A 57,671-nucleotide genomic window follows, 5' to 3' on the forward strand; every position below is an offset into this window, starting at 1 on the left:
TCCAGAATCGCCCCGACCAGACCCGGTTCACGCCCCGTGATATACGGCATGGCGTTGTAAAGGTGCGTTGCGAAGGTAATGCCCGCGCGGAAACCTGCTTTCGCTTCTTTCAGCGTCGCGTTTGAGTGACCTGCTGAAACGATAATCCCGGCACCAGCCAGTTTGCTGATGACATCCGTACCCGTCATTTCAGGTGCCAGCGTCACTTTGGTGATCACATCGGCGTTCGCACACATGTAGTCAACCAGCTCCGCAGCAGGCTTACGCACGTAGTCCGGGTTATGCGTGCCTTTCTTGACCATATTCAGCCATGGCCCTTCAAGGTGCAGACCCAGCGCCTGATTAGGGTGTTTGGTCAGGTATTCGCGCATCACGCGGATACCCTGCTTCATGAGGTCATCACTGCTGGTGATGAGCGTTGGCAGATAGCTGGTGCAGCCCGATTTCTCGTTGGCTTTCTGCATGATCTCCAGCGTTTCGACCGTCACCGCATCGGCGGTATCATTGAATTGCACACCGCCGCAGCCGTTGAGCTGTACGTCGATGAAACCGGGGGAGATTACTGCTCCATTGAGTGAGCGCTGTTCAATCTCCGGCGGCAGCTCTGCCAGCGGGCAAACACGTTCAATCAGGCCATCAGCGATAACAATCGCATGGTCATCCAGAATTTCATGGCCGGTAAAAATCCGACCGTGGGTTAAAGCGTACATAACGACCCCCGGTTAAAAAAAGCGGCCGCCTCTTGATGAAGAGGCGGTTATTCAATTACAGACCTTTGATGTTCTCAGCTTCTAACTCGTTGAAGTATTTCAGCGTTTTTACCTTCAGCTCCATCGTGGACGGTTCGTCACACACGATGACGGATTTAGGATGCAGCTGCAGGCAGCTGATGGTCCACATATGGTTAACGTTGCCTTCAACGGCAGCCTGGAGCGCTTGCGCTTTCACGCCGCCCAGTACCAGAATCATCACTTCTTCGGCATCCAGCAGGGTGCCTACGCCAACGGTCAGGGCGTATTTTGGAACCTGGTTAACATCGCCGTCAAAGAAGCGGGAGTTTGCCACGCGCGTGTCATGGGTCAGCGTTTTAATACGGGTGCGGGAAGCCAGAGATGACGCCGGTTCGTTAAACGCGATGTGACCATCATTACCTACACCACCCATGAACAGATGGATCTTACCGTAAGAACGGATTTTTTCTTCATACTGACGGCATTCTGCGTCAATATCAGGCGCGTTTCCATTCAGCAGGTTAATATTTTCAGATGGAATATCAACATGATCAAAGAAATTGCGATGCATAAAGCTATGGTAGCTTTCCGGGTGGTCTTTCGGTAAGCCAACGTATTCATCCATATTGAAGGTCACAACATGTTTGAAGCTAACCTGGCCTGCTTTATGCATCTCAACCAGCGCCTTATAGGCGGTCAGCGGCGTGCCGCCGGTCGGCAGTCCAAGAACGAAAGGGCGATCGGCAGTTGGTTTAAAAGCGTTAATACGATTAACGATATGGCGAGCGGCCCATTTACCGACTTGTTCAGCAGTTGCCAGGGGAATCAGTCTCATTGTTCACCTCAAGAGTTAAAGTAGAAGAGTGGGCGGATGGCTATCGGAACCTGATACTTAAGCGTAACCTGGAAACTTTCAGGCCGGATCAATCCGTCTTGATTTTTTGAATGATAAAATAAGTTTTCGCTGTTAGCCAGTGTAAGGGAGGGTGAGAAACGATATTTGGTGACAAAAATCACAAAAAATACCCATTTAATTTGCGATACGAATTAATTTTTCACACACTCAGACTGCCAGTGAATTATCAACGGTATCTATCGTTCGTGACACAATAAAAACATAGTTTATGCGCGAGCCTGAAAAAGGTCTCGTAGGGGGAATAGGATGAATATTTTAGGTTTTTTCCAGCGCCTCGGTAGGGCTTTGCAGCTCCCTATCGCTGTGCTACCGGTTGCAGCGCTGCTGCTGCGATTCGGGCAACCCGATCTTCTTAATGTACCGTTTATTGCCCAGGCTGGCGGTGCCATTTTTGACAACCTGGCGCTGATTTTCGCCATCGGTGTTGCGTCAAGCTGGTCAAAAGACAGCGCGGGCGCTGCAGCGCTGGCAGGGGCAGTCGGTTATTTCATCCTGACGAAAGCGATGGTAACGATTAACCCAGAAATCAACATGGGTGTGCTGGCAGGTATTATTACCGGTCTGGTCGGTGGTGCGACGTACAACCGCTGGGCGAACATTAAGCTGCCAGACTTCCTGAGTTTCTTTGGCGGCAAACGCTTCGTGCCGATCGCGACGGGCTTCTTCTGTCTGGTTCTGGCCGCCATCTTTGGCTACGTTTGGCCACCGGTGCAGCATGCGATCCATGCGGGCGGCGAGTGGATCGTATCAGCGGGTGCAGTTGGCTCGGGTATCTTTGGTTTTATCAACCGTCTGCTGATCCCAACCGGTCTGCACCAGGTGTTGAACACTATCGCATGGTTCCAGATTGGCGAGTTCACCAATGCTGCGGGCACCATATTCCACGGCGATATTAACCGCTTCTATGCAGGTGACGGCACCGCAGGCATGTTCATGTCTGGCTTCTTCCCGATCATGATGTTTGGTCTGCCGGGCGCTGCGCTGGCAATGTACCTGGCTGCGCCAAAAGCGCGTCGCCCAATGGTTGGCGGTATGCTGCTGTCCGTTGCGATTACCGCGTTCCTGACCGGTGTTACCGAGCCGCTGGAATTCCTGTTCATGTTCCTGGCTCCGGTGCTGTACCTGATGCATGCGGTGCTTACCGGTATCAGCCTGTTTGTGGCAACCCTGCTGGGTATCCATGCTGGCTTCTCCTTCTCTGCAGGCGCGATCGACTACGTGTTGATGTACAACCTGCCGGCGGCAAGCAAGAACGTCTGGATGCTGGTGGTAATGGGTCTGGTGTTCTTCGTCATCTACTTCGTGCTGTTCACTGCGGTTATTCGTATGTTTAACCTCAAAACGCCGGGCCGCGAAGATACCAACGACGAAGTGGTAACCAACGAAGCCAACAGCAATACCGAGGAGGGTCTGACCCAGTTGGCGACAAGCTATATCGCTGCCGTCGGAGGGACTGACAACCTGAAAGCCATTGATGCCTGTATCACCCGTCTGCGTCTGACGGTGGGTGACTCTGCGCGCGTAAGCGACGCAATGTGTAAACGCCTTGGCGCATCGGGCGTCGTTAAACTGAACAAACAAACTATCCAGGTTATCGTGGGCGCCAAAGCGGAATCCATCGGTGACGAAATGAAGAAAGTGGTTGCCCGTGGCCCGGTAGCGGCGGCATCAGCCGATAGCGCGCCTGCGACCACGGTTGCCCCGGTAGCGAAGCCGCAGGCCGTGCCTAACGCCGTGACGGTGGCAACTCTGGTCTCTCCGGTAACGGGTGACGTGGTTGACCTTGAGCAGGTGCCTGACGAAGCCTTCGCCAGCAAAGCGGTCGGTGACGGTGTGGCGGTGAAACCAACGGAAAAAACCGTTGTGTCTCCGGCGGCCGGTACTATCGTGAAAATCTTCAACACCAACCACGCGTTCTGCCTCGAAACCGAAAATGGCGCTGAGATCGTTGTCCATATGGGTATCGATACCGTTGCGCTGAACGGCCAGGGCTTTACTCGCCTGGTGGAAGAGGGCGCTGAAGTGGTTGCCGGGCAGCCGATTCTGGAAATGGATCTGGACTTCCTGAACGCCAACGCGCGCTCCATGATAAGTCCAGTCGTTTGCAGCAACATCGATGACTTCAGTGGCCTGGTCATTCAGGCGAAAGGTCAGGTTGTTGCGGGTCAAACGCCGCTGTATGAGATTAAAGGCAAGTAATCGCTCCTGAGTAGAGTCATGCCTTAAGCGGCGGGGGATATCCTCCGCCGCTTTTTTTTGCAGCAAATGCCCCCATTATTTTCATCAGAGACGTATTTTCCGTAACTAAGGGTTGTCACTACGTCCGGCTTATAAGATCATACGCCGTTATACGTTGTTTACGCTTTGAGGAATCCACGATGAGTGAGGCAGAAGCCCGCCCGAGTAACTTTATTCGTCAGATCATCGATGAAGATCTGGCCAGTGGTAAGCACACCACAATTCATACCCGCTTCCCGCCGGAGCCGAACGGCTACCTGCATATCGGGCATGCGAAGTCCATTTGCCTGAACTTTGGCATTGCGCAAGACTACCAGGGACAGTGCAACCTGCGTTTCGATGACACCAACCCAGTAAAAGAAGACATCGAATACGTTGAGTCCATCAAGAATGATGTGCAATGGCTCGGCTTCAACTGGTCTGGCGATATTTGCTACTCCTCTGACTATTTTGATCAGCTGTACGCCTACGCGGTTGAACTGATCAACAAAGGTCTGGCGTATGTTGATGAACTGTCTGCAGATGAAATCCGTGAATATCGCGGTACGCTGACCGCGCCGGGCAAAAACAGCCCGTTCCGCGATCGCAGCGTGGAAGAGAACCTGGCGCTGTTTGAAAAAATGCGTGCCGGTGGCTTCGAAGAAGGCAAAGCGTGCCTGCGTGCCAAAATCGACATGGCATCTCCGTTCATCGTGATGCGCGATCCGGTGCTGTACCGCATCAAGTTTGCAGAACACCACCAGACCGGTAACAAGTGGTGCATCTACCCGATGTACGACTTCACCCACTGCATCAGCGATGCGCTGGAAGGCATTACGCACTCCCTGTGTACGCTGGAGTTCCAGGACAACCGTCGTCTGTACGACTGGGTGCTGGATAACATCACCATTCCTGTGCATCCGCGCCAGTACGAGTTCTCTCGTCTGAATCTGGAATACACCGTGATGTCCAAGCGTAAGCTGAACCTGCTGGTGACCGACAAGCACGTTGAAGGTTGGGACGACCCGCGTATGCCGACCATCTCCGGTCTGCGTCGTCGTGGTTATACTGCCGCCTCTATTCGTGAGTTCTGCAAACGCATCGGCGTGACCAAGCAGGACAACACCATTGAGATCGCTTCTCTGGAATCCTGCATTCGCGAAGATCTCAACGAAAACGCCCCGCGCGCGATGGCCGTTATCGATCCGGTTAAGCTGGTCATCGAAAACTATCCGCAGGGTGAAAGCGAGCTGGTCTCCATGCCTAACCATCCGAACAAACCGGAAATGGGAAGCCGTGACGTGCCGTTCAGCGCTGACATCTGGATTGACCGCGCTGACTTCCGCGAAGAAGCCAACAAGCAGTACAAGCGTCTGGTGCTGGGTAAAGAAGTGCGTCTGCGTAATGCCTACGTCATCAAAGCCGAGCGCGTAGAGAAAGATGCTGAAGGGAATATCACCACCATCTTCTGTTCTTATGATGCTGACACCCTGAGCAAAGATCCGGCGGATGGCCGCAAGGTGAAAGGCGTTATTCACTGGGTGAGCGCTTCCCACGCGCTGCCGGTAGAAATTCGTCTGTACGACCGTCTGTTCAGCGTGCCTAACCCAGGTGCTGCGGAAGACTTCCTGGCGACCATCAACCCGGAATCTCTGGTGATCAAGCAGGGTTATGCGGAGCCTTCTCTGAAAGCGGCTGAAGCGGGCAAAGCGTTCCAGTTTGAACGTGAAGGTTACTTCTGCCTGGACAACCGTTACAGCACGGCGGAAAAACCGGTATTTAACCGTACCGTAGGTCTGCGTGATACCTGGACGAAGATCGGCGAATAATATTGCTGCTCTGGTCAATGAGAGACAAACGCCGCACTATGCGGCGTTTTTTTATTTAACGATCAGGGTATTAAGTTAGGGCCTGAAGAGGCCTCATGAAAATATCAGGTCAATGAGGTGCTACTTATTTTTTAAAAAAAAGTTTGTGTCATTACGAAAATTAAAAAGGTTATAAAAAAGGAAAGAGAACCCACGTCTAGCTACTGAAATACCTGATAATTCCCCGCCATTACTCGTCTCCCTGCAAATGTTACAAATCACTACCAATTATGTGCACTTCGTCATAATCCTGACTTTTGTCCGCTAAAAAGCATTGATAATTCGCGTCGCGAAAAATAACCTAAAGACGGTAGTTAATTCGAGGGTATTTAAAACTACCCCTGACCATTTGGTCTTTTTTATTTACGCCGTTTCAGGCGTTTTAATTCGTCAAAGAGGAATAATCTATGCGTACGTTCAGTGGCAAACGTAGTGCGCTGGCGCTGGCTATTGCCGGTGTGACAGCAATGTCGGGCCTGATGGTAACACCAGAGGCGAAAGCCGCGGGCTTCATCGACGATTCTACCCTCACGGGCGGTATTTATTACTGGCAGCGTGAACGTGACCGTAAAGACGTCACTGAAGACAAATATAAAACCAACCTTTCGCACTCCACCTGGAACGCCAACCTGGACTTCCAGTCAGGCTATGCCGCGGATATGTTCGGTCTGGATATTGCTGCGTTCACCGCGATTGAAATGGCGGAAAACGGCGACAGCGGTCACCCGAACGAAATCGCCTTCTCCTCCAGTAACAAAGCGTATAAAGAAGACTGGTCCGGCGATAAGAGCGGTATCAGCCTTTACAAAGCCGCTGCGAAATTTAAATACGGCCCGGTATGGGCGCGCGGTGGTTATATTCAGCCAACTGGCCAGACCCTGTTAGCACCGCACTGGAGCTTTATGCCGGGTACCTATCAGGGTGCGGAAGCCGGGGCTAACTTTGACTACGGCGATGCAGGTGCGTTGAGCTTCTCCTATATGTGGACCAACGAGTACAAAGCGCCGTGGCACATCGAGATGGACAAGTTCTACCAGAACGATAAAAAAACCAAAGTCGATTACCTGCACTCGCTGGGCGCGAAGTACGACTTCAAAAACGATCTGGTGCTTGAAGCGGCATTTGGTCAGGCACAGGGCTATATCGATCAGTATTTTGCCAAGGCCAGCTATAAATTCGATGTCGCAGGCAGCCCGCTGAGCACCAGCTACCAGTTCTACGGTACGCGCGATAAAGTCAGTAACGGTGGCGTCAATGACATTTATGACGGCACCGCGTGGCTGCAGGCGTTAACCTTCGGCTACAAGGTCGGTCAGGTTGATTTACGTCTGGAAGGCACATGGGTGAAGGCGGAAGGGCAGCAGGGCTACTTCCTGCAGCGTATGACCCCGACCTACGCCTCCTCCAACGGTCGTCTTGATATCTGGTGGGATAACCGTTCCGACTTCAACGCCGACGGCGAGAAAGCGGTCTTCTTCGGCGCAATGTATGACCTGAAAAACTGGAACCTGCCTGGCTGGGCGGTGGGCGCTTCTTACGCTTACGCCTGGGACGCAAAACCTGCCGATATGGCAACACCGGACGCATACTACGATCCCAACTATCGCCTGAAAGAGTCTTCCTACAGCCTCGATGCTATCTATACCCTGCAGGATGGCCGCGCGAAAGGTACGATGTTCAAACTGCACTTTACCCAGTATGACAACCACTCCGATATCCCGAGCTATGCGGGCGGTTACGGCAACATCTTCCAGGATGAGCGTGACGTGAAATTCATGGTTATCGCCCCATTCACCATCTTCTGATGAACGCACCGGCGGGCTGAGTCCCGCCGGTATGGAGACTGCACATGATGAAAAAAATCGTAATCGTCGCGCTGCTGGCATCAGGGCTGGTGGCGTGCGCTCAGACGCAGGCGCCGAAAGAGGACACCCGTCTGAAGGAGGCCTATAGCGCCTGCATTAATACTGCGGAAGGATCGCCGGAGAAAATTGAAGCCTGCCAGAGCGTGCTGAACGTGCTGAAGAAAGAGAAAGCGCACGAGCAGTTCGCGACGCAGGAGAACGTCCGCGTGATGGATTACCAGGCCTGTATTCAGGCGCGTAAAACCGGTAACGATCAGGAAGTGGCGAAGCGTTGCGATAAGATCTGGAACGAGATACGCAATAACAATAAATAAGTTGCTTTACGCCCGGTAAGCGCAGCGCCACCGGGCTTTTTTCAGGCAAAAAAAAGCCAACCTTGCGGCTGGCTCAGAGTATGAATACTGATTATTTCGCGTCGTGCGCGTGGTCGTCTTCGCGGCAGTCGCCTTCAGCGCAGTGACCGTAAAGGTACAGGCTGTGGTTGGTCAGGCGGATGCCGTGACGCGCGGCGATTTCGCGCTGGCGTGATTCAATGGAATCATCGCTGAATTCAATGACCTTGCCGCAATCGAGGCAGATCAGGTGATCGTGGTGCTGCTGCTGGGTCAGTTCGAAAACAGATTTACCGCCTTCGAAATTATGACGGGTAACAATGCCCGCGTCATCAAACTGGTTCAGCACGCGATAGACGGTAGCCAGCCCAATCTCTTCACCCATGTCGATAAGACGTTTATAGAGGTCTTCCGCACTGACATGGTGATTGTCTGGACCCTGAAGCACTTCAAGGATTTTTAACCGAGGAAGCGTAACTTTCAGGCCAGCCTTCTTTAATGCGGTATTGTTGTCAGTCATGCGGAATCTGTCCTGTTGCTAAACGATTCACTTCCGTAGGAAGTGACAGAAAATGCACCTGGGATAATGCGTCTCATTATAGAACTGCCATGGCTAAATGAAAACTGCAAGTCTCAGGCAAAATATGCTTATAAAAATGGGGTATCACCAACAAACTTGCTCAATGGAAAACCACATTTTATCAGGGAGACATTGTACAGGTCTGGGCGAAAAAGTTAAAAGATTGTAGCGATTAATTTAATCGGTTTGACCTGGAGCACGGGCGCAGCCGCCGCTGCGCCGCGATAAAAATCAGGCGTTCAGAATATCGTCCAGGTGCAGTTCCTCTCGGATCTGCTTCACCCATTTCTCAACGCGCTCTGCCGTCAGCTCTGGCTGACGGTCTTCGTCGATGGCCAGACCCACGAAGTGATCGTCATCGGCCAGGCCTTTAGACGCTTCAAAGTGGTAACCGGCGGTCGGCCAGTGGCCGACGATAACCGCGCCATTCGGCTCAATGATATCGCGGATGGTACCCAGCGCGTCACAGAAGTATTCGGCGTAGTCTTCCTGATCGCCACAGCCAAACAGGGCCACCAGCTTACCGTTGAAGTCCACTTCTTCCAGCGTCGGGAAGAAATCATCCCAGTCGCACTGAGCTTCACCGTAGTACCAGGTTGGGATACCCAGCAGCAGAATATCATAGCCTTCCAGATCTTCTTTGCTGCTCTTGGCGATGTCATGCACATCAGCAACGTCTTTACCGAGCTGTTTTTGAATGTTTTTTGCGATATTTTCGGTATTGCCGGTATCACTGCCAAAGAAAATGCCGATGATTGCCATGAGTAAAATAACCTCTTGAAACTTAATAGTATGGTGGCGCAATTCGGCCACGGATAAGGGCAATAATAGCAGAACTGGCAACCCTGCGGAAACTGCTATCGCGCAGGACTGCACTCTGTGCTACATGAAAAGGGCGATAAAGGGGATTTTCAGACTTATGCCTGGCTGCGTAACGTCTCAAGCTGGACAAGCAACATCTCTTCAATGAGCTCGCTGCGGCTGATATTTCGCGCGTCAGCCAGCTCGTTCAGCGCATCGACGGCGTCGGCGTTAAGCTTCAGTTCGACACGCTTAAGCCCACGATTTTTATCGCGTTTAAGCTGGTTGCGTTTATTGATACGCAGCTGTTCATCGCGCGAAAGCGGATTCGTCTTGGGTCGTCCCGGGCGACGCTCATTCGCGAACAGATCTAGTGTCGTACGGTCCGTTTGTTCTTTGGCCATGATTCTGAGACTTCGGGGGAAACACGCCGCCCTGCTAATGCCCGGGCGATAAGCGCGCCATCATACATCACCAAAAACGGCACGCCAACGACTGGAAGCCCGCAGCCTTCCAGTCGCTTTATTTTTAATCAATTTGCAGTATCAGCGAGATAGCGGCGAATGGCGCGCAGTACAGCATCCGGTTTTTCCGCATGAACCCAGTGCCCGGCACCGGCAATCACGTGGGCGCGAGCCTGCGGGAATTGGGCCAGCAGCGTGTCGCGGTACGCGTCGGTTACGTAAGGAGAGTTTCCGCCGCGAATAAAGAGGGTAGGGTGTGGCCAGGCGGGGACGGTTTCCCAGCCCACGATGTTGTTGTACTGGTCCCAGAGCACCGGCACGTTAAAACGCCATTGCCCGTCAACAAACGACTTCAGCAGAAACTGGACGACGCCTTCTTCATCAAGATGCTCACGCATGACGGCAGCCGCCTGCTGGCGTGTCGCGACACCCGCTTCTGTGACCGCATTAATGGCGGCAAAAATCTCGTCGTGACGGCGGACGTCATAATCCACGGGCGCGACGTCAATCACCACCAGGCCGCTAATACGGTCCGGGGCCAGTGCCGTCAGGGCCATCACCGCTTTGCCACCCATTGAATGCCCGATCAGCGTTACCTTCTGCAGGTTATGTGCATCCAGCGTATCCAGCAGATCCTGCGCCATCGCCGCGTAGGTCATCTCGTCGGAACGCCCGGAAAGACCGTGATTACGCATATCAACCTGTAAAATATCGTGGTCGGTAACCAGATCGCGCGCCAGCACGCCCAGGTTATCCAGACTGCCAAAAAGCCCGTGAACCAGTACGATGGGAGAATTATTGTTCGGCGATTGTGCAGTTTGCGCTCGGGTATTCAATTTCATGGCAAAGTTCTTTTTTTACGTATGTCAGGTTAGGGTATCATGTTGACCATTCTGCCGCCCGGCTGCAAGGTTCCAGTTTAATCTGACTTTTGCCGCCAACCTGGTTTGACGCTATCCGCTGTTGGGATTTGACCTTATAATCCCAATGACTTGTATTCAGATAAGATATCGCACTGGATTAAGATGAAAACAATCGAAGTTGATGACGAACTCTATCAGTATATTGCCAGCCAGACGCGGCATATCGGGGAGAGCGCGTCCGACATTTTACGGCGCATGCTTAAAATTTCCGCCGCTTCACAGCCTGCTACCCCAGTCACCAAAGATGTCGTGTCTCAGCCGAGCGTTGCTGCGCAAGCAAAACCTGCCGTGACACCGGCAAAAGATAAAGTGCGCGCGATGCGCGAGCTGCTGCTCTCCGATGAATACGCGGAGCAGAAAAAGGCGGTCAACCGCTTTATGCTGGTGCTGTCTACACTTTATTCACTGGATAACAAAGCGTTTGCCGAAGCGACCGAGTCGCTTCACGGCCGTACTCGCGTCTATTTCGCGGGCGACGAGCAGACGCTGCTGCAAAATGGCAATCAAACCAAACCCAAACATGTTCCTGACACCCCGTACTGGGTGATCACCAATACCAATACGGGCCGCAAGTGCAGCATGATTGAACACATCATGCAGTCCATGCAGTTCCCGGCGGAATTGATTGAAAAGGTTTGCGGTACAATTTAACCCTTGCATCAGAAGGACCCGGTAATGGCAAATCACAGCCGTGCAGGCCAACCTGCACAACAAAGCGATTTGATTAACGTCGCTCAGCTGACCGCGCAGTATTACGTGCTGAAACCGGTCGTGGGCAACGCAGAACACGCAGTGAAGTTTGGTACATCCGGTCACCGCGGCAGCGCGGCGCGCCACAGCTTTAACGAACCGCACATTCTGGCCATTGCTCAGGCCATCGCGGAAGAGCGCGCTAAAAACGGCGTTACCGGTCCGTGCTACGTGGGGAAAGATACCCATGCCCTGTCTGAACCGGCGTTCATCTCTGTGGTGGAAGTGCTGGCGGCAAACGGCGTCGACGTGATTGTTCAGGAGAACAACGGCTTCACCCCAACGCCTGCGGTCTCTAACGCCATCCTGGAGCACAACAAAAAAGGTGGCGCGCTGGCTGACGGTATCGTTATCACGCCATCCCACAACCCGCCGGAAGACGGTGGTATCAAATACAACCCGCCTAACGGTGGCCCGGCAGACACGAACGTCACCAAAGTGGTGGAAGATCGTGCTAACGCCTTGCTGGCTGACGGGCTGAAAGGCGTGAAGCGCATTTCTCTGGATGCGGCTATGGCGTCCGGTCACGTGAAGGAGCAGGATCTGGTTCAGCCGTTTGTGGAAGGGCTGGCGGATATCGTCGATATGGCGGCCATTCAGAAAGCCGGCCTGAAGCTGGGCGTGGATCCGCTGGGCGGCTCCGGTATCGAATACTGGAAGCGTATCGCCGAGCATTACAAGCTGGATCTGACCATCGTGAACGATCACGTCGATCAGACCTTCCGCTTTATGCACCTGGACAAAGACGGCGCGATCCGTATGGACTGCTCCTCCGAGTGTGCGATGGCGGGCCTGCTGGCGCTGCGCGATAAATTCGATCTGGCGTTTGCTAACGACCCGGATTATGACCGTCACGGTATCGTCACCCCTGCCGGGCTGATGAACCCGAACCACTATCTGGCGGTCGCGATTAACTACCTGTTCCAGCACCGTCCGCAGTGGGGCAAAGAGGTGGCTGTCGGTAAAACGCTGGTTTCCTCCGCGATGATCGACCGCGTGGTCGAGGCGCTGGGCCGCAAGCTGGTGGAAGTGCCGGTGGGCTTCAAATGGTTCGTTGACGGTCTGCACGACGGCAGCTTCGGTTTTGGTGGTGAAGAGAGCGCGGGGGCATCTTTCCTGCGCTTCGACGGCACGCCATGGTCAACCGATAAAGACGGCATCATCATGTGCCTGCTGGCGGCGGAAATCACCGCGGTTACCGGTAAGAACCCGCAGGAACATTACAATGACCTGGCGGCACGCTTTGGTGCACCAAGCTATAACCGTATTCAGGCTAGCGCGACGTCAGCCCAGAAGGCGGCCCTGTCCAAACTCTCTCCGGAGATGGTCAGCGCAAGCACCCTGGCGGGCGATCCGATCACTGCCCGTCTGACGGCGGCACCGGGCAACGGCGCATCCATTGGTGGTCTGAAAGTGATGACCGAGAACGGCTGGTTCGCCGCGCGTCCATCCGGTACGGAAGATGCGTATAAAATCTATTGCGAAAGCTTCCTCGGCGCTGAACATCGTCAGCAGATTGAGAAAGAAGCGGTAGAGATTGTCAGCGAAGTGCTGAAAAACGCGTAAGTGCGGTTTGTGTGCCGGGCGGCACTGCGTTTGCCCGGCCTACAACAGCGATCGTAGGCCCGGTAAGCGCTAGCGCCACCGGGCTTTTTTTAACTATGCTTATTCTTCAATTCAAATCTCGGCGATACCAGACCGTACAGCGTCCAGCCCATAAAGGTCACCATCGCCCCGTAGAGCATCGCTTCCTGGCCGGATGAGTAGAGCGCATAGAAGCTGTAGATTGCCCCAATCAACGCCACGATATTGGCCGCACGCGCTTTGCGTGGATCCACCTTCGCTACCTTCTGAATAATCACCAGCGCCGCCATCGACAGAATATACGGAATGATATTCGTCACTACCGCCAGGTTGACCAGCACGTTGAACTGGCTGTTCAGCGACGGGCTAATGGTCATCAGCGACAATCCACTCTGGAAGATGACAATCGCCAGCATCCCCTGCACCGGCGCATCGGCTTTGCTCACGCGGGAGAAGATTTTTGGGAAGTAACCTTCATCAGCCGAAGATTTAAACACCTGTGCGATGGTGAACTGCCAGCCGAGCAGCGAGCCGCAGCAGGACATGACCATCAGACCCATGATCACTTTCCCGACTTCCGGGGTGAACATCTGCGCAAAGGCCAGCCCGAACGGTGCCGTGGAGTTAGCCAGATCCATATTCGGTACGATGCCCGCAATCACGTTAGTTGAGACGATATAGATCACCGCCGCGCCCAGCGTTCCGCCGAGGACCGCAATCGGTACGTTCTTTTCCGGATTCTCCACCACTTCCGCATTCGCGCAGGCGGATTCCAGACCCAGGAAGGCCCATAGCGTCATGGCGATGGATGACCCAACAGCGGTAAAGAACGGCACGTGGTGCGGGTTCCAGGAATTCGCATACAGCGTCGGGCTGAACCAGAACCAGCCGATGATGCACAGGCCGACAACCGGGATAATCACGCCCCAGACGGTGATGCTGGAGAGCTGCCCGGTGATACGCGCGCCGCCAAAGTTAGCCACGGTGCAGATCCACAGAACCCCGATGGTCGCCAGCCCAATTTGTACCGGGCTGAGCGTCGCGCCAAACAGCTCCGTACCGTAACCCACGGCGGAGATGGCAATCGCCACGTTGGCGATCAGCAGCGACACGCCGTAGGTATAGTTGGCCATAAAGTTGCCCGACTTGCCAAAGGCGTATTCGGCATAGCCACCCATGCCGCCTGACTTACGGCTGAACATCCCGCACTTGGCAAACGCCCACGCCAGCGCCATTGAACCGACTGCCGTCACCAGCCAGGAGATGATAGAGATGGTACCCACCTCTGCCAGCTTGGTCGGCAGCATGATAATCCCGGAGCCCATCATGTTCACCATGGTGAGGATGGTCAGCTGCACCACGCCCATCTTATTGGACTTACTCATAATTTCTCTCCTTTCAGCAGCGCGGGCTGAGCGGCGGGTTGTTTGATAACGTTGCAGCGAACCTGTTTGCGCCCTTCACACTCCTCGACGTACACACCCTGCAGCTCCGGCGCGAAGCCCGGCAGAAGGTTGATGCCTTCTTCCAGCGCGGCAAAGTAGCGCAGCACGGAACCGCCCCAGACTTCCCCTGGGACAACGCACAGCACCCCTGGCGGATAAGGGAGCGCGCCTTCGGCGGCGATGCGGCCTTCCGCGTCGCGCAGGGAGACCAGCTCAACTTCACCGCGCAGATAGGCGTAGTTCGCGTCCTGCGGGTTCATCATCACGCGTGGGAAGTGAGACTTGCGGAACATCTCTTTCTGCAGCTGTTTCACGTTGTGGCGGGCGTACAGGTCATGCATTTCCTGGCAGATCTGGCGCAGGGTGTAATCCGCGTAACGTTCCGGATGCTGTTTGTAGAGAGAAGGCAGGACGTCTTTCAGCGGAACATCGCTCTCGAGCAGTTTTTCGAAGCGCACCAGCTGCGCCACCAGCTGTTGCAGTTTGCCCATATCTTCCGCAGGCGTGAGCAGGAACAGGATCGAGTTAAGGTCGCATTTCTCCGGCACGATGCCGTTTTCACGCAGGAAGTTGGCGAGGATGGTGGCGGGCACGCCGAAGTCCTCATATTCCCCGGTGCGGGCGTTAATGCCCGGCGTGGTCAGCAGGAGCTTGCACGGGTCGATAAAATACTGATGCTCAGCATAGCCTTCAAAAGCGTGCCAGTTTTCACCCGGTACGAAGTGGAAGAAGCGCAGATCGGTCGCAATCTCCGCCGTGTCCCAGCTTTCCCACGGGCGGCCATCCACCGTCTCCGGCACGAAGGGGCGCAGATACCGGCAGTTCTCCAGGATTAGCTTGCGCGCTTCGATACCGTTCACCACGCAGTCCATCCACATGTTGCGGCCGCTCTGGCCTTCATGCATACGGGCGTTGATGTCCAGAGCAGCAAACAGCGGATAAAACGGGCTGGTGGAGGCGTGCATCATAAAGGCATTATTCAGCCGCTTATGCGGGACATAGCGCTGTTGCCCTTTGATATGGCTGTCTTTCTTATGGATTTGCGAGGTCTGCGAGAAGCCGGCCTGCTGTTTATGCACGGACTGAGTGACCAGGATCCCCGGATCGTTTTCGTTCAGCTCCAGCAGCAGCGGAGAGCAGTCGGCCATCATCGGAATAAACTGCTCGTAACCCACCCATGCTGAGTCAAACAGGATGTAATCACACAGGTGCCCAATCTTATCCACCACCTGACGGGCGTTATAGATGGTGCCATCGTAAGTGCCCAGCTGGATCACCGCCAGACGGAACGGACGCGCATCGCGTGCACGGCCCGGCGCCACCTCTGCCACCAGCTCGCGCAGATAACGTTCTTCAAAGCAGTGGGCGTCAATGCCGCCAATAAAGCCGTACGGGTTGCGCGCGGTTTCCAGATAGACCGGCGTTGCGCCAGCCTGGAGGAGGGCACCATGATGGTTAGATTTGTGGTTGTTACGGTCGAACAGCACCAGGTCGCCCGGGGTGAGCAGGGCGTTAAGCACCACTTTGTTGGATGACGAGGTGCCATTCAGCACGAAGTAGGTCTTATCGGCATTAAAGACTTTTGCTGCATGCTGCTGGGCGATGCATGGCGCGCCCTCGTGGATCAGCAGATCGCCCATCGCCACGTCGGCGTTGCACAGATCGGAGCGGAAAAGCGTCTCACCAAAGAAATCGACAAACTGATTACCGGCAGGATGGCGGCGGAAGAATTGGCCACCCTGATGCCCCGGGCAGTCAAACGCGCTGTTGCCCTGCTTCACATAGTCGACAAGCGCGCGGAAAAACGGCGGGCGCAGCTGGGTTTCATACTTCTGGGCTGCCGCTTCCAGCTGGCGTCCATAAAAGTCGTTGCTGGTGTCTGAATACTCAAATACGCCATGAATGCGCGATAAATAGTCTGCCGGGATGAACTCTTCTTTGTGCGTCGCGACAAATACAGGAATGCCAAAACCGGTGGCTTCTATTTCGTCCAGGATACCGCTGGCAATATCCGTGACCGCCAGAACAATGGCGGCAACATCAATATAATCAGACGCGCGGACATCCACCAGTTCACGCTGGGTAGTAAAGCAATCCGGACATGCACGGCTGGCTGCGATTTTTAAACTTTTCATCTTTCTCTCTTTATTTTAGGTAATAAGCGTCCTTCGATTTCTTGCAAGAAAGAAATCGATAATTTTCCGGAAAAAAAGCAAAGGGTGGCCGCTGATTAAAATCAGTGAATTGCTTTTTTGATGATTGAAATTCAGTCCGCCCGGTGCGGATGAGTCTGAATCAAAATGAATGAGCGCACGAGGTCACAGGCAATAGCCTGTAAAATAAGGTGTTTCAGGATAACCTGTAAGCGAGTGCGCCAGAAGTCGAAGGACTACCGGGCATTAAAGAGATGAAAGTCAAAGCAGTTTCGGTGGGCAAACATCATGATATGTGTTGTCCGCCTTATATGGGGCATTAAGCGATTGTTGTTTTCCATGTTTCATTTTCCTTTCAGTAATTGAAAGCATGGTCATTTTATCCAGGAAAAGCCGATTAACCGTGAGGTAGATCACCGTTAACCGATCAAACCAGAAATAAATATTCGTTTTAAATGAATATCGCAGATCAAAATTCTGATTTGTTGATGATGCGTTAATGGGTTGTGTTATTAATGTTTTAAATGAGCGGAAATAACCCGGAAAAATAACGCATGGGTTATTTGTGAAATATTTTCTGAGGGATTTCATTTTTATTTAAAAATAAAATGAATAGTTATTCAAAGCATAAACCGATAACCGATACCGGTTTCAGTTAATAAATGGCGAGGGCGAGCGGGGTCGACTTCGAGTTTCTGACGAAGATGTCCCATATATATGCGTAAATAATGACTATGTTCAACAGCGTTGGGTCCCCACACCTGGCTTAACAGCTGGCGTTGGGTGAGTACCTTGCCGTGGTTGTTGAGCAGTACGGCGAGCAGGCGAAATTCTATTGGCGTGAGGTGAATCTCCTCATCGCCGCGCACAATGCGCCGCGCGGCCAGGTCAACCCGGATATTCCCAAACGTGTAGGTTGGGTCAGCAGGCGTGGTTGCGCTGTGGCGACGCAGCGCCACGCGAAGGCGAGCCTGCAGTTCGCCGATACCAAAAGGTTTAATCAGATAGTCATCCGCACCGGCATCCAGCGCCGCGATTTTATCCGTCTCTTCAGTACGGGCGGAGAGCACGAGGATTGGCATCTGGCTCCACTGACGCACTTCCCGGATAAAGTCGATGCCGTCACCGTCCGGTAGACCAAGATCGAGGATCACCAGGTCCGGCTTGCGGGTAGCGGCTTCAATTAAACCCCGCTGAAGCGTACCCGCATCATGAACGCGCAGACCGTCTCCTTCCAGCGCAGCGCGCAGAAAACGGCTAATGGCGATCTCATCTTCAACAATCAGAACGTTGATCACAAATCCTCTGGTAATTCATTAAGTTCTGGCGGGGTTTCCAGAGGAAGTGTAACACAAAACCGCGCGCCGCCTTCCGGACGATTCTCTGCGGAAATGGACCCACCGTGGACGTCAACGATCGCCTGGCAAATGGCCAGCCCGAGCCCGACGCCCGGAATGGCCGACTCCTTATTGCCGCGCGCGAATTTTTCGAAAATAGCCAACTCCTGCCCGGCAGGAATGCCCGGCCCGGTGTCCCAGACGTCAAGGCGAAGCGTGCCATCGTCCACCGTCGCATCCACCCCAATTTGAGCGTTGGTACCCGCATATTTGCCGGCATTTTCCAGCAGGTTGATCAGCACCCGCTCAAACAGCGGGCCATCGACGTGAATTAACGTCAGGGGCTCGGGCATGTTCAGCGCGATATGTCGCCCACCCAGACCGGGTTCGAGCATTTTCAGGGCGCTGCCCACCACCTCTTCAATCGTGAGCCACTCTTTTTTGAGGTTAAAACCGCCTGACTGGATACGCGCCATATCGAGCAGGTTATTCACCAGGCGCGTGGTGTTCAGCACGTGCTGGCGGATCTCGCTGGCCTGAAGGGCGTGTTTAGAGCCTTCCGCCGCCAGGTCCAGCGTCAGGATTTCTGACTGACCAAACAGGACGGTGAGCGGGGTTCGCAGATCGTGAGAGAGCGCCGCCAGCAGCGAGTTACGTATGCTTTCACGCTCGCTCGCCAGCCGGGCCTGCTCTTCGCTGGCGGTGAGGGACAGCCGCTCCAGCGCGCTGGCAACCAGCAGCGTAAAGGTCTCCAGCAGCCGCTGCTGTTCGGGGATCATCAGCTGGCGCAGGTTGGAGGGCTCAACAATCACCAGCCCCTGATTTTTATCGGCACTGCGCAGCGGCAGAATTTGATAGGGCACGCCGGGCAGGGTGTCGGTGCCTGCGCCCGCAGGCAGCCCTTTATCAAAGCTCCAGCGCGCGATGGCCTCGTCCCAGGGCGTCATGCCTGAGGCCGACGTCAGCGGGCGCAGCCTGCCGTGTTCGTCCGGGAGTAAAATCAGGTTGCTGGCATGAAACGTCGAGCGAATAAACTGCTCGCTGGTCTGCACAATATCCAGCGGCGTACGGCCCACCGCCAGCGATTTCGACATCTCATAGAGATGGCGCGTGCGCTGCTCGCGATAGCGGGCGATACGCGCCTGATAGCGAACGCCCGCCGTCAGGTTACCAATCACCAGCCCGACGGTGAGCATCACGCCAAAGGTGAGAATGTACTGAACGTCGGACACGGCAAGCGTTCCGCGCGGGGCGATAAAGAACAGATCGAAGCTGATGACGTTGATGACGGTCGCAAGTACCGACGGCCAGCGTCCGTAAAAGAGCGCAACCACCACCACGCCGAGCAGGTAAATCATCACCAGGTTGGCCGCGTCGAAGGCAAACAGCCACTGGCTGGCAATCATGGTGATCAGGGCACAGAGCACGACGGCAACAAAACAGCCGCGAATTTGCATACGCCATTTATCACCAAACGCCCGCGCGTCCGGTGTGCGGGAGGGCAGGAGCGTGGGTTTGTCGTCCAGCGCCACGATCACCAGATCCAGATCCGGCGCGCGGCGGGCCAGTTTGTCAGCAAACGATTCGCGGCTAAACCAACGGCGATGCTGGCGACGGCCAATCACGATTTTCCCCAGATTGTGCTCACGGGCGTAGCGCAGAATGGCTTTATCTTCCTGAGGATCGGAAAGGGTGGCGGTTTCCGCGCCCAGCTCCTGCGCCAGGCGAAGCGAACTCAGAATAGCGCGACGCTGGTTTTCGGGCAGAGCATGCAGCTGCGGCGTTTCGACATAGACCGCATGCCAGACGCTGCCAAATTTGGCCGCCAGGCGAGCGGCGGTGCGGACAAGCTTTTCATTGCCGCTGCCGTGGCCGACGCACAGCAGGATGGCGTCCCGGGTATGCCAGACGCGTTCCTGTCCCTGTAAGTCGCGCCAGGCTCGCATCTGATCGTCGACGCGATCGGCAGTACGACGCAGGGCCAGCTCGCGCAGGGCAATCAGGTTACCTTTACGAAAGAAATGCTCGATGGCGCGCTCGGCCTGGCCGGCAATATAGACTTTGCCTTCGTGCAGGCGCTGGCGTAAATCATCGGGAGGCAGGTCAACCAGCACCACCTCGTCCGCGGAATCAAAGAAGGGATCGGGCACCGTCTCGCGTACCTGAATGCCGGTCACGCCGCTCACCACGTCGTTCAGGCTTTCGAGATGCTGAACGTTAACCGTCGTGAAAACGTCGATGCCGGCTTCAAGCAGCTCTTCAACGTCCTGCCAGCGCTTCGGGTGGCGTGAGCCTGGCGCATTGCTGTGCGCCAGTTCGTCCATCAGGATAAGGGCGGGGCGGCGGGCGAGGGCGGCATCAAGATCGAATTCGGTAACTAACCGACCGCGGTGGCTGATGCGTCGGGGCGGCTGGGTAGCCAGCCCCTTCAGCAGCGATGCCGTCTCTTTACGTCCGTGGGTTTCAACCACGCCAATCAAAATATCGAGCCCCTGCGCCCGAAGCCGCTGGGCTTCCGTCAGCATGGCGAAGGTTTTCCCGACGCCTGCGCAGGCGCCAAAGAAAATTTTCAGTTTGCCACGATGGGCTTCAGCCGTCTGTTCAAGCAGCCTGTCCGGATCCGGGCGCATGGGCTCGTCGGTCATTTAGTTTTTCCTTAGCGCGTCCAGCGCCAGATTCAGCTCAACAATATTTACCACGGGCATGCCGATGAAGCTGACCAGCGGCTTTTGCGTGTGCTCTGCAACCAGCTGGCTAACCTGTTCTACCGGCAGCTGACGGGCCGCGGCGACGCGCGGGATTTGCCATGCCGCTGCTGCCGGGGTCAGGCTGTAGTCCAGCCCGCTGGCAGAGGCGGTGACTAGCTCTACGGGAACGTCACGGCTGGCCTGTGGATTGGCGGCGCGCAGGGCTGCCACGCGCTCGGCAACGGCTTTATCCAGCTCAGGGTTGCTGCCCGCCAGGTTGCTGCCGCCGGATGCCATCGGATTATACGGGCTTTCGGCAGTGGCGGAAGGGCGTCCCTGGAAGTAACGGGCATCCGTAAAGTTCTGACCAATCAGGCGAGAACCGCGGTTTTCACCGCTTTGCATAATCAGCGAGCCGTTGGCCCGATCCTTAAACCACCACTGGCCCAGCGCGGTGGTCACCAGCGGATACAGCCCGCCGGTAATAAGAGACAGCAGAATAAACAGAAGTATAGCGGGGCGTAACATCGTCATTTGATTCACCTTTTAAACCAGGCCAAACAGCGTCAACAGCAGGTCGATAACCTTGATACCGATGAAGGGCACCACCAGCCCCCCCAGGCCGTAAATCCACAGGTTGCGGCGCAGCATGGCGGCGGCCGTGAGCGGCTTATAGCTCACGCCTTTCAGCGCCAGCGGGATCAGGAAGACAATAATCAGGGCGTTAAAGATCACCGCACTCAGAATGGCCGAGGACGGGGAGTGCAGGTGCATCACGTTCAGGGCGTTTAATTGCGGATAGGTCGCAGCAAACGCGGCAGGAATGATGGCGAAATATTTCGCCACGTCGTTAGCGATGCTGAACGTGGTCAGCGACCCGCGCGTCATCAGCATCTGCTTGCCAATGTGTACCACTTCAATCAGCTTGGTCGGGTTAGAGTCGAGGTCGACCATGTTGCCCGCCTCTTTTGCCGCCTGGGTACCGGAGTTCATTGCCACCGCCACGTCGGCCTGCGCCAGGGCAGGGGCATCGTTGGTACCGTCACCCGTCATCGCCACCAGACGGCCTTCCGCCTGATACTGACGAATCAGCGCCAGCTTCGCTTCCGGTGTGGCTTCAGAAAGAAAATCATCCACGCCCGCTTCGGCGGCAATCGCCGCGGCGGTAAGACGGTTATCCCCGGTGATCATCACCGTTTTGATCCCCATTTTACGCAGCTGGGCAAAGCGCTCCTTGATGCCGCCTTTGACGATATCCTTCAGGGCAATCACCCCCAGGACGCGCGCGCCCTCGGCCACCACCAGCGGCGTCGCCCCCTGACGGGCCACGCTTTCGACCAGGCTGTCCACTTCCGGTGGGAAGTGGCCGTTATTGGCCTCAATGTGGCGACGGATGGCGTCAACAGAGCCTTTACGGATCATGCGATCCTGAATGTTAATGCCGCTCATGCGGGTTTGCGCCGTGAAGGGCACGAAAGTGGCGTGCAGGCTTTGAACGTCGCGCTGGCGCAGGTTAAAGCGCTGCTTGGCGAGGATCACGATACTGCGGCCTTCCGGGGTTTCATCGGCAAGCGAGGAGAGCTGCGCGGCATCCGCCAGCGTTTTTTCATCCACGCCCGGGGCGGGTAAGAAATCTGACGCCTGGCGGTTACCGAGGGTAATGGTCCCGGTTTTATCCAGCAGTAAGACATCCACGTCACCGGCGGCTTCCACCGCACGTCCGCTGGTGGCGATGACGTTGGCACCGAGCATACGGCTCATGCCGGCCACGCCGATGGCAGACAGCAGGCCACCAATGGTGGTTGGGATCAGGCAGACCAGCAGCGCCACCAGAACAGTGATGGTGACCGCGGTGCCGCCGTAGGCGGAGAACGGCCACAGCGTCGCGGTGGCCAGCAGGAAGACGATGGTCAGCGCCACCAGCAGGATGGTGAGGGCAATCTCGTTCGGCGTTTTACGACGCTGCGCGCCTTCTACCATGGCGATCATCCTGTCGAGGAAGGTTTCACCTGGGTTCACGCTGCACTGGATCACCAGCCAGTCGGAGAGAATGCGCGTCCCGCCCGTCACGGAGGCGAAATCACCGCCGGATTCACGGATAACCGGCGCGGATTCCCCGGTAATGGCGCTTTCATCCACCGAGGCGCCCCCTTCAATAACTTCCCCGTCGCAAGGAATAATGTCACCGGCTTCCACCAGCACCACATCGCCTTTGCGCAGTTCATCCGCCGGAACGTGGTCCATCTGCGCGCCGTATTTCGGCTCGCGCAGCTTGCGCGCGAAGGCGGTTTTTTTCACCCCTTTCAGGCTGTTGGCCTGGGCTTTACTCCGGCCTTCCGCCAGCGCTTCCGCAAAGTTGGCGAACAGCACGGTAAACCACAGCCACAGGCTGATGGCGCCGGTAAACATCGCATTCCCCGGCATGTGGCCCGTACCCATGGCAATCGCCAGGGCGGTGGTCAGCACGCTTCCCGCCCAGACAATAAACATCACCGGGTTGTGCCACTGCACGCGCGGGCTCAGCTTTTTCACCGCATCCATGAGCGCCTGGCGAACTAATGACGGTTCGAACAGGGCCAGTTGTTTACGACTCATGACAATTTCTCCGCAAAATCAGCGTAAAGAGAGGTATTCCGCGACCGGGCCTAACGCGAGGGCGGGGATAAAGGTCAGGGCGCCGACCAGTAACACGGTGCCCGTCAGCAGGCCGATAAACAGTGCGCCGTGGGTCGGTAATGTCCCGGTGGTGGTCGGTTGAATTTTTTTATTCACCAGCGATCCGGCAATCGCCATAACCGGCACAATGATCCCGAAGCGACCCACAAACATGCAGAACGCCAGCAGGCAGTTCCAGAACGGTGAGTTGGCGCTTAAGCCTGCAAAGGCGCTGCCGTTATTGTTGGCGGCAGAGGAGACGGCATACAGCACTTCACTAAAACCGTGAATGCCGGGGTTAAAGATGCCGCTGCGTCCGGCCTCGGTCATCAGCGCCAGCGCGGTGCCGAGCAGCACAAGCGCCGGGGTGACCAGAATCGCCAGCGCGGTTAATTTCATCTCGCGAACGTCGATTTTTTTACCGAGGTATTCCGGGGTGCGGCCAATCATCAAACCGGCAATAAACACCGCCAGCAGTACGAACAGCAGCATGCCGTACAGACCCGAGCCCACGCCGCCAAACACTACCTCGCCAATCTGCATCAGCCACATCGGGATCATGCCACCCAACGCCGTAAAGGAATCGTGCATGGCGTTGACCGCCCCGCACGAGGCTGCCGTGGTGACCACCGCATACAGGCTGCTGGCGAGAATGCCAAAGCGGCTCTCTTTACCTTCCATGTTGATTGCGCTATCGGCACCCAGCGAGAGGAAGTGCGGATTACCCTGCCACTCGGCCCACATCACCAGCGCGGCGCAGACCACAAAGATAAGCGACATCGTCCAGAGCAGGGTGCGGCCCTGACGGCGATCGTTGACCACGTCGCCAAAGGCAAAGCAGAGCGCGGCGGGGATCAGGAAAATCGCCAGCATCTGCACGAAATTGGTCAACGCGGTAGGGTTTTCAAACGGATGCGACGAGTTGGCGTTGAAGAAGCCCCCGCCGTTCGTCCCGAGCATTTTGATGGCTTCCTGTGACGCCACTGGCCCCATCGGCAGGAGCTGTTTTGCCCCTTCCAGCGAGGTATAAGGCGCGTAAGGCATCAGGTTTTGCAGGGTGCCCTGCTGAATAAAGAACAGCGCGATCAGCAGCGCAATCGGCAGCAGGATCCACAGCGTAATGCGCGTCAGATCCACCCACGCGTTACCGAGCGTGCTCACCTTCTGGCGCGCAAACGCACGCGTCAGCGCGAAGATCACCGCTATACCGCTCGCGGCAGAGAGGAAGTTCTGCACGGTTAACCCGACCATCTGGCTGAAGTAGCTGAGCGTGGTTTCGCCGGAATAGGACTGCCAGTTAGTGTTGGAGACAAAGCTGACCGCCGTGTTCAGCGCAAGATGCCAGGACAGGCCCGGTAACTGTTGCGGGTTCAGCGGCAGGATGCCCTGCAGCATCAGCATGGCAAAAAGCGCAATGAGCCCAACGATATTCAGCAGCAGAATGGCGATCAGATACTCACGCCAGTTCATCTCCCGATCGTCTATTCCCAGTACGCGCCAGATCCCTTTTTCAACGCTTCCCGTGCCGGGCAGGGGGACGTTGTTGATCAATCGTGCCAGTCCTGTTCCCAGTGGTCTTGCCAGAACGAACAGTACCACTAAGAAGCTGGCAATAAGCAGAAACGCCTGAGCAGCCATCAGAAGGCCTCCGCATTAATCAGGGCATAGACCAGATAACCCAATAACAGGAACACCAGCACGATGCCGGCAATAAGACCTGCACTCACAATCCACCTCCGGGTGACTTTCGTTGTTGTACTAACGGTAGGATTTTCGGCGCAAAGATTTCGCAAAAATGGGGAGGGCGGGTGTAAAAAAAGTATAAAAATGGCAAAGCCCACAATTTAACTATTGATAAGTAAATCGTTAACTTTTTTGTAACTTAATTACGGCGTGAATGTAAATATTCACTAAATGGATAAAAATAAGTGGTCGGATGAGTAGTAAAATTACAAACAAAGCGATATTATTTTAGCCAGGTCACAGATTTTGAATTTTCCGGATGACGTTTCCGGCCAACTATAGGGGAGAAAATATGGATCTTTATAAAGAGTATCCGGCTCATATCGTGTTCATGCGTCGCACTTTCGCCGTAGTGGCTGGCGTGCTGGCTCTGCCGGTGATGCTGTTCTGGAAAGATCGTGCACGTTTTTACAGCTATCTGCACCGCGTCTGGGCGAAAACCAGCGAGAAGCCGGTGTGGATGGATCAGGCCGAGAAAGCGACCTGCGATTTCTACTGATACGAAGACTACACATAGCAATAAAAAAAACCGCCAACAGCAATGTGGCGGTTTTTTTGTCCCTCGGGATTCGCGGTCCGTTAGGGGGCTTCAGGCCCTCGTCAGAGGTTACAGGGATATATTTAGCCCTCTATCTTGCCGGGTGACGCTGCGCTTACCCGGCCTACACAGTGCAGAGATATCAATGCATTGCATGTTTCATTGTAGGCCCGTGCAAGCGTAGCGCCGCCGGGCGAAACGCACAACAAGCACTTTGTTAGCAGTCTGTATGGCCGCCCTGGCGGCCTTTTTTATTTCATCCCGTCTACACTTCATGGCAAAGTAGTTCAATGCATGCTTTTTTCCTTTTACGGCATGCCCTTATGGACATAATGGACAATAGCCTGGAGTTTTATGCCCACCCATCTGGTTTGGTTTCGCGCGGACCTGCGCGTACATGACAACATCGCACTCGCGGCGGCCTGTCGCGCCAAAGACGCTAACGTACTGGCTCTGTTTATAGCCACGCCCGAGCAGTGGCGGCAGCACGATATGGCCCCCCGCCAGGCGGCCTTGCTGCGTGCGTATCTGACCGACCTGCAGCATTCGCTCGCCGGAAAAGGCATACCGCTTCTCTATAAAGAGGTGAGTGATTTTGCCGCACAGATGCAGACGGTGCAGGAGATCTGTAAGCAGCACAACGTTACGCATCTTTTTTACAACTATCAGTACGAATTCAACGAGCAGCAGCGCGACCGTCAGCTGGAGAAGATGCTGGAAGGGGTGGTCTGCGAAGGGTTTGATGACAGCGTGATGCTGGCACCGGGCAGCGTGATGACCGGCAGCCGCGAGATGTATAAAGTTTTTACGCCTTTCAAAAATGCCTTTATCAAACGTCTGAAAGAGGCGCTGCCGGAGTGCGTTGCCGCGCCTGCCGTGAGAGGCGAAGCCATAAAAGACCTGCCTGAACTGACGTTTGATTACCCTCAGCAGCCGTTTGATGAAACGCTGTTCCCCGCCGACGAGAAAGCGGCTATCGCCCAACTGCGCCAGTTCTGCAAACAGGACGCGGCCTGTTACGACGCGCGTCGGGATTTTCCCGCCATCGAGGGCACCAGCCGCCTGTCGGCCTGTCTGGCGCTGGGCGCGATCTCTCCTCGCCAGTGTTTACATCGCCTGCTGGCGGAGCAGCCGCAGGCGCTGGAGGGGGGCGCAGGGTCCGTCTGGCTGAATGAACTGATCTGGCGCGAGTTCTATCGCCATCTGATGACGTATCACCCTGATTTATGTAAACATCGTCCCTTCATCAACTGGACGGAGAAGGTGGCGTGGCAAACGAACGATCGGCTGCTGAAAGCCTGGCAAACAGGGCAAACGGGTTACCCGATAGTCGATGCCGCCATGCGTCAGCTTAATGAGACGGGGTGGATGCACAACCGCCTGCGGATGATTACCGCCAGCTTTCTGGTGAAGGATCTGCTTATCGACTGGCGTATCGGAGAGCGCTATTTTATCTCTCAGCTGATCGATGGCGATCTCGCGGCGAATAACGGCGGCTGGCAGTGGGCGGCCTCAACCGGCACCGATGCCGCGCCCTATTTCCGGATTTTTAATCCGACCACTCAGGGACAAAAATTTGATGCAGACGGCGAGTTTATTCGCCGCTGGGTTCCTGAGCTTAACGGTATACCTGCTAAAGCGATCCACGAACCGTGGGCATGGGCGGATAAACAGCGTGTAAAGCTGGATTACCCTCGTCCGGTTGTCGACCATAAACAGGCGCGTGTCGCCACGCTGGCGGCGTACGAAGCTGCCCGTAAAGCATAAGAGAGTGATGATGAAAAACAGCGAACTGGAAAGCCTGATTAACGAAAAACTGAACAGCACGTCCTTCAGCGATTACGGCCCGAACGGGCTTCAGGTCGAAGGTCGTGAGACGGTGCAAAAAATTATCACCGGCGTGACGGCAAGCCAGGCGCTGCTGGACGAGGCCGTTCGTCAGGACGCCGACGCGGTGATTGTCCATCACGGTTACTTCTGGAAAAACGAATCGCCGATTATTCGCGGGATGAAGCGCAACCGCCTGAAAACGCTGCTGGCAAATGACATCAACCTTTACGGTTACCACCTGCCGCTGGATGCGCACCCGGAGCTCGGCAACAACGTCCAGCTGGCGCAGCTACTGGGCATTACCGTGATGGGCGAAATTGAGCCGCTGGTGCCGTGGGGCGAACTGGCGATGCCGGTTCCGGGGCTGGAGCTGGCCTCGTGGATTGAAGCGCGCCTGGGGCGTCGCCCGCTGTGGAGCGGCGATACCGGTCCGGATACGGTGAAGCGTGTTGCCTGGTGTACCGGGGGCGGTCAGGGTTTTATCGACAGCGCCGCGCGTTTCGGCGTCGATGCTTTTATCACCGGCGAGGTTTCCGAGCAGACCATTCATTCGGCGCGTGAACAGGGACTGCATTTTTACGCGGCAGGCCATCATGCCACCGAGCGCGGCGGCATTCGCGCCCTCAGCGAGTGGCTGACGGAAAATACCGATCTGGATGTGACCTTTATTGATATCCCTAATCCTGCCTGATGAGAGGTGCCTGAGTGCAGCGAGCGCGTTGTTATCTTCTGGGAGAAACGGCAGTGGTTCTGGAGCTCGAGCCGCCGGTGACCCTTGCCACGCAAAAGCGTATCTGGCGGCTAACGCAGCGTCTGGTCGATCTACCGGAGGTGGTTGAAGCCATTCCGGGGATGAATAACATCACCGTGGTGCTCCGTAGCCCGCATACGCTGGCGCTGGATGCCATCGAACGTTTGCAGCGCTGGTGGGAAGAGAGTGAGGCGCTGGAGCCGGAATCGCGTGCCATTGAGATCCCGGTCGTTTATGGCGGTGCGGGGGGGCCGGATCTTGGCGTGGTGGCAGACCACTGTGGATTAACAGAAAAGCAGGTTGTTGAGCTGCACAGCTCGGTGGACTACGTGGTCTGGTTCCTGGGATTTCAGCCCGGATTCCCGTATCTGGGGGGATTATCCCCTCAGCTGCATACGCCACGCCGTGCCGAACCGCGCCTGAGCGTACCAGCGGGGACGGTGGCTATCGGCGGCGAGCAGACCGGCGTTTATCCGCTGACATCGCCCGGCGGCTGGCAGCTTATTGGGCATACCGCCACACCGTTATTTGACCCGGGGCTGGAGACGCCAATACTCCTGCGTCCCGGCGATACCCTTCGCTTTATCCCACAGAAGGAGGGGGTATGTTAACGCTTATTCGCGCCGGGCTTTATACCTCCGTACAGGATGCGGGCCGCTTTGGTATGCGCCAGTCTGGCGTGAGCTATTGTGGCGCGCTGGACAGGCCTGCGCTGGAGATTGCTAACGTGCTGGTGGGCAACCCCGGCAATACGGCCGCGCTCGAAATTACGCTCGGCCAGTGCGTCATTGAGTTTAGTCAGGAGACCTGGTTTGCCTTAACCGGCGCAGGGTGTGATGCGACGCTGGATGGCAAAGCGGTGTGGACCGGCTGGCGGCTGCGGGCCAAAGCCGGACAGCGTCTGACCTTAAAGCGTCCTTTGCACGGTGTGCGTAGCTATCTCGCGGTGGCGGGGGGCATCGACGTGTCGGAGGTGCTGGGCTCGTCCAGTACCGATCAGAAAGCCGGGATCGGCGGTCACGAAGGGCGTCTGCTGCGCGACGGCGATCGGCTGGCAATCAAGCCCTCCGCGCGCCATTTCTCGACCACGCAGGGCGTAAAACAGCTGCTGTGGGGAAACAAGATCCGCGCCTTACCGGGGCCGGAATATCATGAGTTTGACGAGGCTTCTAAAGAGTCCTTCTGGCGCTCGCCGTGGAAGCTCAGCCCGCAGAGTAACCGTATGGGCTACCGCCTGCAGGGGCAGCCGCTGACCCGCACGACGGACCGGGAACTGCTCTCCCACGGGTTATTGCCGGGGGTCATTCAGGTGCCCGGCAACGGTCAGCCCATCGTGTTAATGAACGACGCGCAGACAACGGGCGGTTACCCGCGCATTGCCTGCATCATTGAAGCCGATCGCTACCATCTGGCGCAAATTCCCCTCGGACAGCCGATTCACTTCGTGCAGTGCTCGCTGGAGGAGGCGCTTAAGGCGCGACAGGATCAGCAGCGTTATCTGGAGCAGCTGGCGTGGAGGCTTGATGGTAAAGATTGATTTAAACGCCGATCTGGGGGAGGGCGGCAGCGCTGATTTGGCGCTGATGACGCTGGTCACCTCGGTCAACATCGCCTGTGGCTTTCACGCGGGCGATGCGCAAACCATGCTGGAGAGCGTGCGTAATGCCATCAAAAACGGCGTGGCGATTGGCGCTCACCCGAGCTTCCCCGACCGGGAAAACTTTGGCCGCACGGCGATGGATCTCCCGCCTGAGAGGGTCTACGCTCAGGTGCTCTACCAGATCGGCGCGCTGGAGGCGATGGTGCGCGCCGAGAAGGGCGTGCTGCGCCACGTGAAGCCGCACGGCATGCTCTATAACCAGGCGGCGAAAGATCCGGCGCTGGCGGAGGCGATTGCCCGCGCGGTGCGGGACTGTAATCCACAGCTGATTCTGGTAGGCCTTGCGGGCAGCGAGCTGATTCGTGCCGGAGAACGGCTGGGCCTGACCACCCGTCAGGAAGTGTTTGCCGATCGGGGCTACATGCCGGACGGCAGCCTGGTTCCACGTGCGCTGGCCGGGGGGCTGATTACCGACGAAGCTAAAGCGCTGGCGCAGACGCTGGAGATGGTGCGCGCCGGGCGGGTGACCGCCGTGGACGGAACACCGGCAAACGTGCAGGCCGATACGGTATGTTTACACGGTGACGGCGAGCATGCGCTCCAGTTCGCGCGCCGCCTGCGGGCGGCGTTCTCTGAAGAGGGCATTCTGGTCAGCGCAGAATAATCACGAAAGGACAATAACATGCCAGAAGGTCCGGAAATCCGCCGCGCGGCGGATAGCCTGGAGGCGGCGATAAAGGGCAAACCGTTGACGGATGTCTGGTTTGCTTTTCCTCAGCTAAAACCGTTTGAATCACAGCTGGTGGGGCAGACGGTGACCCATATTGAAACGCGCGGCAAGGCCTTGCTCACGCATTTTTCCCATAACCTGACGTTATATAGCCATAACCAGCTTTACGGCGTCTGGCGAGTGGTGGAGGCGGACGAGCAGCCGCAAAACACCCGCGTGCTGCGCGTCAGGCTGCAAACGGCGGATAAAGCAATCCTGCTTTACAGCGCGTCGGATATCGAAATGTTAACGCCGGAGCAGCTGCTGACGCACCCGTTTCTGCAGCGGGTCGGGCCGGACGTGCTGGACATGCGCCTGACGGCGAGCGACGTGAAGGCCCGGCTGTTATCACCTAAATTCCGTAACCGACAGTTTTCCGGCCTGTTCCTCGACCAGGCCTTTCTGGCCGGGCTGGGTAACTACCTTCGGGTAGAAATTCTGTGGGAAGTGGGGCTGGCACCGCAGCATAAAGCGTCTCAGCTGAATGATGAACAGCTGGAGGCGTTATCCCACGCGCTGCTGGATATTCCGCGGCTGTCGTACACCACGCGCGGCGTGGTAGATGAGAACAAGCATCACGGGGCGCTGTTCCGCTTTAAGGTGTTTCATCGGGCGGGGAAGAAGTGCGAGCGGTGCGGCGGGATTATCGACAGGATTATGCTCTCTTCGAGACCCTTTTACTGGTGCCCGCACTGCCAGAAATAAAAGTAAAACGGTAACCCTTGGGTTACCGTTTTTAAGGTTTTCTCCCTCTCCCTGTGGGAGAGGGCCGGGGTGAGGGCATCAGGCCGCACCCAACTCCTGTTAGCGCTTAATATCAGACTTAAAATCACGCTGCTCGTAGCCGGTATACAGCTGACGAGGACGGGCGATTTTCATGCCTTCGCTGTGCATTTCGTTCCAGTGCGCAATCCAGCCTACGGTACGGGCCATGGCGAAGATTACGGTGAACATGGAAGACGGAATGCCCATCGCTTTCAGAATAATGCCAGAGTAGAAATCGACGTTCGGGTAGAGTTTCTTCTCGATGAAGTACGGGTCGTTCAGCGCGATGTGTTCCAGCTCCATCGCCACTTCCAGCAGGTCATCTTTGGTACCCAGCTCTTTCAGCACTTCGTGGCAGGTCTCACGCATGACGGTGGCGCGCGGGTCGTAGTTTTTGTAAACACGGTGACCGAAGCCCATCAGGCGGAAGGAGTCATTCTTGTCTTTCGCGCGACGCACGAACTCAGGAATGTGCTCAACGGTGCTGATCTCTTCCAGCATCTTCAGTGCCGCTTCGTTCGCGCCGCCGTGCGCCGGTCCCCACAGGGAGGCGATGCCCGCAGCGATACAGGCGAACGGGTTCGCGCCTGAAGAGCCCGCGGTACGGACGGTAGAGGTAGAGGCGTTCTGTTCGTGGTCAGCGTGCAGGATCAGAATACGGTCCATTGCGCGTTCCAGCACCGGGTTCACTTCGTACTCTTCGCACGGCGTGGAGAACATCATGCGCAGGAAGTTACCCGCGTAGGAGAGGTCGTTGCGCGGATACACAAACGGCTGGCCGATGGAGTATTTGTAGCACATCGCCGCCATGGTAGGCATTTTGGAGAGCAGGCGGAACGCCGCGATATCACGGTGACGCGGGTTATTCACGTCAAGGGAGTCGTGGTAGAACGCCGCCAGCGCGCCGGTAATCCCGCACATCACCGCCATTGGGTGAGAGTCACGACGGAACGCATGGAACAGACGGGTAATCTGCTCATGGATCATGGTGTGACGGGTCACGGTGGTTTTGAATTCATCGTACTGTGCCTGCGTCGGTTTTTCGCCGTTCAGCAGGATGTAGCACACTTCCAGATAGTTGGATTCGGTGGCTAACTGATCGATGGGGAAGCCGCGATGGAGCAGGATACCTTCGTCACCGTCAATGTAGGTGATTTTGGATTCGCAAGATGCGGTAGAGGTAAATCCAGGGTCAAAGGTGAACACACCTTTAGAACCCAGCGTACGGATATCAATAACATCCTGACCGAGCGTGCCTTTTAGCACATCCAGTTCAACAGCAGTGTCACCATTTAGGGTGAGCGTTGCCTTTGTATCAGCCATTTACGGTCTCCTTAGCGCCTTATGCTTAAGACTGCGCTTCACCGGATTTGCTTTCAGCTGTTAATCACCGTTACCAGATTGTTATTTGGCTTACCGCTCAGCTCACGAGGACAAACCAGGGTACAGAGCTATGGCGCCTTGCAGGTAAACGAATGAAATATCAGTGAAACAACAGCAAATCAGCGTTTTTGCAGTCCGAATTATTCAAACCTGTATATCACTAATAACTGTCCTGATAACTTCGGTCAATACCATCACACTGTTACATAACTATTTGTCAGGTGAAAGTGAGACCTCATAACTTTTGCGCATTATATGCCTTTTCTGCTGACGTTTGTAACAATATTGTTTAACATTTGTCAAATCAGATGATTAAAAATTAAAAAGATGTTGTTATCGTGACCCTGATCACTGTTCCAGAGAAAACCCGACAAACTGTATGTAGGTTAATTGTAATGATTTTGTGAACGGCCTATACTGCCGCCAGGTCTCCGGAACACCCTGCAATCCCGAGCCACCCAGCGTTGTAACGTGTCGTTTTAGCATTTGGAAGCAATGTTTTGCATGACGCGCAGTTATAGAAAAGGAACGCTGCTTGACCCGCATCGCAGTCCGGAGGAAGGAAACAATAAGAACAGCATGTGGGCGTTATTCATGATAAGAAATGTGAAAAAACAAAGACCTGTCAATCTGGATCTCAAAACGATCCGGTTCCCTGTAACAGCAATAGCGTCCATTCTGCACCGTGTTTCTGGTGTGATTACGTTTGTGGCGGTCGGTATTTTACTGTGGTTACTGGGCACCAGCCTCTCTTCCCCTGAAGGATTCCTCCAGGCCTCTGCCATCATGAACAGCTTCTTCGTGAAATTCATCATGTGGGGCATTCTGACCGCGCTGGCGTACCACGTTGTTGTGGGTGTTCGCCATATGCTGATGGACTTTGGCTACCTGGAAGAAACGTTCGAAGCCGGGAAACGCTCCGCTAACATTTCATTTGTGATTACAGTCGTGCTTTCACTTCTCGCAGGAGTTCTCGTATGGTAAGCAACGCCTCCGCATTAGGACGCAACGGCGTACATGACTTCATCCTGGTCCGTGCTACCGCCATCGTTCTCACGCTTTACATCATCTATATGATTGGTTTCTTCGCGACCAGCGGCACGCTGACGTGGGAAATCTGGAGTGGGTTCTTCGGCTCCGCCTTCACCAAAGTGTTCACCCTGCTGGCTCTGTTCTCCATCCTTATTCATGCCTGGATTGGTATGTGGCAGGTGTTGACCGATTACGTTAAACCGCTGGCGATTCGCCTCCCGCTGCAGCTGGCCATTGTTGTTGCACTGGTGGTTTACGTTATTTATGGATTCGTTGTGGTGTGGGGTGTGTAATGAAACTGCCAGTCAGAGAATTTGATGCTGTTGTGATTGGTGCCGGTGGCGCAGGTATGCGTGCCGCACTGCAAATTTCCCAGAGCGGCCAGACCTGTGCGCTGCTCTCTAAAGTGTTCCCGACCCGTTCCCACACCGTGTCTGCGCAGGGCGGTATCACCGTTGCGCTGGGTAACTCCCATGAAGACAACTGGGAATGGCACATGTATGACACGGTAAAAGGTTCCGACTACATCGGCGACCAGGATGCCATCGAATATATGTGTAAAACCGGCCCGGAAGCGATTCTGGAGCTGGACCATATGGGGCTGCCGTTCTCCCGTCTGGAAAATGGCACTATCTATCAGCGTCCGTTTGGTGGCCAGTCGAAAAACTTCGGCGGCGAGCAGGCGGCACGTACCGCGGCGGCGGCTGACCGTACCGGTCACGCACTGCTGCATACCCTTTATCAGCAGAACCTGAAAAACCACACCACCATCTTCTCCGAGTGGTACGCGCTGGATCTGGTGAAAAACGCCGATGGCGCAGTCGTCGGCTGTACCGCGCTGTGCATCGAAACCGGTGAAGTGGTTTACTTCAAAGCTCGCGCTACCGTGCTGGCGACCGGCGGCGCAGGCCGTATCTATCAGTCCACCACCAACGCCCACATCAACACCGGTGACGGTGTCGGTATGGCTATCCGCGCGGGCGTGCCGGTGCAGGATATGGAAATGTGGCAGTTCCACCCAACCGGTATCGCCGGTGCGGGCGTTCTGGTGACGGAAGGCTGCCGTGGTGAAGGTGGTTACCTGCTGAACAAGCACGGCGAGCGCTTCATGGAGCGTTATGCCCCGAATGCGAAAGACCTGGCGGGTCGTGACGTGGTGGCGCGTTCCATCATGATCGAAATCCGTGAAGGCCGCGGCTGTGACGGCCCATGGGGTCCACACGCGAAGCTGAAGCTCGACCATCTGGGTAAAGAAGTGCTGGAATCCCGTCTGCCGGGCATCCTGGAACTGTCCCGCACCTTCGCACACGTCGACCCGGTGAAAGAGCCGATTCCGGTTATTCCAACCTGCCACTACATGATGGGCGGTATTCCGACCAAAGTGACCGGTCAGGCGCTGACCGTGAACGAGCAGGGCGAAGACGTTGTCATTCCTGGCCTGTTCGCGGTGGGCGAAATTGCCTGCGTATCCGTACACGGCGCAAACCGTCTGGGCGGCAACTCCCTGCTGGACCTGGTGGTGTTTGGTCGCGCAGTGGGTCTGCATCTGCAGGAATCCATTGCCGAGCAGGGCGCGCTGCGTGACGCGACCGACGACGAAATTGATGCCTCTCTTGAGCGCCTCAACCGCTGGAACGGCAACCGTAACGGCGAAGATCCGGTGGAAATCCGTAAAGCGCTGCAGGAATGTATGCAGCACAACTTCTCGGTATTCCGCGAAGGTGACGCGATGGCGAAAGGTCTTGAGCAGCTGAAAGCGATCCGCGAGCGTCTGAAAAATGCCCGTCTGGACGACACCTCCAGCGAGTTCAACACCCAGCGCGTTGAGTGCCTGGAGCTGGATAACCTGATGGAAACCGCGTTCGCGACCGCTATGTCGGCAAACTTCCGTACCGAAAGCCGTGGCGCGCATAGCCGCTTCGACTTCCCGGATCGTGATGACGAAAACTGGCTGTGCCATTCCCTGTATCTGCCAGAGTCGGAATCCATGACGCGTCGTAGCGTCAATATGGAACCGAAACTGCGTCCGGCGTTCCCGCCGAAGATTCGTACTTACTAATGCGGAGACAGGATAATGAAACTCGAATTCTCAGTTTATCGTTATAACCCGGATGTTGATGACGCTCCGCGTATGCAGGATTACACCCTGGAAGCGGAAGAAGGTCGCGACATGATGCTGCTGGATGCCTTAATCCAGCTGAAAGAGAAAGATCCAACGCTGTCGTTCCGCCGCTCCTGCCGTGAAGGGGTCTGTGGCTCTGACGGGGTGAATATGAACGGCAAAAATGGCCTCGCCTGCATCACGCCAATTTCAGCGTTGCAGCGCCCTGGTCAGAAAATTGTTATCCGTCCTCTGCCAGGCCTGCCGGTCGTGCGTGATTTGGTGGTAGACATGGGGCAATTCTATGCACAATATGAGAAGATTAAGCCTTACTTATTGAATAATGGGCAAAATCCACCCGCTCGCGAGCACTTACAGTCTCCTGAGCAGCGTGAAAAACTCGATGGGCTGTACGAGTGTATTCTCTGCGCATGCTGTTCAACGTCCTGCCCGTCGTTCTGGTGGAACCCGGACAAGTTTATCGGCCCGGCCGGTCTGCTGGCTGCCTATCGCTTCCTGATCGATAGCCGCGACACCGAAACCGACAGCCGTCTGGAAGGACTGAGTGACGCTTTCAGCGTATTCCGCTGCCATAGCATCATGAACTGCGTCAGTGTGTGTCCGAAGGGGCTGAACCCGACGCGCGCCATCGGCCATATTAAGTCGATGCTGCTGCAGCGCAGTGCGTAAGTAAAAACGCCGGATGGCGCTGCGCTTATCCGGCCTACGTAACAGTAGGCCCGGTAAGCGTAGCGTCACCGGGCAAATTGCAGAAACCTTTAAAAACTGCCCTGAAGTCTAGACAGTTTCTAAAGGTTCCTTCGCGGGCCAAATGAAAAGAGCTCGCAGGTGAACCCCGGCACGTACACGTGGTGTGCGTGGTAGTTTCTACGGCGAAAGTAAGCATAAAAATGCTTAAGGGATCACGATGCAGAACGGCGCAATGAAAGCCTGGCTGGACTCTTCTTTCCTTTCTGGTGCGAACCAGAGCTGGATTGAACAGCTCTATGAAGACTTCTTAACCGATCCTGACTCAGTGGACGCAAACTGGCGTTCCATGTTCCAGCAGTTGCCTGGCACAGGGGTCAAACCGGATCAATTCCATTCCAAAACACGTGATTATTTCCGTCGTCTGGCGAAGGATGCCTCACGTTACTCTTCTGCGATTTCCGACCCTGACACCAATGCGAAGCAGGTTAAAGTCCTGCAGCTTATCAACGCTTATCGCTTCCGCGGTCACCAGCATGCGAATCTCGATCCGCTGGGACTGTGGAAACAAGACCGTGTGGCCGATCTCGATCCGGCGTATCACGATCTGACCGAGGCCGATTTCCAGGAAAGCTTTAACGTAGGTTCCTTTGCCATCGGCAAAGACACGATGAAGCTGGGCGATTTGATTGACGCGCTCAAGCAAACCTACTGCGGCTCCATCGGCGCGGAATACATGCACATTACCTCTACCGAAGAGAAACGCTGGATCCAGCAGCGCATCGAATCCGTAGCGGGCCACGCGACCTTCTCGGCTGACGAGAAAAAACGCTTCCTGAACGAACTGACCGCAGCGGAAGGGCTTGAGCGCTATCTGGGCGCGAAATTCCCGGGCGCAAAACGCTTCTCGCTGGAAGGCGGCGACGCGCTGGTGCCGATGCTGAAAGAGCTGATTCGTCACGCAGGCAAGAGCGGTACCCGTGAAGTCGTTCTGGGTATGGCGCACCGCGGCCGTCTGAACGTACTGATCAACGTGCTGGGTAAAAAACCGCAGGACCTGTTCGACGAATTCGCGGGCAAACATAAAGAACACCTCGGCACCGGCGACGTGAAGTACCACATGGGCTTCTCGTCTGATATCGAAACCGAAGGCGGTCTGGTTCACCTGGCGCTGGCGTTTAACCCGTCACACCTGGAAATCGTTAGCCCGGTGGTTATCGGTTCCGTGCGTGCGCGTCTGGATCGTCTGGACGAACCGAGCAGCAATAAAGTGCTGCCTATCACCATCCACGGTGATGCGGCGGTAACAGGGCAGGGCGTGGTTCAGGAAACCCTGAACATGTCGAAAGCGCGTGGTTACGAAGTGGGCGGTACCGTTCGCATCGTGATCAACAACCAGGTGGGCTTTACCACCTCTAACCCGCTGGATGCGCGTTCTACCCCGTACTGCACAGACATCGGTAAGATGGTGCAGGCGCCAATCTTCCACGTTAACGCGGATGACCCGGAAGCCGTGGCTTTCGTTACCCGTCTGGCGCTGGACTTCCGTAATACCTTTAAACGCGATGTGTTCATTGACCTCTTCTGCTACCGCCGTCACGGCCACAACGAAGCGGATGAGCCAAGTGCAACCCAGCCGTTGATGTATCAGAAAATCAAAAAACACCCAACGCCGCGCAAAATCTATGCTGACAAGCTGGAAGCGGACAAAGTGGCGACGCTGGAAGATGCGACCGAGCTGGTCAACCTCTACCGCGACGCGCTGGATGCGGGTGAATGCGTGGTGAAAGAGCTGCGTCCGATGAACATGCACTCCTTTACCTGGTCGCCGTACCTCAACCACGAGTGGGATGAGAGCTACCCGAACAAGGTTGAGATGAAGCGCCTGCAGGAGCTGGCTAAACGCATCAGCACCGTACCGGACGCTATCGAGATGCAGTCTCGCGTGCAGAAAATCTACGCTGACCGCCAGTCCATGGCGGCAGGTGAGAAGCTGTTTGACTGGGGCGGTGCGGAAACGCTGGCCTACGCAACGCTGGTTGACGAAGGCATTCCTGTTCGTCTGTCCGGTGAAGATGCGGGCCGTGGTACCTTCTTCCACCGTCACGCGGTTGTTCACAACCAGTCCAACGGTTCAACCTACACCCCGCTGCAGCACGTGCACAACGGTCAGGGCCAGTTTAAGGTCTGGGACTCCGTGCTGTCTGAAGAAGCGGTGCTGGCCTTCGAATACGGTTACGCCACCGCTGAACCACGCACCCTGACCATCTGGGAAGCGCAGTTCGGCGACTTCGCCAACGGCGCGCAGGTAGTTATCGACCAGTTCATCTCTTCCGGCGAGCAGAAATGGGGCCGTATGTGTGGCCTGGTGATGCTGCTGCCGCACGGTTATGAAGGGCAGGGTCCGGAGCACTCCTCCGCGCGTCTGGAACGTTATCTGCAGCTCTGCGCCGAGCAGAACATGCAGGTCTGCGTGCCGTCCACCCCGGCTCAGGTCTACCACATGCTGCGCCGTCAGGCGCTGCGCGGTATGCGCCGTCCGCTGGTGGTGATGTCGCCAAAATCCCTGCTGCGTCATCCGCTGGCGGTGTCCAGCCTGGAAGAACTGGCGAACGGTACCTTCCAGCCGGCCATCGGTGAAGTTGACGAGCTGGATCCGCAGGCCGTGAAGCGTGTCGTAATGTGTTCTGGTAAGGTTTATTACGACCTGCTGGAACAGCGCCGCAAGAACGATCAGAAAGATGTCGCCATCGTGCGTATCGAACAGCTTTATCCGTTCCCGCATCAGGCGATGCAGGAAGTGCTGAAACAATATGCTCACGTACATGATTTTGTCTGGTGCCAGGAAGAGCCGCTCAACCAGGGCGCATGGTACTGCAGCCAGCATCATTTCCGTGAAGTGATTCCATTTGGGTCAGCCCTGCGCTATGCAGGTCGCCCGGCCTCCGCCTCTCCGGCGGTAGGGTATATGTCCGTTCACCAGAAGCAGCAACAAGATCTGGTCAATGACGCGCTGAACGTCGATTAATTAAAGGATACAAAATGAGTAGCGTAGATATTCTTGTTCCCGACCTGCCTGAATCCGTAGCAGATGCGACCGTCGCTACCTGGCACAAAAAACCAGGCGATGCCGTTAAGCGCGATGAAGTGCTGGTAGAAATCGAAACTGACAAAGTGGTACTGGAAGTACCGGCTTCGGCGGATGGCGTTCTGGACGCGGTGCTGGAAGATGAAGGTACTACCGTCACCTCTCGTCAGATCCTGGGTCGCCTGCGTGAAGGCAACAGCGCGGGCAAAGAGTCCAGCGCGAAATCTGAAGAGAAAGCCTCTACGCCGGCTCAGCGCCAGCAGGCTTCTCTGGAAGAACAGTCTAACGACGCCCTCAGCCCGGCGATCCGTCGCCTGCTGGCTGAACACAGCCTTGACCCGGCAGCCATCAAAGGCACCGGTGTGGGCGGTCGTCTGACCCGCGAAGACATCGACAAGCACCTGGCGAAAGCGCCTGCTCAGGCAGAAGCGAAAGCCCCTGTGGCAGCACCGGCAGCACAGCCTGCTCTGGGCGCCCGCAGCGAAAAACGCGTGCCAATGACTCGCCTGCGTAAGCGCGTGGCCGAGCGTCTGCTGGAGGCGAAAAACTCCACCGCGATGCTGACCACCTTCAACGAAGTGAACATGAAGCCAATCATGGACCTGCGTAAGCAGTACGGTGACGCGTTTGAAAAACGTCACGGTATCCGTCTGGGCTTTATGTCCTTCTATGTGAAAGCGGTAGTTGAAGCGCTGAAACGCTATCCGGAAGTTAACGCGTCTATTGATGGCGATGACGTGGTTTACCACAACTATTTCGACGTCAGCATGGCGGTTTCTACCCCACGTGGCCTGGTAACGCCGGTTCTGCGTGATGTGGATACCCTGGGTATGGCTGACATCGAGAAAAACATTAAAGAGCTGGCTGTTAAAGGCCGCGACGGCAAGCTGACCGTAGACGACCTGACCGGCGGTAACTTCACCATTACCAACGGCGGCGTATTCGGCTCGCTGATGTCTACCCCGATCATTAACCCGCCGCAGAGCGCGATCCTGGGTATGCATGCCATTAAAGATCGCCCGATGGCGGTAGACGGTAAAGTGGAGATCCTGCCAATGATGTACCTGGCGCTCTCTTACGACCACCGCCTGATCGACGGCCGCGAGTCCGTGGGCTTCCTGGTCGCGATTAAAGAGCTGCTGGAAGATCCAACGCGTCTGCTGCTGGACGTCTAGTGACTATTTAGCATCACCTGCCCTGTAGGCCGGATAAGCGTAGCGCCATCCGGCACACAGACTGCGCCGGTCTACAGGTTTGAAGATAACGATTACCCTGAAGGATGGATAGAACACATGAACTTACATGAATATCAGGCCAAACAGCTGTTTGCCCGGTATGGCTTACCGGCTCCGGTGGGTTATGCCTGTACTACCCCGCGTGAAGCAGAAGAAGCTGCATCTAAAATCGGTGCCGGCCCGTGGGTAGTTAAGTGTCAGGTTCACGCTGGTGGCCGTGGTAAAGCGGGCGGTGTGAAGGTTGTTAAGAGCAAAGAAGAGATTCGTGCGTTTGCTGAACATTGGCTCGGCAAGCGTCTGGTAACGTACCAGACAGATGCGAACGGCCAGCCGGTTAACCAGATCCTGGTTGAAGCGGCGACCGACATCGCGAAAGAACTGTACCTGGGCGCGGTTGTTGACCGTAGCTCCCGTCGCGTGGTGTTCATGGCGTCTACCGAAGGCGGCGTGGAAATCGAGAAAGTGGCGGAAGAGACCCCGCACCTGATCCACAAAGTGGCAATCGATCCGCTGGCGGGCCCAATGCCTTACCAGGGTCGCGAGCTGGCGTTCAAACTGGGTCTGGAAGGCAAGCTGGTTCAGCAGTTCACCAAAATCTTCATGGGTCTGGCGAACATCTTCCTGGAGCGCGACCTGGCGCTGATCGAGATCAACCCGCTGGTGATCACCACCCAGGGCGACCTGATCTGCCTCGACGGCAAGCTGGGCGCTGACGGCAACGCGCTGTTCCGTCAGTCCGATCTGCGCGAAATGCGCGATCAGTCTCAGGAAGACCCGCGTGAAGCGCAGGCTGCACAGTGGGAGCTGAACTACGTGGCGCTGGACGGCAACATCGGCTGTATGGTTAACGGTGCGGGCCTGGCAATGGGCACCATGGACATCGTTAAGCTGCACGGCGGTGAGCCAGCTAACTTCCTCGACGTAGGCGGTGGCGCAACCAAAGAGCGCGTAACCGAAGCGTTCAAAATCATCCTCTCTGACGACAACGTGAAGGCCGTTCTGGTTAACATCTTCGGCGGCATCGTCCGCTGTGACCTGATCGCCGACGGTATCATCGGTGCGGTAGAAGAAGTGGGTGTTAACGTTCCGGTTGTTGTGCGTCTGGAAGGTAACAACGCTGAACTCGGCGCGAAAAAACTGGCTGACAGCGGCCTGAATATTATTGCAGCGAAAAGTCTGACGGATGCAGCTCAGCAGGTTGTTGCCGCAGTGGAGGGGAAATAATGTCAGTTTTAATTAATAAAGATACCAAGGTTATCTGCCAGGGCTTCACCGGTAGCCAGGGGACTTTCCACTCCGAACAGGCGATTGCCTACGGCACGCAGATGGTTGGCGGCGTAACGCCAGGTAAAGGCGGCACCACGCACCTGGGCCTGCCGGTGTTCAACACCGTGCGTGAAGCCGTAGAAGCGACGGGCGCAACCGCGACCGTGATCTACGTTCCGGCGCCGTTCTGCAAAGATTCCATTCTGGAAGCGATCGACGCAGGCATCAAGCTGATCATCACCATCACTGAAGGCATCCCGACGCTGGATATGCTGACCGTGAAGGTGAAGCTGGATGAAGCAGGCGTGCGCATGATCGGCCCGAACTGCCCTGGCGTTATCACCCCGGGCGAATGCAAAATCGGCATCATGCCGGGCCACATTCACAAGCCGGGCAAAGTGGGCATCGTGTCCCGTTCCGGTACCCTGACCTATGAAGCCGTTAAGCAGACTACCGACTACGGCTTCGGCCAGTCCACCTGTGTGGGCATCGGCGGTGACCCGATCCCGGGCTCTAACTTCATCGACATCCTGAAGCTGTTCCAGGAAGATCCACAGACCGAAGCGATCGTAATGATCGGTGAGATCGGTGGTAGCGCGGAAGAAGAAGCGGCTGCTTACATCAAAGAACACGTGACCAAGCCGGTTGTGGGTTACATCGCGGGTGTGACCGCGCCGAAAGGCAAGCGTATGGGTCACGCAGGCGCGATCATCGCCGGTGGTAAAGGTACGGCTGATGAGAAATTCGCAGCGCTGGAAGCCGCAGGCGTGAAAACCGTTCGCAGCCTGGCGGATATCGGCGAAGCACTGAAATCCATCATTAAGTAAGTCCTCTCTGCTCCCCGAAAGGGGGGCGTTGAAGTATAAAAATGTCCGTTTCGACATGGTTGGCCGCTGTAAAGCGGCCTTTTTTATTGCCTGCCGGACGTCATGCAATAGTCACAAATAGGTGTTAATTAGAGAGGGTGTAAAAGTAAAATAATTGTTATTTATTTACCTTAAAGAGAGAAGATGGAAAAAAACGAAAAACCCACTAAAATTTATGTCCTGAATAAATGAGGCATTCAGACTACTAGGTTAATAAAAATCACTTCTGTTTATATTCACCCGTCAATTCGATAACCTTAATTGTATTTTATATACATATCTTTAACATGGTCTTTACTATGTTCACCGCATCAGAACACAATTAACATAACGGATTGTTTTTGATTTAAATCAAAGTTTAATCCTTGGAAAAACCCATCAAAAGGCGCTAAATTGTCCCCGATCAAAATGGCCGAAAAGTGGTAATTTTGCTATAAATTGATCACCGTCGAAAAACGTAAATGTGATTCAATAAAAACCTGTTTATTGTAAGGGTTTTGCAGCGTATTATATTTGCGGGATCAATTTGAGTTTTTTATTAACGTATTTGTAACCTCACGTCATCGTTTTTATCCTCCTTTAGGGTAATAACGACGACAAGGATGCGAATAATTTGTATTGGGGCATGCGTGTGGATCTCTCTCTGACGGGGTTCACTCTCGGAGTCTTCATGCGATGAGCAAGGAGTCATGATGTTAGATATAGTCGAACTGTCGCGCTTACAGTTTGCCTTGACCGCGATGTACCACTTCCTGTTTGTGCCACTGACGCTCGGTATGGCGTTCCTGCTGGCCATTATGGAAACGGTATACGTTCTCTCCGGCAAACAGATTTATAAAGATATGACCAAGTTCTGGGGCAAGTTGTTTGGTATCAACTTCGCACTGGGCGTGGCAACCGGTCTGACCATGGAGTTCCAGTTCGGGACTAACTGGTCTTACTATTCCCACTATGTAGGGGATATCTTCGGTGCGCCGCTGGCCATTGAAGGTCTGATGGCCTTCTTCCTCGAATCCACCTTTGTAGGTCTGTTCTTCTTCGGCTGGGACCGTCTGGGTAAAGTCCAGCATATGGCGGTGACCTGGCTGGTTGCATTAGGTTCGAACCTGTCCGCGCTGTGGATCCTGGTAGCGAACGGCTGGATGCAGAACCCTATCGCGTCTGATTTCAACTTCGAAACCATGCGTATGGAGATGGTCAGCTTTGCCGAGCTGGTCCTGAACCCGGTTGCGCAGGTTAAATTCGTTCACACCGTCGCTTCTGGCTATGTGTGCGGCGCGATGTTTGTCCTGGGTATCAGTTCTTATTACATGCTGCGCGGTCGTGACTTCGCGTTTGCTAAGCGCTCCTTTGCTATCGCTGCAAGCTTTGGTATGGCTGCAATCCTCTCTGTTATCGTTCTGGGTGATGAATCCGGTTACGAAATGGGTGACGTGCAGAAAACCAAACTGGCCGCAATTGAAGCCGAATGGGAAACCCAACCGGCGCCTGCTGCCTTCACGCTGTTCGGTGTTCCCGATCAGGACGCGCAGGAAAACCGCTTCGCTATTCAAATCCCTTACGCACTGGGTATCATCGCCACTCGTTCTGTTGATAAGCAGGTGACCGGTCTGAAAGAGCTGATGGTTCAGCACGAAGAGCGTATCCGTAACGGTATGAAAGCCTACTCGCTGCTGGAACAGCTGCGTGCTGGTTCTACCGATCAGGCTGTTCGCGACCAGTTCAACAGTGTGAAGAAAGATCTGGGTTACGGTCTGCTCCTGAAACGCTATACCCCGAACGTTTCTGATGCGACAGAAGCGCAGATCCAGATGGCAACCAAAGACTCGATTCCACGCGTTGCGCCACTGTACTTCGCATTCCGTATCATGGTGGGCTGCGGCATCATCATGCTGCTGATCATTGCGGCGTCCTTCTGGTCCGTGATCCGCAACCGCATCGGCGAGAAAAAATGGCTGCTGCGCACCGCGCTGTACGGTATTCCACTGCCGTGGATCGCGATCGAATCCGGCTGGTTTGTTGCGGAGTATGGCCGTCAGCCATGGGCGATTGGTGAGGTACTGCCAACGGCGGTAGCGAACTCATCCCTGACAGCGGGCGATCTGATCTTCTCCATGCTGCTGATTTGTGGTCTGTACACCCTGTTCCTGGTGGCTGAACTGTTCCTGATGTTCAAGTTCGCGCGCCTTGGCCCAAGCAGCCTGAAAACCGGTCGCTATCACTACGAGCAGTCCACTGCGACTACTCAGCCGGCACGCTAAGACAGGAGTCATCAAATGATCGATTATGAAGTATTGCGTTTTATCTGGTGGCTGTTGGTCGGCGTTCTGCTGATCGGTTTCGCCGTCACGGATGGTTTCGACATGGGGGTGGGGATGCTCACCCGTTTCCTCGGTCGTAATGACACCGAGCGTCGAATCATGATCAACTCCATCGCCCCGCACTGGGACGGTAACCAGGTGTGGCTGATCACCGCAGGCGGCGCGCTGTTTGCTGCCTGGCCGATGGTCTACGCGGCTGCGTTCTCCGGCTTCTACGTGGCGATGATCCTGGTGCTGGCCTCTTTATTCTTCCGTCCGGTCGGTTTCGACTACCGTTCCAAGATTGAAGATACCCGCTGGCGCAACATGTGGGACTGGGGCATCTTCATCGGTAGCTTCGTTCCACCGCTGGTGATCGGCGTGGCGTTCGGTAACCTGCTGCAGGGCGTGCCGTTCCACCTGGACGAATACATGCGTCTTTACTACACCGGTAACTTCTTCCAGCTGCTGAACCCGTTTGGTCTGCTGGCCGGCGTGGTGAGCGTGGCGATGATCATCACTCAGGGCGCAACCTATCTGCAGATGCGCACGGTTGGTGAACTGCACCTGCGTTCTCGCGCGACGGCTCAGGTTGCCGCGCTGGTGACGCTGGTCTGCTTCGCACTGGCCGGTGTGTGGGTAGTGTACGGTATTGATGGTTACGTGGTGACATCTGCGATTAACCATACTGCACCGTCTAACCCGCTGACCAAAGAAGTGGCGCGTCAGGCGGGAGCCTGGCTGGTGAACTTTAACAACACCCCTGCGCTGTGGGCTATTCCTGCTCTGGGCGTGCTGCTGCCGCTGCTGACCGTGCTGACGTCTCGTCTGGAGAAAGGCGCTCTGGCGTTCGTGTTCTCATCACTGACCCTGGCGTGCATCATCCTGACGGCGGGTATTGCGATGTTCCCATTCGTGATGCCATCCAGCACCATGCTGAATGCTAGCCTGACCATGTGGGATGCAACCTCCAGCCAGCTGACGCTGAACCTGATGACGTATGTTGCTTGCGTGTTCGTACCGATTATCCTGCTCTACACCACCTGGTGTTACTGGAAAATGTTCGGTCGCATCACTAAAGAACATATCGAAAGCAACACCCACTCTATGTACTAAGTAAGGAGCTGAATATGTGGTATTTCGCATGGATTTTAGGGACGCTTCTTGCCTGTGCATTTGGTGTCATCACTGCCCTGGCGCTTGAGCACGTCGAAGCGACCAAAGCGGGTGAAGAAAAACACTAATGAATATTATCGCAATGTTATATGCGGTAATGGATAAGCGCCCGTTACGGGCGCTTTCTTTAGTGATGGCATTACTGCTGGCAGGTTGTATCTTCTGGGACCCTTCGCGCTTTGCAGCGAAAACCAGCGAGCTTGAAATCTGGCACGGCTTCCTCATTATGTGGGCGGTGTGCGCAGGTGTGATCCACGGCGTGGGCTTTCGTCCGAAAGCCGTTCACTGGCAGGGAATTTTTTGCCCGCTGATTGCCGATCTGGTGCTTCTCGCCGGTTTGATTTTCTTCTTCTTCTGAATAAGAAATGTCCGTTAACGTTATGGGCTTACCCGAGCCCATAAAAATTTACTCTCCGTTTACTTTCTCCCATTCCAAACCATCATTCCCGCGCGTATAGTAGCGAAGTTTAAAAGCATTAACTTTTGTTGCATTACCGGGATGTAAAGTGAATACAACGCTGTTTCGATGGCCGGTTCGTGTCTATTACGAAGATACCGATGCCGGTGGTGTGGTTTACCACGCCAGCTACGTTGCTTTTTATGAACGGGCACGCACAGAGATGCTGCGCCATCATCACTTTAGTCAACAGGTGCTGTTGGCTGAGCGAGTTGCCTTCGTGGTTCGCAAGATGACGCTTGAGTATTTTGCGCCTGCCAGACTCGACGATATGCTCGAAGTCCAAACTGAAATTACATCAATGCGCGGGACCTCACTGGTTTTCACGCAGCGGATAGTCAACGCAGAGAATACCGTACTGAACTCAGCTGAAGTGCTGATTGTTTGTGTTGATCCAACCATAATGAAGCCTCGTGCGCTTCCTAAGTCTATTGTCGCGGAGTTTAAGCAGTGACTGACATGAATATCCTTGATTTGTTCCTGAAGGCAAGCCTTCTGGTTAAACTTATCATGTTGATTTTGATTGGTTTTTCAATCGCATCCTGGGCCATCATCATCCAGAGAACGCGTATCCTCAATGCCGCTGGCCGTGAAGCCGAAGCGTTTGAAGATAAGTTCTGGTCGGGTATTGAGCTTTCTCGTCTGTATCAGGAAAGCCAGGGGCGCCGTGAAAACCTTACAGGCTCCGAGCAAATTTTTTATAGCGGTTTCAAAGAGTTTGCCCGTCTGCATCGTGCAAACAATCATGCGCCGGAAGCGGTGGTGGAAGGTGCCTCGCGTGCGATGCGCATCTCTATGAACCGCGAGCTGGAAAACCTTGAAACGCATATTCCATTCCTCGGCACTGTCGGTTCCATCAGCCCGTATATCGGCCTGTTTGGTACCGTGTGGGGGATCATGCACGCCTTTATCGCGCTGGGCGCGGTGAAGCAGGCGACGTTGCAGATGGTTGCACCGGGTATCGCTGAAGCACTGATTGCGACCGCTATCGGTCTGTTTGCGGCAATTCCGGCGGTTATGGCATACAACCGTCTGAACCAGCGCGTGAACAAACTGGAACTGAACTACGACAACTTTATGGAAGAGTTCACTGCGATTCTGCACCGTCAGGCGTTTACCAGCACCGAGAGCAACAAGGGGTAAACCATGGCCAGATCGCGTGGACGAGGTCGTCGCGAGCTCAAGTCCGAAATCAATATCGTTCCACTGCTGGACGTCCTGTTGGTACTGCTGCTGATCTTCATGGCGACAGCGCCAATCATTACCCAGAGCGTGGAAGTGGATCTGCCGGATGCGACAGAATCCCAGGCGGTGAGCACCAATGACGATCCTCCGGTTATCATTGAGGTTTCCGGCGTAGGGCAATACAGCGTCGTGGTAGAGAAAGATCGTATGGATCAGCTGCCGCCTGAGCAGGTTATTGCTGAGGCACAGCGTCGCCTGGAGTCAAATCCGAAAACGGTCTTCTTAATCGGTGGCGCAAAAGACGTACCCTACGATGAAATTATTAAAGCGCTGAACTTGCTACATAGTGCGGGTGTTAAGTCAGTTGGCTTAATGACCCAACCTATTTGATCATCCGCGTAGTTTTTGGGAACCGATAGTGTCAAAGGCAACCGAACAGAACGACAAGCTTAAGCGAGCGATAATCGTCTCCGCAGTGCTGCACGTTATTCTCTTTGCAGCGCTGATCTGGAGTTCGTTCGACGAGCATATTGATGCATCAGCCGGCGGCGGTGGAGGGTCTTCCATTGACGCCGTGATGGTGGATCCCGGTGCGGTAGTACAGAACAATAATCGCGAGCAACAGCAGAAGGCGAGTGCCAAACGGGCTGAAGAGCAGCGTGAAAAACAGTCGCAACAGCAGGCGGAAGAACTGCGTGAAAAGCAGGCCGCAGAGCAGGAGCGTCTGAAGCAGCTTGAGAAAGAACGTTTGCAGGCGCAGGAAGCCGCGAAAGAGCAGGCGGAACAGCAGAAACAAGCCGAAGAGGCCGCGAAGAAAGCACAGGAACAGCAAAAGCAGGCGGAAGAGGCGGCAGCAAAAGCCGCAGCGGACGCCAAAGCACAGGCTGATGCCCAGGCAAAATTAGCGGCAGAAGCGGCCAAGAAAGCCGCTGCTGATGCTCAGAAGAAAGCTGAAGCGGAAGCCGCGAAGAAAGCCGCAGCTGATGCCCAGAAGAAAGCTGAAGCCGAAGCCGCGAAGAAAGCTGCTGCCGATGCTCAGAAGAAAGCGGAAGCCGAAGCCGCGAAGAAAGCCGCTCAGGACGCAGAGAAGAAAGCTGCTGCCGAGGCTGCGAAGAAAGCGGCTGCTGCTGAGAAAGCGGCTGCAGAAAAAGCTGCCGCTGCTGAAAAAGCCGCTGCCGATAAAAAAGCTGCAGCTGAGAAGGCTGCTGCCGATAAGAAAGCTGCAGCTGAGAAAGCCGCTGCTGATAAGAAAGCAGCAGCTGAAAAAGCGGCTGCCAAAAAGGCTGCCGCCGCTGAAAAAGCCGCTGCTGCCGCAGGGGTTGACGATCTACTGGGCGATTTGAGCTCCGGTAAGAATGCACCGAAAACGGGCGGTGGGGCGAAAGGAAACAACGCAGCGCCGACGGGAAGTGGTAACACTAAGAGTAACGGTGCGACAGGGGCTGAAATCAACGGTTATGCCGCGCAGATTAAATCCGCTATTGAAAGCCGATTCTATGATGCGTCTTCCTATACCGGTAAAACGTGTACGTTGCGTATAAAACTGGCTCCGGACGGCATGCTGCTCGATATTAAGTCTGAAGGTGGCGACCCGGCTTTATGTACTGCGGCCCTGGCTGCAGCGCGTCAGGCGAAGATGCCTAAACCGCCGTCTCAGGCAGTTTACGAAGTCTTCAAAAATGCGCCGCTGGACTTCAAACCTTAAGTTACATTTTCCCCGTGCAAACGGGGAAAAATAGACCAGGTTTAGTCACAGGGTTCTGGTAGTTTTGTCTATTTGAGTTTGTTAACATTCTGCTAAATTATCGCGGGTAAGGTTACCCAGATAAGGGAGATATGATGAAGCAGGCATTACGTGTAGCATTTGGTTTTTTAATGCTGTGGGCAGCAGTACTGCACGCAGAAGTACGTATCGAGATCACCCAGGGGGTGGACTCGGCACGCCCAATCGGTGTTGTTCCGTTCCAGTGGGCCGGTCCTGGCGCTGCACCTGAAGATGCCGGTGGCATCGTGGCGGCTGACCTGCGTAACAGCGGTAAATTCAACCCGTTAGATCGTTCTCGTCTGCCTCAGCAGCCGGGTAGCGCGCAGGAAGTACAGCCTGCGGCATGGTCTGCGCTGGGTATTGATGCCGTGGTTGTGGGTCAGGTTACGCCTAACCCGGACGGCTCCTACAACGTGGCCTGGCAGCTGGTGGATACCGGCGGTGCACCGGGTACCGTTCTGGCACAGAACTCTTACAAGGTCACTAAGCAGTACCTGCGCTATGCGGCACACGCTGCCAGCGATGCGGTATTTGAAAAACTGACCGGCATTAAAGGGGCGTTCCGTACCCGTATTGCTTATGTGGTGCAGACCAACGGTGGTCAGTTCCCGTATGAGCTGCGCGTATCTGACTACGACGGCTATAACCAGTTCCTGGTGAAACGTTCTTCACAGCCGCTGATGTCTCCAGCCTGGTCTCCGGACGGTTCTAAACTGGCCTATGTGACCTTCGAAAGCGGCCGTTCAGCGCTGGTTATCCAGACGCTGGCAAACGGTGCTGTTCGTCAGGTGGCATCTTTCCCACGTCACAACGGTGCGCCTTCCTTCTCTCCGGACGGGTCTAAACTGGCGTTTGCGCTGTCAAAAACCGGTAGCCTTAATCTGTACGTGATGGACATTGGCTCTGGTCAGATCCGTCAGGTGACCGACGGTCGCAGCAACAACACCGAACCTTCATGGTTCCCGGACAGTCAAAACCTGGCGTTTACCTCTGACCAGGCTGGCCGTCCACAAATCTATAAAGTCAACGTCAACGGCGGTGCTCCGCAGCGTATTACCTGGGAAGGTTCTCAGAACCAGAACTCAGACGTGAGCAGCGACGGTAAATTTATGGTAATGGTGAGCTCCAACGGTGGGCAGCAGCACATTGCCAAACAAGATCTGGTAGCGGGTGGCGTTCAAGTTCTGTCGTCAACGTTCCTGGATGAAACGCCAAGTCTGGCACCTAACGGCACTATGGTAATCTACAGCTCTTCTCAGGGGATGGGATCTGTGCTGAATCTGGTTTCTACAGATGGGCGTTTCAAAGCGCGTATTCCGGCAACTGATGGACAGGTAAAATCACCTGCCTGGTCGCCGTATCTGTAAATAATAATTAATTGATTACTAAAGGAATCATAGAAATGCAACTGAACAAAGTGCTGAAGGGGCTGATGATCGCTCTGCCTGTAATGGCAATCGCAGCGTGTTCTTCTAACAAGAACGCAAGCAATGACCAGAGCGGCGAAGGCATGATGGGTGCCGGCACCGGTATGGACGCGAACGGCAATGGCAACATGTCTTCTGAAGAGCAAGCGCGTCTTCAGATGCAGCAGCTGCAGCAGAACAACATCGTTTACTTCGATCTGGATAAATACGACATCCGTTCTGACTTCGCTGCGATGCTGGATGCGCACGCTAACTTCCTGCGTAGCAACCCATCTTACAAAGTCACCGTAGAAGGTCACGCGGACGAACGTGGTACTCCAGAGTACAACATCTCCCTAGGTGAACGTCGTGCTAACGCTGTTAAAATGTACCTGCAGGGTAAAGGCGTTTCTGCTGACCAGATCTCCATCGTTTCTTACGGTAAAGAAAAACCTGCAGTACTGGGTCACGACGAAGCGGCTTACTCCAAAAACCGTCGTGCCGTACTGGTTTACTAAGAGAATTGCATGAGCAGTAACTTCAGACATCATCTGTTGAGTCTGTCGTTACTGGTTGGAATAGCGGCCCCCTGGGCCGCTTTTGCTCAGGCACCAATCAGTAGTGTCGGCTCAGGCTCGGTAGAAGACCGGGTCACTCAACTCGAGCGTATTTCTAACGCTCACAGCCAGCTTTTAACCCAACTCCAGCAACAGCTCTCCGATAACCAGAATGATATTGACTCTCTCCGCGGTCAGATTCAGGAAAGCCAGTATCAGCTTAACCAGGTTGTGGAACGTCAGAAGCAAATCTTGTTGCAGATAGATAGCCTGAGCAGCGGTAGTGGTGCGCAAGCACAGCCAGCAGCAGGCGATCAGAGCGGTGCGGCGACATCCGCTCCGGCTGCGGATGCTTCTGCTTCTACAGGTGCGCCTGTACAGAGCGGTGACGCGAATACGGACTACAACGCGGCGATTGCCCTGGTGCAGGATCAATCTCGTCAGGATGACGCGCTTGCAGCGTTTCAGAGCTTTGTGAAGAAATACCCTGATTCCACTTATCAGCCAAATGCGAATTACTGGCTCGGTCAGCTGAATTACAACAAGGGTAAAAAGGACGATGCGGCGTTTTATTTTGCCTCCGTGGTAAAAAATTACCCGAAATCGCCAAAAGCGCCTGATGCGATGTACAAAGTGGGCGTCATCATGCAGGACAAAGGCGACACTGCGAAAGCCAAAGCGGTTTATCAGCAGGTGGTCTCTAAATTCCCGGGTACCGAAGGTGCTAAGCAGGCGCAAAAACGTCTGAATTCGATGGGATGATTACCGCATGACCAGAAATCGCGTTATTTCTGGTCGTGCAGCATGATTCGTAAGCAGTTAAGTGATCTTCATCGAAATTTTTGTTGCGCTGAATTCTTAAATCAGTAATATATGCCGCCGTTGCCACGGGATATCAAACAACGTGAAAACAGCGTAAAAGTGGGTCGTTAGCTCAGTTGGTAGAGCAGTTGACTTTTAATCAATTGGTCGCAGGTTCGAATCCTGCACGACCCACCACTTAACGCATTACCGGCAGTACAGAGTGGGTGATTAGCTCAGTTGGTAGAGCATCTCCTTTACACGGAGGGGGTCGGCGGTTCGAGCCCGTCATCACCCACCACTCGGGTCGTTAGCTCAGTTGGTAGAGCAGTTGACTTTTAATCAATTGGTCGCAGGTTCGAATCCTGCACGACCCACCAATTTTATTGGTTCCGAGTGATAATTCAGGCAATACCCAGATGGGTCGTTAGCTCAGTTGGTAGAGCAGTTGACTTTTAATCAATTGGTCGCAGGTTCGAATCCTGCACGACCCACCAGCCTGAATAAATTTGAAGTACATCCCGCAAGGGGTCGTTAGCTCAGTTGGTAGAGCAGTTGACTTTTAATCAATTGGTCGCAGGTTCGAATCCTGCACGACCCACCAGTGTAGAAAGGCGCCCTAAAGGCGCCTTTTTGCTATCTGCCGACGGTGCATGTCGGGTAAGGCGAAGCCGCCAGCCAACAAATGCTCCCCGCACCTATTTCCGGTGACTTTTCCGCTCATATTCGCTATCTTGTTTAGTATACAAAACACAATTGCCACGCGTTTTGCTATGTCATGCAAAAGAAAGGCAATATTGTTAAGCCAGTAAAACGAGAAGCCATAATGAGTGTGATGTTTGATCCTGAAGCCGCAATCTATCCGTTTCCGCCAAAGCCTGTCCCGCTGAGCCAGGATGAAAAGCAATTCTATCGCGAGAAGATCAAACGTCTTCTCAAAGAACGAGATGCGGTGATGGTGGCCCATTACTACACCGACCCGGAAATTCAGCAGCTGGCGGAAGAGACCGGCGGCTGTATTTCTGACTCACTGGAGATGGCACGCTTCGGTGCAAGACATCCCGCTTCCACGCTACTGGTTGCTGGCGTGCGTTTTATGGGTGAAACGGCAAAGATCCTGAGCCCTGAAAAAACCATTCTGATGCCCACGCTTAACGCGGAGTGTTCGCTGGATCTCGGCTGCCCGATTGACGAGTTCACCGCTTTCTGCGACGCCCATCCTGACCGGACCGTAGTGGTTTACGCCAATACATCCGCGGCGGTAAAAGCGCGGGCAGACTGGGTGGTCACGTCCAGCATCGCCGTTGAGCTGATTGAACATCTGGACAGCCTGGGCGAGAAAATTATCTGGGCGCCTGACCGTCATCTTGGAAATTATGTCCAGAAGCAGACGGGGGCTGACGTCCTCTGCTGGCAGGGTGCCTGCATTGTGCATGACGAATTCAAAACCCAGGCGCTGGCGCGCATGAAGGCACTTTATCCTGACGCCGCGATCCTTGTTCACCCTGAATCACCGCAGTCGATAGTCGACATGGCGGATGCCGTGGGCTCAACCAGCCAGCTTATCAACGCGGCCAGGACGTTGCCTCACAAGCAGCTCATCGTGGCGACCGATCGCGGTATCTTCTACAAGATGCAGCAGGCCGTGCCGGAGAAAGAGCTCCTTGAAGCGCCAACGGCGGGCGAGGGCGCAACGTGTCGCAGCTGTGCGCATTGCCCGTGGATGGCGATGAACGGCCTGAAGGCCATTGCCGAAGGGCTCGAGACAGGCGGTTCAGCACATGAAATCCATGTCGACGCCGCTCTGCGTGAAGGTGCGTTGATTCCGCTTAACCGCATGCTGGATTTTGCGGCTACACTACGTACTTAATTCAAAACGCCCCGGGGAAAAGATGGATTTTTTTAGCACGCAGAACATTCTGGTTCATATACCGATTGGTGCAGGTGGCTATGACCTGTCATGGATTGAGGCCGTTGGCACGCTGGCGGGGTTACTCTGTATCTGGCTCGCCAGCCTGGAGAAGATTAGCAACTATGCGTTCGGGCTCGTTAACGTCACGCTGTTTGCGATTATCTTCTTCCAGATCCAGCTGTACGCCAGCCTGCTTTTACAGCTGTTCTTCTTCGCCGCCAATATCTACGGCTGGTACGCGTGGTCGCGCCAGAACAGCCAGCAGGAGGCAGAGCTGCAGATCCGCTGGCTGCCCTTGCCGAAAGCCATCGCCTGGTTTGTCGCCTGCGTGGTCGCCATTGGCTTAATGACCGTCTATATCAACCCGGTGTTTGCGTTCCTGACCCGCGTTGCCGTTTCGGTCATGTCCGGTTTCGGCCTGAACGTGACGATGCCTGTCCTCCAGCCGGATGCCTTCCCGTTCTGGGATTCCTGCATGATGGTGCTGTCGATTGCGGCGATGATCCTGATGACCCGTAAATACGTTGAAAACTGGCTGCTGTGGGTCATCATCAACGTCATTAGCGTGGCCATCTTCGCCCTGCAGGGCGTCTATGCGATGTCGCTGGAATATCTGCTGCTGACCTTCATCGCGCTGAACGGCAGCCGGATGTGGATTAAAAGCGCGCGTGAGCGAGGTTCTCACGCGCTTTCCAGCTAGTGGTGATGATGATGTGAATGTCCGGACTGCGCCTCGTTAAGGTGGCAGTCCGGCCCGTTACAGGGCTGATACTCCATCTGGATAGTGACGTGGCCAATTTCGTAGTGATGTTCAAGAAAATGCTGGATGCGTTCAAGCAGCGCATCGTGGTCGTGAGGCGGGATCACCTGAACGTGCAGCGTCATGACCGGTTTTTCCCCCACCAGCCAGACGTGAACATGATGAACATTGCGTACTTCCGGGACTGAACGACGCAGGTTGCGCTTCAGCTCGTCAATATCCATTGATGCCGGTGCCCCTTCAAGCAGTTCATTCACGCTCTCCTTCAGCAGCCGCCAGGCGCTGCGCAAGACCAGACACGACACCAGCACGGACAGAATCGGATCGACAGGCGTCCAGCCGGTGTAGAGAATCACCAGCGCGGCGACAATCGCCCCGACCGAGCCGAGCAAATCACCCAGAACATGCAGAGCCGCGGCGCGTACGTTGAGGTTCTTTTCCCCGCTGCCGCGGTGCAAAATCCAGAAGGCCAGGATATTTGCCAGCAGCCCCGCCACGGCAATCACCATCATTGTCGCCCCGGCGATCGGCTGCGGGTGTCTGAAACGCTGTACGGCCTCCCAGACGATAAGAACGGTAATGACCACCAGCGCAATGGCGTTAACAAACGCGGCAAGGGTTGTCAGCCGCAGCCAGCCGAAGGTATGGCGCGCATTCGGAGGACGACGCGCAAACTGTACCGCCAGCAGGGCGAAGAGCAGCGCTGCGGCATCGGTCAGCATGTGTCCGGCATCGGCCAGAAGCGCCAGAGAGCCGGAAATCAGGCCGCCAATGACCTCGATAACCATAAACGTTGCCGTGACGCCAAAGGCCAGCATCAGTCGTTTAGCGTTGTCGTTGCCGGGAGTGTGCGAGTGGGAATGGGAGTGCGCCATGTCTGCTTTCCTGATGTGTTATTGTTTTTAGTGTAGCGTTTTTAATAGGTTACTCCAAAAAGAAAGGAGAGCCAGAGCTCTCCTTTTTCTTTCCGATCACAACCCGTTACTGGGTCGTGCCGTCGGTTTTGGTATTCGCGTCGTTTCCGACTTTGTCATTAGGATCCGGGCATTTGCCGTCCTTACACATCGAGTTCTTATGAACCTCATCCGAACTCATATTGTCATGATTCATGGTGCCGGAACCGCTGTCGTTGGGGTGCAGCATCGTGCCGCCGGTGTTGGTGTTACCGGTATTGATCTGGCTGTTGTCGACATTATTCGGGGCAATATTCTGTTTCGCATCTGGGGCGGGCTGGCCTGCTGCCGCAGCCGCATTCGCATCCCCGTTGCTGTCTGATGTGCCCGTTTCCGCGGCCAGGACGCTGCCGCTGGCCAGAGTGAGTGTGGCGGTCAGGAAGAGGGTTGCCAGTTTTGTCATTTTCATCATAGTGCTCCTGTTCTTGTCGTTACGCTGGATAACATTCTCCAACAGTGCATCTTTTTCAGAGGCGAAAGATTCCGCCTTACGGACTTACGTCAGTAGGGAATCGCGTTTAAGCGTGTAAAATTGGTTGTTACAGTTAAAAAGCTTAGGTTAGATCTCATTTTTCGCTATTTTGTGGCGATTTTTAGGCGAATTCCAGGAATTATCTGCGTGAAGTGTAAAACCGTGTTTACACTTCCTGGTCGACAAGATAGATTGAAAGGATTGCTTTCATTACTAAAGATATGGCAGAGCTGGAAAGAAAATGAATTATCAGAACGACGATTTACGCATTAAAGAGATCAATGAGTTATTACCTCCTGTAGCGCTCCTTGAGAAATTCCCCGCCACTGAAAATGCCGCAAACACGGTTTCTCATGCTCGTAAAGCGATCCATAAGATCCTGAAAGGTAATGACGATCGTCTTCTGGTGGTGATTGGTCCGTGCTCCATTCACGATCCTGCAGCCGCGAAAGAGTACGCCGCCCGTCTGCTCACCCTTCGTGAAGAGCTGAAGGACGAGCTGGAAATCGTGATGCGCGTCTATTTTGAAAAACCGCGCACCACCGTGGGTTGGAAAGGGCTGATTAACGATCCGCATATGGATAACAGCTTCCAGATCAACGACGGTCTGCGCATTGCGCGCAAGCTGCTGCTGGAGATCAACGACAGCGGCCTGCCTGCGGCCGGTGAGTTCCTGGACATGATTACGCCACAATACCTGGCAGACCTGATGAGCTGGGGCGCAATTGGTGCCCGCACAACAGAATCTCAGGTTCACCGCGAGCTGGCGTCCGGTCTCTCTTGCCCGGTGGGTTTCAAAAACGGCACTGACGGCACGATGAAGGTAGCTATTGATGCTATCAACGCAGCGGGCGCGCCGCACTGCTTCCTGTCGGTGACCAAATGGGGTCATTCCGCCATCGTTAACACCAGCGGGAACGGCGACTGCCATATCATTCTGCGCG

The 57,671-nt window shown here is 55.1% G+C and carries 53 protein-coding genes and 5 tRNA genes (2 of these 58 running past the window's edge); 40 read left to right on the plus strand and 18 right to left on the minus strand.

Annotation, left to right across the window (positions count from 1 at the left end; all coding sequences use genetic code 11):
- Both nagA and nagB read right to left on the minus strand, forming a co-directional pair.
- Positions 1-710, minus strand: partial view of an N-acetylglucosamine-6-phosphate deacetylase gene (gene nagA / locus AB8846_RS05775; RefSeq protein WP_370732274.1) — the 5' portion only. It extends 439 nt beyond the left edge of the window; only the first 710 of its 1,149 coding nucleotides appear in the window; the start codon lies at positions 708-710; its stop codon lies off the left edge, out of view.
- A gap of 55 nt (positions 711-765) precedes the next feature.
- The gene (gene nagB, locus AB8846_RS05780) at positions 766-1,566 is read right to left on the minus strand and encodes a glucosamine-6-phosphate deaminase (protein ID WP_023310765.1); all 801 of its coding nucleotides are present in this window, start codon (positions 1,564-1,566) and stop codon (positions 766-768) included.
- Positions 1,567-1,893: 327 nt separating this feature from the next.
- On the opposite strand from nagB, the gene nagE reads away from it, so the two are divergent.
- The 4 genes from nagE (at position 1,894) to chiQ (ending at position 7,911) form a co-directional block, all read left to right on the plus strand.
- Positions 1,894-3,846 carry a PTS N-acetyl glucosamine transporter subunit IIABC gene (gene nagE, locus AB8846_RS05785; protein WP_063143170.1) on the plus strand — a complete coding sequence of 651 codons (1,953 nt, stop codon included), beginning with the start codon at positions 1,894-1,896 and terminating at the stop codon, positions 3,844-3,846.
- 179 nt (positions 3,847-4,025) lie between these two features.
- Positions 4,026-5,693 (plus strand): glutamine--tRNA ligase, encoded by a 1,668-nt coding sequence (glnS, locus tag AB8846_RS05790; RefSeq protein WP_370732275.1) that lies wholly within the window; start codon positions 4,026-4,028, stop codon positions 5,691-5,693.
- A 446-nt stretch (positions 5,694-6,139) separates the two neighbouring features.
- Positions 6,140-7,537 carry a chitoporin gene (gene chiP, locus AB8846_RS05795; RefSeq protein ID WP_063143168.1) on the plus strand — a complete coding sequence of 466 codons (1,398 nt, stop codon included), beginning with the start codon at positions 6,140-6,142 and terminating at the stop codon, positions 7,535-7,537.
- A 47-nt stretch (positions 7,538-7,584) separates the two neighbouring features.
- Complete coding sequence (gene chiQ / locus AB8846_RS05800; RefSeq protein ID WP_032661388.1) at positions 7,585-7,911, plus strand: ChiQ/YbfN family lipoprotein; 327 nt, start codon at positions 7,585-7,587, stop codon at positions 7,909-7,911.
- A 91-nt stretch (positions 7,912-8,002) separates the two neighbouring features.
- Here chiQ and fur read toward each other — a convergent pair whose 3' ends face one another.
- From fur to ybfF, 4 genes are all read right to left on the minus strand, one after another.
- The gene (gene fur / locus AB8846_RS05805; protein ID WP_023310771.1) at positions 8,003-8,449 is read right to left on the minus strand and encodes a ferric iron uptake transcriptional regulator; all 447 of its coding nucleotides are present in this window, start codon (positions 8,447-8,449) and stop codon (positions 8,003-8,005) included.
- Positions 8,450-8,740: 291 nt separating this feature from the next.
- On the minus strand, positions 8,741-9,271 hold the full coding sequence (gene fldA / locus AB8846_RS05810) for a flavodoxin FldA (RefSeq protein WP_008501067.1): 531 nt from the start codon (positions 9,269-9,271) through the stop codon (positions 8,741-8,743).
- Between the two features lie 155 nt (positions 9,272-9,426).
- Positions 9,427-9,714 (minus strand): LexA regulated protein, encoded by a 288-nt coding sequence (ybfE, locus tag AB8846_RS05815; protein ID WP_028019455.1) that lies wholly within the window; start codon positions 9,712-9,714, stop codon positions 9,427-9,429.
- Between the two features lie 128 nt (positions 9,715-9,842).
- Positions 9,843-10,616 carry an esterase gene (ybfF, locus tag AB8846_RS05820; RefSeq protein WP_370732276.1) on the minus strand — a complete coding sequence of 258 codons (774 nt, stop codon included), beginning with the start codon at positions 10,614-10,616 and terminating at the stop codon, positions 9,843-9,845.
- A 183-nt stretch (positions 10,617-10,799) separates the two neighbouring features.
- On the opposite strand from ybfF, the gene seqA reads away from it, so the two are divergent.
- Both seqA and pgm read left to right on the plus strand, forming a co-directional pair.
- Positions 10,800-11,348, plus strand: coding sequence for a replication initiation negative regulator SeqA (seqA, locus tag AB8846_RS05825; RefSeq protein ID WP_370732277.1), 549 nt, complete (start codon positions 10,800-10,802; stop codon positions 11,346-11,348).
- A gap of 24 nt (positions 11,349-11,372) precedes the next feature.
- Positions 11,373-13,013, plus strand: coding sequence for a phosphoglucomutase (alpha-D-glucose-1,6-bisphosphate-dependent) (pgm, locus tag AB8846_RS05830; RefSeq protein WP_370732278.1), 1,641 nt, complete (start codon positions 11,373-11,375; stop codon positions 13,011-13,013).
- Positions 13,014-13,102: 89 nt separating this feature from the next.
- On the opposite strand, the gene potE is transcribed toward pgm, so the two are convergent.
- The 9 genes from potE to kdpF all read right to left on the minus strand — a co-directional run bounded on the left by potE (position 13,103) and on the right by kdpF (position 25,035).
- Positions 13,103-14,416 (minus strand): putrescine-ornithine antiporter, encoded by a 1,314-nt coding sequence (gene potE / locus AB8846_RS05835; protein WP_010428664.1) that lies wholly within the window; start codon positions 14,414-14,416, stop codon positions 13,103-13,105.
- Positions 14,413-16,611: an ornithine decarboxylase SpeF gene (gene speF / locus AB8846_RS05840; RefSeq protein WP_370732279.1), complete on the minus strand. Its 2,199-nt coding sequence runs from the start codon at positions 16,609-16,611 to the stop codon at positions 14,413-14,415. Before speF ends, potE begins: the two co-directional genes overlap by 4 nt.
- Before the next feature lie 254 nt (positions 16,612-16,865).
- On the minus strand, positions 16,866-16,970 hold the full coding sequence (gene speFL / locus AB8846_RS05845) for a leader peptide SpeFL (protein WP_003858645.1): 105 nt from the start codon (positions 16,968-16,970) through the stop codon (positions 16,866-16,868).
- A gap of 279 nt (positions 16,971-17,249) precedes the next feature.
- Positions 17,250-17,927 (minus strand): two-component system response regulator KdpE, encoded by a 678-nt coding sequence (kdpE, locus tag AB8846_RS05850; protein ID WP_370732281.1) that lies wholly within the window; start codon positions 17,925-17,927, stop codon positions 17,250-17,252.
- Positions 17,924-20,611: a two-component system sensor histidine kinase KdpD gene (gene kdpD / locus AB8846_RS05855; RefSeq protein ID WP_370732282.1), complete on the minus strand. Its 2,688-nt coding sequence runs from the start codon at positions 20,609-20,611 to the stop codon at positions 17,924-17,926. The genes kdpE and kdpD overlap by 4 nt, the downstream gene beginning before the upstream one ends.
- Entirely contained in the window at positions 20,612-21,187 is a 576-nt protein-coding gene (gene kdpC / locus AB8846_RS05860; RefSeq protein ID WP_370732283.1) for a potassium-transporting ATPase subunit KdpC, read from the minus strand. It abuts the gene before it with no gap.
- Between the two features lie 12 nt (positions 21,188-21,199).
- Positions 21,200-23,248 carry a potassium-transporting ATPase subunit KdpB gene (gene kdpB / locus AB8846_RS05865; RefSeq protein WP_023334922.1) on the minus strand — a complete coding sequence of 683 codons (2,049 nt, stop codon included), beginning with the start codon at positions 23,246-23,248 and terminating at the stop codon, positions 21,200-21,202.
- Between the two features lie 18 nt (positions 23,249-23,266).
- Positions 23,267-24,946, minus strand: a complete 1,680-nt coding sequence (kdpA, locus tag AB8846_RS05870) for a potassium-transporting ATPase subunit KdpA (RefSeq protein WP_370732284.1) — start codon at positions 24,944-24,946, stop codon at positions 23,267-23,269.
- Positions 24,946-25,035, minus strand: coding sequence for a K(+)-transporting ATPase subunit F (kdpF, locus tag AB8846_RS05875; protein ID WP_014069365.1), 90 nt, complete (start codon positions 25,033-25,035; stop codon positions 24,946-24,948). Before kdpF ends, kdpA begins: the two co-directional genes overlap by 1 nt.
- Positions 25,036-25,343: 308 nt before the next feature.
- On the opposite strand from kdpF, the gene AB8846_RS05880 reads away from it, so the two are divergent.
- The 7 genes from AB8846_RS05880 to nei all read left to right on the plus strand — a co-directional run bounded on the left by AB8846_RS05880 (position 25,344) and on the right by nei (position 31,244).
- Positions 25,344-25,550, plus strand: a complete 207-nt coding sequence (locus AB8846_RS05880) for a YbfA family protein (RefSeq protein ID WP_014069366.1) — start codon at positions 25,344-25,346, stop codon at positions 25,548-25,550.
- Between the two features lie 393 nt (positions 25,551-25,943).
- Positions 25,944-27,356, plus strand: a complete 1,413-nt coding sequence (phrB, locus tag AB8846_RS05885; protein ID WP_370732285.1) for a deoxyribodipyrimidine photo-lyase — start codon at positions 25,944-25,946, stop codon at positions 27,354-27,356.
- A gap of 10 nt (positions 27,357-27,366) precedes the next feature.
- The gene (locus tag AB8846_RS05890; protein ID WP_063143159.1) at positions 27,367-28,110 is read left to right on the plus strand and encodes a type 2 GTP cyclohydrolase I; all 744 of its coding nucleotides are present in this window, start codon (positions 27,367-27,369) and stop codon (positions 28,108-28,110) included.
- A gap of 14 nt (positions 28,111-28,124) precedes the next feature.
- Entirely contained in the window at positions 28,125-28,781 is a 657-nt protein-coding gene (gene pxpB / locus AB8846_RS05895; RefSeq protein ID WP_370732286.1) for a 5-oxoprolinase subunit PxpB, read from the plus strand.
- Entirely contained in the window at positions 28,775-29,707 is a 933-nt protein-coding gene (gene pxpC / locus AB8846_RS05900) for a 5-oxoprolinase subunit PxpC (RefSeq protein ID WP_370732287.1), read from the plus strand. The genes pxpB and pxpC overlap by 7 nt, the downstream gene beginning before the upstream one ends.
- The gene (gene pxpA / locus AB8846_RS05905; protein WP_370732288.1) at positions 29,694-30,434 is read left to right on the plus strand and encodes a 5-oxoprolinase subunit PxpA; all 741 of its coding nucleotides are present in this window, start codon (positions 29,694-29,696) and stop codon (positions 30,432-30,434) included. The genes pxpC and pxpA overlap by 14 nt, the downstream gene beginning before the upstream one ends.
- A gap of 18 nt (positions 30,435-30,452) precedes the next feature.
- A complete protein-coding gene (nei, locus tag AB8846_RS05910; RefSeq protein ID WP_370732289.1) occupies positions 30,453-31,244 on the plus strand; it encodes an endonuclease VIII in 792 nt (263 codons plus the stop codon).
- Positions 31,245-31,343: 99 nt separating this feature from the next.
- Here the strand turns inward: nei and AB8846_RS05915 are convergent, their stop codons facing one another.
- Entirely contained in the window at positions 31,344-32,627 is a 1,284-nt protein-coding gene (locus AB8846_RS05915; RefSeq protein WP_063143154.1) for a citrate synthase, read from the minus strand.
- Positions 32,628-33,266: 639 nt separating this feature from the next.
- Between AB8846_RS05915 and sdhC the strand changes: the two genes are divergently transcribed.
- The 26 genes from sdhC to pnuC all read left to right on the plus strand — a co-directional run bounded on the left by sdhC (position 33,267) and on the right by pnuC (position 55,242).
- Positions 33,267-33,671, plus strand: a complete 405-nt coding sequence (gene sdhC / locus AB8846_RS05920) for a succinate dehydrogenase cytochrome b556 subunit (protein ID WP_020684965.1) — start codon at positions 33,267-33,269, stop codon at positions 33,669-33,671.
- The gene (gene sdhD, locus AB8846_RS05925) at positions 33,665-34,012 is read left to right on the plus strand and encodes a succinate dehydrogenase membrane anchor subunit (protein WP_008501088.1); all 348 of its coding nucleotides are present in this window, start codon (positions 33,665-33,667) and stop codon (positions 34,010-34,012) included. The genes sdhC and sdhD overlap by 7 nt, the downstream gene beginning before the upstream one ends.
- Positions 34,012-35,778: a succinate dehydrogenase flavoprotein subunit gene (sdhA, locus tag AB8846_RS05930; RefSeq protein WP_014883036.1), complete on the plus strand. Its 1,767-nt coding sequence runs from the start codon at positions 34,012-34,014 to the stop codon at positions 35,776-35,778. Before sdhD ends, sdhA begins: the two co-directional genes overlap by 1 nt.
- Positions 35,779-35,793: 15 nt before the next feature.
- Positions 35,794-36,510, plus strand: a complete 717-nt coding sequence (sdhB, locus tag AB8846_RS05935) for a succinate dehydrogenase iron-sulfur subunit SdhB (RefSeq protein ID WP_008501090.1) — start codon at positions 35,794-35,796, stop codon at positions 36,508-36,510.
- Positions 36,511-36,748: 238 nt separating this feature from the next.
- Positions 36,749-39,556, plus strand: coding sequence for a 2-oxoglutarate dehydrogenase E1 component (gene sucA, locus AB8846_RS05940; protein ID WP_063143153.1), 2,808 nt, complete (start codon positions 36,749-36,751; stop codon positions 39,554-39,556).
- Positions 39,557-39,570: 14 nt separating this feature from the next.
- Positions 39,571-40,791: a 2-oxoglutarate dehydrogenase complex dihydrolipoyllysine-residue succinyltransferase gene (gene odhB, locus AB8846_RS05945; protein WP_041910762.1), complete on the plus strand. Its 1,221-nt coding sequence runs from the start codon at positions 39,571-39,573 to the stop codon at positions 40,789-40,791.
- Between the two features lie 117 nt (positions 40,792-40,908).
- The gene (gene sucC / locus AB8846_RS05950; protein WP_047347067.1) at positions 40,909-42,075 is read left to right on the plus strand and encodes an ADP-forming succinate--CoA ligase subunit beta; all 1,167 of its coding nucleotides are present in this window, start codon (positions 40,909-40,911) and stop codon (positions 42,073-42,075) included.
- Complete coding sequence (sucD, locus tag AB8846_RS05955) at positions 42,075-42,944, plus strand: succinate--CoA ligase subunit alpha (protein ID WP_008501094.1); 870 nt, start codon at positions 42,075-42,077, stop codon at positions 42,942-42,944. The genes sucC and sucD overlap by 1 nt, the downstream gene beginning before the upstream one ends.
- A 731-nt stretch (positions 42,945-43,675) precedes the next feature.
- A complete protein-coding gene (cydA, locus tag AB8846_RS05960; RefSeq protein WP_063143149.1) occupies positions 43,676-45,244 on the plus strand; it encodes a cytochrome ubiquinol oxidase subunit I in 1,569 nt (522 codons plus the stop codon).
- Between the two features lie 15 nt (positions 45,245-45,259).
- Positions 45,260-46,399, plus strand: a complete 1,140-nt coding sequence (cydB, locus tag AB8846_RS05965) for a cytochrome d ubiquinol oxidase subunit II (RefSeq protein ID WP_039261312.1) — start codon at positions 45,260-45,262, stop codon at positions 46,397-46,399.
- Between the two features lie 14 nt (positions 46,400-46,413).
- Positions 46,414-46,527, plus strand: coding sequence for a cytochrome bd-I oxidase subunit CydX (cydX, locus tag AB8846_RS05970; RefSeq protein ID WP_003858598.1), 114 nt, complete (start codon positions 46,414-46,416; stop codon positions 46,525-46,527).
- Positions 46,527-46,817, plus strand: coding sequence for a cyd operon protein YbgE (ybgE, locus tag AB8846_RS05975; RefSeq protein WP_133550023.1), 291 nt, complete (start codon positions 46,527-46,529; stop codon positions 46,815-46,817). The genes cydX and ybgE overlap by 1 nt, the downstream gene beginning before the upstream one ends.
- A 148-nt stretch (positions 46,818-46,965) precedes the next feature.
- Complete coding sequence (gene ybgC / locus AB8846_RS05980) at positions 46,966-47,370, plus strand: tol-pal system-associated acyl-CoA thioesterase (RefSeq protein WP_003858593.1); 405 nt, start codon at positions 46,966-46,968, stop codon at positions 47,368-47,370.
- Complete coding sequence (gene tolQ, locus AB8846_RS05985) at positions 47,367-48,059, plus strand: Tol-Pal system protein TolQ (protein WP_008501101.1); 693 nt, start codon at positions 47,367-47,369, stop codon at positions 48,057-48,059. The genes ybgC and tolQ overlap by 4 nt, the downstream gene beginning before the upstream one ends.
- 3 nt (positions 48,060-48,062) lie before the next feature.
- Positions 48,063-48,491, plus strand: coding sequence for a colicin uptake protein TolR (gene tolR / locus AB8846_RS05990; protein WP_003858589.1), 429 nt, complete (start codon positions 48,063-48,065; stop codon positions 48,489-48,491).
- Positions 48,492-48,519: 28 nt separating this feature from the next.
- Positions 48,520-49,806 (plus strand): cell envelope integrity protein TolA, encoded by a 1,287-nt coding sequence (tolA, locus tag AB8846_RS05995; RefSeq protein WP_370732290.1) that lies wholly within the window; start codon positions 48,520-48,522, stop codon positions 49,804-49,806.
- A 134-nt stretch (positions 49,807-49,940) separates the two neighbouring features.
- The gene (tolB, locus tag AB8846_RS06000; RefSeq protein WP_063143146.1) at positions 49,941-51,233 is read left to right on the plus strand and encodes a Tol-Pal system beta propeller repeat protein TolB; all 1,293 of its coding nucleotides are present in this window, start codon (positions 49,941-49,943) and stop codon (positions 51,231-51,233) included.
- A 35-nt stretch (positions 51,234-51,268) separates the two neighbouring features.
- A complete protein-coding gene (pal, locus tag AB8846_RS06005; protein ID WP_003858578.1) occupies positions 51,269-51,790 on the plus strand; it encodes a peptidoglycan-associated lipoprotein Pal in 522 nt (173 codons plus the stop codon).
- Between the two features lie 9 nt (positions 51,791-51,799).
- Positions 51,800-52,591 (plus strand): cell division protein CpoB, encoded by a 792-nt coding sequence (gene cpoB / locus AB8846_RS06010; RefSeq protein WP_370732291.1) that lies wholly within the window; start codon positions 51,800-51,802, stop codon positions 52,589-52,591.
- 161 nt (positions 52,592-52,752) lie between these two features.
- Positions 52,753-52,828 (plus strand) — tRNA-Lys (locus tag AB8846_RS06015).
- A 27-nt stretch (positions 52,829-52,855) separates the two neighbouring features.
- Positions 52,856-52,931: transfer RNA gene (locus AB8846_RS06020), tRNA-Val, on the plus strand.
- Positions 52,932-52,934: 3 nt separating this feature from the next.
- A tRNA-Lys gene (locus AB8846_RS06025) sits at positions 52,935-53,010 on the plus strand.
- Between the two features lie 41 nt (positions 53,011-53,051).
- Positions 53,052-53,127: transfer RNA gene (locus tag AB8846_RS06030), tRNA-Lys, on the plus strand.
- Between the two features lie 31 nt (positions 53,128-53,158).
- A tRNA-Lys gene (locus AB8846_RS06035) sits at positions 53,159-53,234 on the plus strand.
- Between the two features lie 222 nt (positions 53,235-53,456).
- Entirely contained in the window at positions 53,457-54,500 is a 1,044-nt protein-coding gene (nadA, locus tag AB8846_RS06040) for a quinolinate synthase NadA (RefSeq protein WP_331412986.1), read from the plus strand.
- 22 nt (positions 54,501-54,522) lie between these two features.
- Complete coding sequence (gene pnuC, locus AB8846_RS06045; RefSeq protein ID WP_331412985.1) at positions 54,523-55,242, plus strand: nicotinamide riboside transporter PnuC; 720 nt, start codon at positions 54,523-54,525, stop codon at positions 55,240-55,242.
- Here the strand turns inward: pnuC and zitB are convergent.
- Together zitB and AB8846_RS06055 are read right to left on the minus strand one after the other, a co-directional pair.
- Positions 55,239-56,177, minus strand: coding sequence for a CDF family zinc transporter ZitB (gene zitB, locus AB8846_RS06050; RefSeq protein WP_370732292.1), 939 nt, complete (start codon positions 56,175-56,177; stop codon positions 55,239-55,241). The genes pnuC and zitB overlap by 4 nt on opposite strands.
- A 106-nt stretch (positions 56,178-56,283) precedes the next feature.
- Complete coding sequence (locus AB8846_RS06055; RefSeq protein ID WP_331412983.1) at positions 56,284-56,664, minus strand: protein YbgS; 381 nt, start codon at positions 56,662-56,664, stop codon at positions 56,284-56,286.
- Positions 56,665-56,968: 304 nt separating this feature from the next.
- Here AB8846_RS06055 and aroG point away from each other — a divergent pair, with 304 nt between their 5' ends.
- A protein-coding gene (gene aroG, locus AB8846_RS06060) for a 3-deoxy-7-phosphoheptulonate synthase AroG (protein WP_063143140.1) crosses the window boundary here: on the plus strand, positions 56,969-57,671 show its 5' portion. Its footprint extends 350 nt past the window's final position; only the first 703 of its 1,053 coding nucleotides appear in the window; the start codon lies at positions 56,969-56,971; its stop codon lies beyond the right edge, outside the window.

This window comes from Enterobacter sp. KB-221C9, assembly GCF_041320715.1.
Taxonomy (GTDB): domain Bacteria; phylum Pseudomonadota; class Gammaproteobacteria; order Enterobacterales; family Enterobacteriaceae; genus Enterobacter; species Enterobacter asburiae_D.

Excerpts from the sequence above, each read along its gene's own strand:
- kdpD (WP_370732282.1), bottom strand. The coding sequence starts at position 20,611 with ATGACCGACGAGCCCATGCGCCCGGATCCGGACAGGCTGCTTGAACAG.
- pgm (WP_370732278.1), top strand. The coding sequence starts at position 11,373 with ATGGCAAATCACAGCCGTGCAGGCCAACCTGCACAACAAAGCGATTTG.
- zitB (WP_370732292.1), bottom strand. The coding sequence starts at position 56,177 with ATGGCGCACTCCCATTCCCACTCGCACACTCCCGGCAACGACAACGCT.
- fur (WP_023310771.1), bottom strand. The coding sequence starts at position 8,449 with ATGACTGACAACAATACCGCATTAAAGAAGGCTGGCCTGAAAGTTACG.
- cydA (WP_063143149.1), top strand. The coding sequence starts at position 43,676 with ATGTTAGATATAGTCGAACTGTCGCGCTTACAGTTTGCCTTGACCGCG.
- AB8846_RS06055 (WP_331412983.1), bottom strand. The coding sequence starts at position 56,664 with ATGAAAATGACAAAACTGGCAACCCTCTTCCTGACCGCCACACTCACT.
- sdhD (WP_008501088.1), top strand. The coding sequence starts at position 33,665 with ATGGTAAGCAACGCCTCCGCATTAGGACGCAACGGCGTACATGACTTC.
- cpoB (WP_370732291.1), top strand. The coding sequence starts at position 51,800 with ATGAGCAGTAACTTCAGACATCATCTGTTGAGTCTGTCGTTACTGGTT.
- ybfE (WP_028019455.1), bottom strand. The coding sequence starts at position 9,714 with ATGGCCAAAGAACAAACGGACCGTACGACACTAGATCTGTTCGCGAAT.
- kdpC (WP_370732283.1), bottom strand. The coding sequence starts at position 21,187 with ATGACGATGTTACGCCCCGCTATACTTCTGTTTATTCTGCTGTCTCTT.
- pnuC (WP_331412985.1), top strand. The coding sequence starts at position 54,523 with ATGGATTTTTTTAGCACGCAGAACATTCTGGTTCATATACCGATTGGT.
- potE (WP_010428664.1), bottom strand. The coding sequence starts at position 14,416 with ATGAGTAAGTCCAATAAGATGGGCGTGGTGCAGCTGACCATCCTCACC.
- cydX (WP_003858598.1), top strand. The coding sequence starts at position 46,414 with ATGTGGTATTTCGCATGGATTTTAGGGACGCTTCTTGCCTGTGCATTT.
- odhB (WP_041910762.1), top strand. The coding sequence starts at position 39,571 with ATGAGTAGCGTAGATATTCTTGTTCCCGACCTGCCTGAATCCGTAGCA.
- AB8846_RS05915 (WP_063143154.1), bottom strand. The coding sequence starts at position 32,627 with ATGGCTGATACAAAGGCAACGCTCACCCTAAATGGTGACACTGCTGTT.
- kdpA (WP_370732284.1), bottom strand. The coding sequence starts at position 24,946 with ATGGCTGCTCAGGCGTTTCTGCTTATTGCCAGCTTCTTAGTGGTACTG.
- cydB (WP_039261312.1), top strand. The coding sequence starts at position 45,260 with ATGATCGATTATGAAGTATTGCGTTTTATCTGGTGGCTGTTGGTCGGC.
- tolB (WP_063143146.1), top strand. The coding sequence starts at position 49,941 with ATGAAGCAGGCATTACGTGTAGCATTTGGTTTTTTAATGCTGTGGGCA.
- ybgE (WP_133550023.1), top strand. The coding sequence starts at position 46,527 with ATGAATATTATCGCAATGTTATATGCGGTAATGGATAAGCGCCCGTTA.
- seqA (WP_370732277.1), top strand. The coding sequence starts at position 10,800 with ATGAAAACAATCGAAGTTGATGACGAACTCTATCAGTATATTGCCAGC.
- chiP (WP_063143168.1), top strand. The coding sequence starts at position 6,140 with ATGCGTACGTTCAGTGGCAAACGTAGTGCGCTGGCGCTGGCTATTGCC.
- speF (WP_370732279.1), bottom strand. The coding sequence starts at position 16,611 with ATGAAAAGTTTAAAAATCGCAGCCAGCCGTGCATGTCCGGATTGCTTT.
- nagE (WP_063143170.1), top strand. The coding sequence starts at position 1,894 with ATGAATATTTTAGGTTTTTTCCAGCGCCTCGGTAGGGCTTTGCAGCTC.
- ybfF (WP_370732276.1), bottom strand. The coding sequence starts at position 10,616 with ATGAAATTGAATACCCGAGCGCAAACTGCACAATCGCCGAACAATAAT.
- chiQ (WP_032661388.1), top strand. The coding sequence starts at position 7,585 with ATGAAAAAAATCGTAATCGTCGCGCTGCTGGCATCAGGGCTGGTGGCG.
- nei (WP_370732289.1), top strand. The coding sequence starts at position 30,453 with ATGCCAGAAGGTCCGGAAATCCGCCGCGCGGCGGATAGCCTGGAGGCG.
- speFL (WP_003858645.1), bottom strand. The coding sequence starts at position 16,970 with ATGGAAAACAACAATCGCTTAATGCCCCATATAAGGCGGACAACACAT.
- pal (WP_003858578.1), top strand. The coding sequence starts at position 51,269 with ATGCAACTGAACAAAGTGCTGAAGGGGCTGATGATCGCTCTGCCTGTA.
- glnS (WP_370732275.1), top strand. The coding sequence starts at position 4,026 with ATGAGTGAGGCAGAAGCCCGCCCGAGTAACTTTATTCGTCAGATCATC.
- kdpB (WP_023334922.1), bottom strand. The coding sequence starts at position 23,248 with ATGAGTCGTAAACAACTGGCCCTGTTCGAACCGTCATTAGTTCGCCAG.
- nagB (WP_023310765.1), bottom strand. The coding sequence starts at position 1,566 with ATGAGACTGATTCCCCTGGCAACTGCTGAACAAGTCGGTAAATGGGCC.
- sdhA (WP_014883036.1), top strand. The coding sequence starts at position 34,012 with ATGAAACTGCCAGTCAGAGAATTTGATGCTGTTGTGATTGGTGCCGGT.
- tolR (WP_003858589.1), top strand. The coding sequence starts at position 48,063 with ATGGCCAGATCGCGTGGACGAGGTCGTCGCGAGCTCAAGTCCGAAATC.
- pxpC (WP_370732287.1), top strand. The coding sequence starts at position 28,775 with ATGTTAACGCTTATTCGCGCCGGGCTTTATACCTCCGTACAGGATGCG.
- sucC (WP_047347067.1), top strand. The coding sequence starts at position 40,909 with ATGAACTTACATGAATATCAGGCCAAACAGCTGTTTGCCCGGTATGGC.
- phrB (WP_370732285.1), top strand. The coding sequence starts at position 25,944 with ATGCCCACCCATCTGGTTTGGTTTCGCGCGGACCTGCGCGTACATGAC.
- sucD (WP_008501094.1), top strand. The coding sequence starts at position 42,075 with ATGTCAGTTTTAATTAATAAAGATACCAAGGTTATCTGCCAGGGCTTC.
- pxpA (WP_370732288.1), top strand. The coding sequence starts at position 29,694 with ATGGTAAAGATTGATTTAAACGCCGATCTGGGGGAGGGCGGCAGCGCT.
- AB8846_RS05880 (WP_014069366.1), top strand. The coding sequence starts at position 25,344 with ATGGATCTTTATAAAGAGTATCCGGCTCATATCGTGTTCATGCGTCGC.
- fldA (WP_008501067.1), bottom strand. The coding sequence starts at position 9,271 with ATGGCAATCATCGGCATTTTCTTTGGCAGTGATACCGGCAATACCGAA.
- nadA (WP_331412986.1), top strand. The coding sequence starts at position 53,457 with ATGAGTGTGATGTTTGATCCTGAAGCCGCAATCTATCCGTTTCCGCCA.
- sucA (WP_063143153.1), top strand. The coding sequence starts at position 36,749 with ATGCAGAACGGCGCAATGAAAGCCTGGCTGGACTCTTCTTTCCTTTCT.
- AB8846_RS05890 (WP_063143159.1), top strand. The coding sequence starts at position 27,367 with ATGAAAAACAGCGAACTGGAAAGCCTGATTAACGAAAAACTGAACAGC.
- sdhC (WP_020684965.1), top strand. The coding sequence starts at position 33,267 with ATGTGGGCGTTATTCATGATAAGAAATGTGAAAAAACAAAGACCTGTC.
- sdhB (WP_008501090.1), top strand. The coding sequence starts at position 35,794 with ATGAAACTCGAATTCTCAGTTTATCGTTATAACCCGGATGTTGATGAC.